The sequence below is a fragment of the Brevibacillus sp. IT-7CA2 genome, from assembly GCF_949767855.1.
Lineage (GTDB): Bacteria > Bacillota > Bacilli > Brevibacillales > Brevibacillaceae > Brevibacillus.
In genome coordinates this window covers 54,902-112,572 of sequence record NZ_CATKQT010000011.1, presented here as the reverse complement: position 1 = coordinate 112,572, position 57,671 = coordinate 54,902, and the positions used below count along the sequence as shown (strand labels likewise).

Annotated in this window: 35 protein-coding genes, 2 tRNA genes and 1 pseudogene (2 of these 38 running past the window's edge); 31 read left to right on the top strand and 7 right to left on the bottom strand. The window is 46.9% G+C overall.

The features are described from left to right. The 10 genes and pseudogenes from ACM6JA_RS06985 to ACM6JA_RS06940 all read left to right on the top strand — a co-directional run. On the top strand, positions 1-488 hold the 3' portion of the coding sequence (locus tag ACM6JA_RS06985) for a DinB family protein (RefSeq protein WP_414851734.1). It extends 43 nt beyond the left edge of the window; the window shows 488 of its 531 coding nt (coding positions 44-531); its start codon lies beyond the left edge, outside the window; the stop codon is at positions 486-488. A gap of 190 nt (positions 489-678) precedes the next feature. Further along, positions 679-1,389: a cytochrome c biogenesis CcdA family protein gene (locus ACM6JA_RS06980; RefSeq protein WP_007727213.1), complete on the top strand. Its 711-nt coding sequence runs from the start codon at positions 679-681 to the stop codon at positions 1,387-1,389. A gap of 23 nt (positions 1,390-1,412) precedes the next feature. Further along, positions 1,413-1,946, top strand: coding sequence for a TlpA family protein disulfide reductase (locus ACM6JA_RS06975; RefSeq protein ID WP_414851733.1), 534 nt, complete (start codon positions 1,413-1,415; stop codon positions 1,944-1,946). Positions 1,947-2,118: 172 nt separating this feature from the next. Next, positions 2,119-2,316: a hypothetical protein gene (locus ACM6JA_RS06970; protein ID WP_414851732.1), complete on the top strand. Its 198-nt coding sequence runs from the start codon at positions 2,119-2,121 to the stop codon at positions 2,314-2,316. Positions 2,317-2,611: 295 nt separating this feature from the next. Next, a pseudogene (locus tag ACM6JA_RS06965) lies at positions 2,612-3,770 on the top strand (serine hydrolase domain-containing protein). Between the two features lie 164 nt (positions 3,771-3,934). Next, positions 3,935-4,105, top strand: a complete 171-nt coding sequence (locus ACM6JA_RS06960; RefSeq protein ID WP_414851731.1) for a YycC family protein — start codon at positions 3,935-3,937, stop codon at positions 4,103-4,105. Positions 4,106-4,132: 27 nt separating this feature from the next. Beyond that, positions 4,133-4,699: a thioredoxin family protein gene (locus ACM6JA_RS06955; RefSeq protein WP_414851730.1), complete on the top strand. Its 567-nt coding sequence runs from the start codon at positions 4,133-4,135 to the stop codon at positions 4,697-4,699. Between the two features lie 66 nt (positions 4,700-4,765). Then, complete coding sequence (locus ACM6JA_RS06950; RefSeq protein ID WP_414851729.1) at positions 4,766-5,083, top strand: hypothetical protein; 318 nt, start codon at positions 4,766-4,768, stop codon at positions 5,081-5,083. Between the two features lie 92 nt (positions 5,084-5,175). Next, positions 5,176-5,260 (top strand) — tRNA-Tyr (locus tag ACM6JA_RS06945). A gap of 45 nt (positions 5,261-5,305) precedes the next feature. Continuing rightward, a tRNA-Leu gene (locus ACM6JA_RS06940) sits at positions 5,306-5,387 on the top strand. Positions 5,388-5,555: 168 nt separating this feature from the next. Here the strand turns inward: ACM6JA_RS06940 and edeQ are convergent. Further along, entirely contained in the window at positions 5,556-5,993 is a 438-nt protein-coding gene (edeQ, locus tag ACM6JA_RS06935) for an edeine self-resistance N-acetyltransferase EdeQ (protein ID WP_007727230.1), read from the bottom strand. A 290-nt stretch (positions 5,994-6,283) separates the two neighbouring features. On the opposite strand from edeQ, the gene edeP reads away from it, so the two are divergent. The 18 genes from edeP to ACM6JA_RS06845 all read left to right on the top strand — a co-directional run bounded on the left by edeP (position 6,284) and on the right by ACM6JA_RS06845 (position 52,223). Beyond that, positions 6,284-10,789, top strand: coding sequence for an edeine non-ribosomal peptide synthetase EdeP (gene edeP, locus ACM6JA_RS06930; RefSeq protein ID WP_414851728.1), 4,506 nt, complete (start codon positions 6,284-6,286; stop codon positions 10,787-10,789). Between the two features lie 78 nt (positions 10,790-10,867). Beyond that, on the top strand, positions 10,868-12,115 hold the full coding sequence (locus ACM6JA_RS06925) for a lysine 2,3-aminomutase (RefSeq protein WP_414851727.1): 1,248 nt from the start codon (positions 10,868-10,870) through the stop codon (positions 12,113-12,115). 23 nt (positions 12,116-12,138) lie between these two features. Next, entirely contained in the window at positions 12,139-18,654 is a 6,516-nt protein-coding gene (edeN, locus tag ACM6JA_RS06920) for an edeine non-ribosomal peptide synthetase EdeN (RefSeq protein WP_414851726.1), read from the top strand. 15 nt (positions 18,655-18,669) lie between these two features. Beyond that, entirely contained in the window at positions 18,670-19,833 is a 1,164-nt protein-coding gene (locus tag ACM6JA_RS06915; RefSeq protein ID WP_414851724.1) for a pyridoxal phosphate-dependent aminotransferase, read from the top strand. A 15-nt stretch (positions 19,834-19,848) separates the two neighbouring features. Then, positions 19,849-23,139 (top strand): edeine non-ribosomal peptide synthetase EdeL, encoded by a 3,291-nt coding sequence (gene edeL, locus ACM6JA_RS06910; RefSeq protein WP_414851723.1) that lies wholly within the window; start codon positions 19,849-19,851, stop codon positions 23,137-23,139. A gap of 33 nt (positions 23,140-23,172) precedes the next feature. Next, positions 23,173-27,156 carry an edeine non-ribosomal peptide synthetase EdeK gene (edeK, locus tag ACM6JA_RS06905; RefSeq protein WP_414851722.1) on the top strand — a complete coding sequence of 1,328 codons (3,984 nt, stop codon included), beginning with the start codon at positions 23,173-23,175 and terminating at the stop codon, positions 27,154-27,156. Positions 27,157-27,186: 30 nt separating this feature from the next. Continuing rightward, entirely contained in the window at positions 27,187-29,877 is a 2,691-nt protein-coding gene (gene edeJ / locus ACM6JA_RS06900) for an edeine non-ribosomal peptide synthetase EdeJ (RefSeq protein ID WP_414851721.1), read from the top strand. A gap of 1 nt (position 29,878) precedes the next feature. Then, a complete protein-coding gene (gene edeI, locus ACM6JA_RS06895; protein ID WP_414851720.1) occupies positions 29,879-38,533 on the top strand; it encodes an edeine biosynthesis hybrid PKS-NRPS EdeI in 8,655 nt (2,884 codons plus the stop codon). A gap of 16 nt (positions 38,534-38,549) precedes the next feature. Beyond that, complete coding sequence (gene fabD, locus ACM6JA_RS06890; RefSeq protein ID WP_414851719.1) at positions 38,550-39,818, top strand: ACP S-malonyltransferase; 1,269 nt, start codon at positions 38,550-38,552, stop codon at positions 39,816-39,818. A gap of 41 nt (positions 39,819-39,859) precedes the next feature. Beyond that, entirely contained in the window at positions 39,860-43,234 is a 3,375-nt protein-coding gene (edeG, locus tag ACM6JA_RS06885) for an edeine polyketide synthase EdeG (protein ID WP_414851718.1), read from the top strand. A gap of 43 nt (positions 43,235-43,277) precedes the next feature. Further along, positions 43,278-44,321 carry a BtrH N-terminal domain-containing protein gene (locus tag ACM6JA_RS06880; RefSeq protein ID WP_414851717.1) on the top strand — a complete coding sequence of 348 codons (1,044 nt, stop codon included), beginning with the start codon at positions 43,278-43,280 and terminating at the stop codon, positions 44,319-44,321. Between the two features lie 25 nt (positions 44,322-44,346). Beyond that, positions 44,347-44,583 carry a phosphopantetheine-binding protein gene (locus tag ACM6JA_RS06875; RefSeq protein ID WP_414851716.1) on the top strand — a complete coding sequence of 79 codons (237 nt, stop codon included), beginning with the start codon at positions 44,347-44,349 and terminating at the stop codon, positions 44,581-44,583. 66 nt (positions 44,584-44,649) lie between these two features. Next, the gene (gene sbnA / locus ACM6JA_RS06870) at positions 44,650-45,618 is read left to right on the top strand and encodes a 2,3-diaminopropionate biosynthesis protein SbnA (RefSeq protein WP_414851715.1); all 969 of its coding nucleotides are present in this window, start codon (positions 44,650-44,652) and stop codon (positions 45,616-45,618) included. A 46-nt stretch (positions 45,619-45,664) separates the two neighbouring features. Beyond that, positions 45,665-46,633, top strand: a complete 969-nt coding sequence (sbnB, locus tag ACM6JA_RS06865) for a 2,3-diaminopropionate biosynthesis protein SbnB (RefSeq protein ID WP_414851714.1) — start codon at positions 45,665-45,667, stop codon at positions 46,631-46,633. Positions 46,634-46,657: 24 nt separating this feature from the next. Beyond that, on the top strand, positions 46,658-47,419 hold the full coding sequence (locus ACM6JA_RS06860) for a ParB N-terminal domain-containing protein (RefSeq protein WP_414852225.1): 762 nt from the start codon (positions 46,658-46,660) through the stop codon (positions 47,417-47,419). 154 nt (positions 47,420-47,573) lie between these two features. Next, the gene (gene edeA, locus ACM6JA_RS06855; RefSeq protein ID WP_414851713.1) at positions 47,574-50,633 is read left to right on the top strand and encodes a cyclic peptide edeine export ABC transporter EdeA; all 3,060 of its coding nucleotides are present in this window, start codon (positions 47,574-47,576) and stop codon (positions 50,631-50,633) included. Positions 50,634-50,762: 129 nt separating this feature from the next. Next, positions 50,763-51,050, top strand: a complete 288-nt coding sequence (locus ACM6JA_RS06850) for a hypothetical protein (RefSeq protein ID WP_414851712.1) — start codon at positions 50,763-50,765, stop codon at positions 51,048-51,050. Between the two features lie 255 nt (positions 51,051-51,305). Then, positions 51,306-52,223, top strand: coding sequence for an aldo/keto reductase (locus ACM6JA_RS06845; protein ID WP_414851711.1), 918 nt, complete (start codon positions 51,306-51,308; stop codon positions 52,221-52,223). 10 nt (positions 52,224-52,233) lie between these two features. Here ACM6JA_RS06845 and ACM6JA_RS06840 read toward each other — a convergent pair whose 3' ends face one another. The 5 genes from ACM6JA_RS06840 to ACM6JA_RS06820 all read right to left on the bottom strand — a co-directional run bounded on the left by ACM6JA_RS06840 (position 52,234) and on the right by ACM6JA_RS06820 (position 55,526). Further along, entirely contained in the window at positions 52,234-52,875 is a 642-nt protein-coding gene (locus ACM6JA_RS06840; RefSeq protein WP_414852224.1) for a DUF3885 domain-containing protein, read from the bottom strand. 86 nt (positions 52,876-52,961) lie between these two features. After that, a complete protein-coding gene (locus ACM6JA_RS06835; RefSeq protein WP_007727272.1) occupies positions 52,962-53,354 on the bottom strand; it encodes a YkvA family protein in 393 nt (130 codons plus the stop codon). 63 nt (positions 53,355-53,417) lie between these two features. Further along, positions 53,418-53,843 (bottom strand): GNAT family N-acetyltransferase, encoded by a 426-nt coding sequence (locus ACM6JA_RS06830; RefSeq protein ID WP_414851710.1) that lies wholly within the window; start codon positions 53,841-53,843, stop codon positions 53,418-53,420. 102 nt (positions 53,844-53,945) lie between these two features. Further along, positions 53,946-54,929, bottom strand: coding sequence for a zinc-dependent alcohol dehydrogenase family protein (locus ACM6JA_RS06825; protein WP_414851709.1), 984 nt, complete (start codon positions 54,927-54,929; stop codon positions 53,946-53,948). A gap of 387 nt (positions 54,930-55,316) precedes the next feature. Further along, on the bottom strand, positions 55,317-55,526 hold the full coding sequence (locus tag ACM6JA_RS06820) for a CDGSH iron-sulfur domain-containing protein (RefSeq protein WP_414851708.1): 210 nt from the start codon (positions 55,524-55,526) through the stop codon (positions 55,317-55,319). 190 nt (positions 55,527-55,716) lie between these two features. Here ACM6JA_RS06820 and ACM6JA_RS06815 point away from each other — a divergent pair, with 190 nt between their 5' ends. After that, a complete protein-coding gene (locus tag ACM6JA_RS06815) occupies positions 55,717-55,887 on the top strand; it encodes a tryptophan RNA-binding attenuator protein inhibitory protein (protein ID WP_039961263.1) in 171 nt (56 codons plus the stop codon). Positions 55,888-55,977: 90 nt separating this feature from the next. Here ACM6JA_RS06815 and ACM6JA_RS06810 read toward each other — a convergent pair whose 3' ends face one another. Beyond that, complete coding sequence (locus ACM6JA_RS06810; RefSeq protein ID WP_414851707.1) at positions 55,978-56,352, bottom strand: DoxX family protein; 375 nt, start codon at positions 56,350-56,352, stop codon at positions 55,978-55,980. Positions 56,353-56,524: 172 nt separating this feature from the next. Between ACM6JA_RS06810 and ACM6JA_RS06805 the strand changes: the two genes are divergently transcribed. Then, complete coding sequence (locus ACM6JA_RS06805; protein ID WP_414851706.1) at positions 56,525-57,211, top strand: response regulator transcription factor; 687 nt, start codon at positions 56,525-56,527, stop codon at positions 57,209-57,211. Beyond that, positions 57,204-57,671: the start of a sensor histidine kinase gene (locus ACM6JA_RS06800; protein ID WP_414851705.1), read on the top strand. 534 nt of this gene lie beyond the right edge of the window; the window shows 468 of its 1,002 coding nt (coding positions 1-468); its start codon is at positions 57,204-57,206; its stop codon lies off the right edge, out of view. Before ACM6JA_RS06805 ends, ACM6JA_RS06800 begins: the two co-directional genes overlap by 8 nt.

Sequence of the window (57,671 nt, the reverse complement as noted above, 5' to 3'; positions counted from 1 at the left end):
TTGAAGCCTATATCAAAATCGCACCTGAAGGTGATCTGAATTTGCTGCTTTGCGCTCAGGAGGAAGAAATACTTGCATGCTTTCGATCCTTCGGTGAGGAACAGAGCATGTTCCGCTATCAGAAAGATAAATGGAGTGTAAAGGAAGTTCTTGGCCATATTATGGATACAGAGCGAATCATGAGCTATCGCTTGCTGTGTGCGTCCCGTGGAGACAAGACACCCTTGCCTAGGCATCAGGACATTTACGTCAGTCTTACGAATTTTAACCGCCGACCGCTTGCCGATCTAATCGAGGAGTATCGGACTGTGCGCGCTTCTACTCGAGCACTGGTAAAAGGGCTTACGGAAGAAGAGTTGAGTCGTTCGGGCGTGATTATTCAGGACAAGACAACGGCAGCTGCAATCATCTATTTTATCCTTGGGCATGCTGCTCATCATCTACATGTCTTCCGAGAAAGGTACATGTCACATTTGTCACAAATCTGATCTATTTTCTAGAGTGGATCAGATTTATCCATCCAATTGTTACGTTTTGTGCCGAGTTTTAAGACATAATGAATATTATGTAAAGTAAATTGTCACGGATTTAAGACAAAGTGTCATTGCTACTTTTGAAGGGGGAAAAGATTCGATACAATGAGAAGATAGTGGATAAAATACCCACCGGAGGTTACATATGACTGGCGATATTACTGTGTTTTTGGCTTTTGCAGCAGGTTTCCTTTCGTTTATTTCCCCTTGCTGCCTGCCGCTTTATCCGTCCTTTTTGTCTTACATAACTGGGGTTACGGTAGATGAAGTGAAGAAAGGGAGGGCGGTTTTTCGCAAGCAAGCCTTCTTGCATACCTTTTTCTTCATTGTCGGGTTTTCGATCATTTTCGTTGCGCTTGGGCTGTCTACATCCTGGATCGGAAGCTTGTTCACCGACCAACAGGACTTAATTCGTCAACTAGGCGGTATTTTGCTTGCTGTCATTGGTTTGGTTATGCTTGGTGTGTTTAAAATGGACTGGATGATGCGCTCTTTTAAAATCGATTTAAAATCGAGGCCATTGGGGTATACTGGGTCCATACTGGTGGGAATGACGTATGCAGCTGGATGGACACCTTGTGTGGGACCGATACTTTCTGGCATTATCGTCATGGGCGTTTCCAATCCTTCAAGCGCTTTGGCTTACACATTGGCGTATACACTCGGTTTCGCCATTCCATTTTTTGTCATGACGTTCTTCATCAGTAAGGTGAACGCGATTGTGAAGTATTCCGACCTGTTTATGAAAATCGGAGGAGCTATTATGATTTTGTTTGGTATTCTTCTGTATACAGATAAACTGACGGATATTACACGCGTGCTCATTCAAATGTACGGAGGCTTTACGGGATTCTAACTCAGTAGGGCAGAGGTGACAAAATGAAAAAGCTGTTGCTCGCGGTTCTCGTATTATTGGGGGTCGGACTTGCTGTTTGGGAAAAACCTCAAGAAACGGCCGCAATCGTAGCAGAAGTTCAAAAACCGGAAGTTGGCTTTGCGGCTCCTCATTTTACACTGACAGGATTGGATCAGCAGACGTACAAGGTAGAAGGAAAAAGGACGAAACCATTAGTCTTGAACTTTTGGGCTTCCTGGTGTGGACCATGCAAGCTGGAGGCGCCTGATTTACAAAAAGTCTATGAAAAATACGGCGGACAGGTTGATCTGTATGGCGTGAACGTCACGAGTAATGACAGTCCAGAAGCAGCCATGGCCTTTGTCACCAATTACAAGTTGACATTTCCGATACCGATGGACGTAGCTGGAACCGTGTCAAACCGTTACAAGGTGATGGCGTTCCCAACTACTTACTTGATTGACGCAGATGGGACCGTACGAAAGAAGATAATCGGCATGGTTGATGCCCCTACACTGGAGCTGGAACTGCGCCAGTTGTTAAGTCCAAAGCCATAGGGAAGACTCATAAGTCGCTTGGAGAGAATTCTCCGGCGGCTTTTTCTATTTGTTGACACGTATGACAAGGCCCATTTTGCAGGTGACTATCTTGATTTTGTATGCTTGCCTAAAGAGCGGGGGTGTTCTCCTTCATAGACTGGAGTGATCCAGGGCAAAGGGAGGAAAACGGATGGCCAAGGGCAAAAAGATAAAAAAGAAGAATACGCGACAGCACCCGAATCAAGTACAGCTGAAAATCGTAGCGTCCCATACATGTCAAGTATGCAAGCAGCAATGTGCACGAGGGTTGGCATATCTGGAACAGATGTCCCAGCCCGGCGCGATCGGCTTTGGTGTACCTTGCATTCTCACTAAGCAAAAGCCATAGTTCGTCCTTTTCCATGTGCGGAATATTGTGTTCACGAGAGATAGAGTCCCATCACGTGGGGTGAGAAGGGGATAAACAGCCTGCCTCCATTTTGGAGCTGCCTACGGGTGGCTCTTTTTTCATTTTTCATGAGGAGTTAGGGGTGGATAAATGTGACAAAAGTGGTTCGGTAGAGCTAACATGTCACAAAGTACATGATGACAATGTGTAACTGGTGGAGGTGACAGCCGTGTTGTTAGTATGGAGCAGCAAGGCAAACAACCACATTCTATAGTGTCGAGAGGAGCTAATTTCCATGAACACACGTAATCAAATCGCATTCGCAAGTTTGGCTCTTTTACTAACTGGCGCTTCCCTGTTTAACAACATGCCCGCCTCCATCGTAAAAGCAGAATCCGCTCAAAATGTTTCAAGTACGTTGGTAAAAAAAGGCCAACGAGATCAGGCTCTCAAGCAAGCAATGGAGGAGTCCTTGAAATTTGGATTTCCGGGCATACTCACTGTAGCTTCTGAAAACGGGAAGAGTCGGGCTTATGTCGTTGGGGTGGCTGATAAAGTCACCAAGAAACAAATGGAAGCAGATTATCGCTTCCGTATTGGCAGCGTGACGAAGACGTTCACAGCGGCGACTGTCCTTCATATAGTCGGAGAGGGCCGACTTAATCTCGATGACTCTATCGAAAAATGGCTTCCTGGTGTCATTCAAGGTAACGGATATGATGGGAAGCAGATTACGATTCGGCAGATTTTGAACCATACAAGTGGTCTTACTGATTACTTAAAGTCTCCAGACTTTGATTTTAGTGAAACCAAAAAATCGCATACGCCTGAAGAACTTGTGAAGATTGGGCTTTCTCTGCCCCCAGAATTCGAGCCGGGAAAAAGATGGTCTTATTCAAATACGGGATACGTGATACTGGGGATGCTTATTGAAAGGGTAACTGGCAACAGCTATGAGGAAGAGATCGAAAAGCGGATTATCGAACCACTCAAATTTCCTACCTGGTAATTCAAGAGTGATCCCAGGGATAAACCACGCCCGGGGGTATGGCCAACAAAACGAAGCAGGTGAGCTGAAAGACGTCACTTATTATAATCCAAGCATAGCTAGCTCAGCAGGAGATATGATTTCGACTGCTGACGACTTGAACAAGTTCTTCTCAGCTTTGCTAGGTGGTAAATTACTAAAGGAAGAGCAGTTCAAACAAATGCTTACCTCAGTCCCTACGGGAACGAAAGAAATGCCCAACGGATACGGTCTTGGGATCTATCAAACAAAGCTAAAGAATGGAGTTTCGGTCTGGGGACACTCAGGAAGAATTCCAGGATTCTCCACTATTGCTGGAGGGACACTTGGGGGTAAGCATACGTTGGCTGCCAATATCAACTATATGGGTGAAACAGACGTTTTGGGTAGTTTTAATAACATTTTGCAAGCGGAATTTGGCGAATAGGCAAGCTATTTCATCTGCTGCCGAGCAAGCTAATGTCATTTTTATCAATGATGTTAGCTTGCTTTTTAAAGGCCCCCAGTGCCAGGCTTGTATGCTGGCAGGTTTAACGGCTGTGTATTATACTGAAAGGACTGATGAAAGCAAGGGAAAGGAGCAAAAGTGACATGCGTCCATTACAAATATCACCAGAGACGGCAGTCAAGCTGGCGGAAGCGCTTCAGGTACCCTTGGAGCGTCTGATGCACATGCCGCAGCATATCTTGTTGCAAAAAATGATGGAGCTGGCTAATCAAGAAAAGGAAGCAAACGAAGCAGCGAATAACAACCAAGAATAGGCGAGTGATACAAAAGGAGGAGAAAAGATGGGGGCAAACGTAGCACATAAATTCCGTACGGGGCTCAAGCCACAAGCGTTTGTGGAAAGCATGACCAAAAATCAGGATACATACCAAAACTGGTCGGATGCATTTTCATGGGAGGATGAAAAAGACCGTGCGTTTTTTGCCTCTCTCCAGCATCGTGATGACCTCAGATGCTTGATTTTGGCTGCGGAATGGTGTGGCGACGTCGTTCGCAACTTGCCAGTCGTATTGCATGCCTTGAAAGAAACAGACATGCCAGTGGAAATCATGGTGATGGAAGAACACCTCGATCTCATGGATGAGTTTCTCACGATGGGCGGTCGGGCGATCCCTGTTGTTATTTTCGCGGACACGGGTGGACATGTTCTGGCAAAATGGGGACCACGACCGAAGCATGTCCAAGCTGTCATGACGGCCTTCAAACAACAAAACCCGGACCGAAACGCACCAGATTATGAAGACAAGATCAAAGTGGCACGTACCGAAATGCTCGAGCAGTATGGAGAAGGCACTGGCTACCAGCAAGTGATTGTCAAAGAACTGAGAGAGCTGCTTTCCTCGATCTAATCTATCACATCAATAACAGGGCGGAGTCACGGCTCCGTCCATTTTCATGCAGAAGGGCTGAATAACATGTATTACTATGGGAATGAAACCATTATGTCCTTGGAGCAGGTGCTTCGGTTAAAAGCTTCGGAAGTTCGAATTCTGGAGTGGGTACGTACCTACGAGTTTTTAGAAAATAGTTATGGGATAGATGAATCCGTTCCCTACTTCTTGGAGATAAAATGCGAAGAAGAGCAGGTGAAGATTCGTAAAAACCGCATACTAGACTTCCCGGAATACTCCTGTGAGGGAGAAGCAACATTTCAAGAAGTGGACGAAGCACTGCGCGTCTTTCACGAGTGGGCACAGGAAATTTTGGAGAAAAAAGAGAGTCAATCCAAATAAATATATTGACGTCAAACAAAGTTCATGGTAGATTAATAAATGTCGCTTCTGGTTGAAGAGAGTAGACACAGAAGATAGACAGCACATATTGTGGGGAGATAGTGAAGTGGCTAAACACGGCAGACTGTAAATCTGCTCCCTCCGGGTTCGGCGGTTCGAATCCGTCTCTCCCCACCATTGATTTTCTATCGATGATGTGCTATTTTATTCATAGCTTCACATGCCGGTGTGGCGGAATGGCAGACGCGCGCGACTCAAAATCGTGAGGGAAACCGTGGGGGTTCAAGTCCCTTCACCGGCACCATATATCTAAAACGAATGCACACTAACCATGATGTTTACAGACACATGGAGGGTGTGTTTTTTAATTTACGGAAAAACAAAAAACAATTCAAACAGCGGCGATTCTAAGACTTGATTTTCAGGTCTTAGGTCGCCGCTGTTTCATTTTTGGGGAGCGAAAATAGCTAGCTTAAAAGTTCAATTCTGCAATAGTCTCGCCAAACAGGACCATGCCATTTTTTTGAAATCCGAGTGAAGCGTAAAGGTTTTCGGCAGCGACATTGGCTGGGGCATAACCAATGACAATTTTTTGACAATCGTCTTTTGCCTTCAGTATATCAATGACTTGCGAAATCGCAGCACGTCCGTAGCCTTGCCGTTGATACTTAGCATCAATTAAGAGTCTGTAAATCCAGTAGTTGCTATCGTCGGGGTCAAGTCCATACATGACAAAGCCAACCATCGTGTCATCATGGTAGATGGCCAGAGGGACAAATGTAGTTTGGAACTTTGCTTCAGCGATGGAGTAAAGGTTCGGGGCAACAAACTCACTCTGTTCGGGAGTAGGTTCCAGTTCAATACACTCTTCCCAGTTTTCCAGGGTTACTTCACGAAGTGTCACAGACATCTAATCACATTCATCCTTCCAAGGGTTTGTTTTTACCAGTATATTACATTTTATCCTACGTGAAAAGACAGCCAAAATCAACAGTGTGCACAAAATTTTTTCCATTCTATGAAGCGCTAAAGGAGATGGAATTCACCTAATTTTCAGAAATAACATTTTATGGAAAATTCATTTGACACTTTAGAAGAGTCATCGATATAGTTGGAATGGAAGTATTTGTAATCAATTAGATTTTTTGCCATACCTGAATTGTGATTACATCTGCACAATTCCGAAAGGGGGGAAATGCATTGCATCAGGATAAGAAGCAATGGAAGGACGGATATCCTTTAAGTCATCCACAAAAGCGTATCTGGTATACGGAAAAATTACATCCACAGCTTCCTGTCCATACGTTAGGGGGGATGGTGCGGGTTCAAGGAAAAGTGAAACTGGATGTACTGGAAGCGGCCATTCACCTGTTCATTCAAAAGAACGATGCTTTGCGACTCAACTATCAGGAAGAAGAGACAGTCCTTCAGTTTGTTGGAGAGTACGAACCGCAGCCATTGCAGGTGTTTGATTTCAGACGTGAACCGAATGCCCCTGATCGGTGCAGACAATTCCTGCAGGCTTTGTTTGCAAAGCCGTTTTCGATCGGACGGGAGCCTCTGTTCTACTTTTGTCTGATTCAACTGAGTGACGAAGAAGCGGGGTATTTTGTAAAGTTTCACCATTTGATTGCTGATGGTTGGTCCATCTCAATCATGACAGAACAAATTGCTCACTTTTATGACACGTTGTTGGCAGGCGGTACCGTTCATGTAGGAGATGAACACGCTTATCAAGCTTTTGTCGACAGGGAGCATGCCTATTCTCAGTCTGAGAGATTTGAAAAGGACAAGCGATACTGGCGGAACAAGTTTCAGAGCTTGCCCGTGATCACGACCTTACAAAAGGCAACAGATACTACCGAAGGCAAGCGCAAAGTCTATGCATTCAACCGTGAAGATTCGACAAGAATACGCGAGTTTGCAAACCAGATGAAATGCTCGCTAAATTCCATGTTTGTGGCTCTCGTCAGTCTTTACCTTCAGCGTTGTACGAGGCAAGAAGAAATCGTGATCGGTACACCGCTGTTAAACCGTTCAGGAAAAGTGGAGCGCAAAATATTCGGGATGTTCACAAGCACCATGCCATTTCGTTTGGCAGTTCCGATGGAAATGGATGCTTTCGATTATGTCAAATATGTCAACAGGGAACTTACTTCCTGTTTTTTTCATCAGAAATATCCCTACGATTTGTTGGCTCAAGAGTTGGAATTGAAGAAACATGGCTATGACAGCCTGTTTCAGATTTGTGTAAATTATTACAGCACGCAGCTGCCCTTCACCCTTGGCGGGCACTCCGTGACGAATGAGGAGTTTTACAACGGTCACCAGTTGTATTCGCTCCAAGTAATTATCAGGGAATGGGCTACAGATGAACAATTGACGCTGGAATTGGATTATAAGATCGCCGAGTACACGGAAAATGATGTTGATCGAATAGTGGATCATCTCGTAAGGCTGCTCAATCAGATGATCTCGAATCCAGAAGTCCCGCTGTCCAATCTGAACTTCCTTGCCGACGAAGAGTTGGCACTACAACTCAAAACGTGGAACGATACAGCTGCTTCCTATCCCAGCGAGAAAACGGTTGTCCAGTTGTTTGAAGAGCAAGTAAAACGCTCGCCACAGGGAGTTGCATTGGAGTCAGAGGGGCGCATGCTGACATTTCAGGAAGTGCAGGATCAAGTGAATCGACTCGCTCAGTCGTTGCGAAAGCGAGGAGTTGGCCCTGGTGTAATTGTTGCGCTGCTGGCAGATCACTCGCCAGAGATGATCATAGGGCTGTTGGCCGTGCTAAAAGCAGGCGGGGCTTACCTACCGATTGACCCTCAACTCCCTTCTCAGCGCATCGAATACCTGCTGTCTGATTCTGGAGCGGACCTGTTGCTTCGTTACACTTCCCGAACAGAGATTATTTCGTGGTCCAAAGAAATCCTGGAGCTTGCTGATTCGTCGCTGTATGTAAATGATGGGGCAAGCCTGGAATCGGTTAATCAGCCAGAGGATTTGGCCTATGTCATTTATACATCAGGCTCTACCGGAAATCCGAAAGGGGTCATGGTTACTCATCGAGGATTAGTCAACTATATTTCGTGGGCGAAAGACCGATATCTCTCCGGTCCTGAAGAAGCGTTTGCTTTTTATTCCTCACTGGCATTTGATTTAACGGTTACGTCCATTTTTTGCCCGTTGGTAAAGGGAAATCGGATGGTTATTTATCCGCACACCGATTCAGAGTTTGTGTTATCGCGCATCTTTAGCGATGGACGCTCCCATGTTGTAAAGCTGACACCTGCCCATCTGTTTTTGCTGCAAGAAATCGCTCTGCCTTCTACTACTGTAAAGAGAGTGATAGTGGGCGGCGAGGACTTGAAGGTGAGTCTGGCTGAGGCAATTCATGCGAAATGGAACGGACAAATCGAAATTCTCAATGAGTATGGCCCTACCGAGACAGTAGTCGGTTGCATGATTTATCAATTCGATCCAGAGACCGATGTTGAGGGTTCTGTGCCGATTGGACAACCGATCAGTAACGTGCAGCTCTACATTTTGGATTCATATGGGAAACCAATCCCGATCGGATCGACAGGAGAGTTATTCATCTCGGGAGATAGTGTGGCACGAGGGTATCTTAACCGCGAGGAATTGACTCAAGAGCGTTTCCTACCCGATCCGTTTCAGCCAGGTAAAGTGATGTACAAGACAGGCGATCTGGTTCGCTATCGGTCAAATGGAGTCATGGAGTATCTGGGGCGGGCTGACTATCAGGTGAAAATTCATGGTTACCGCATTGAATTGGGGGAAATTGAACAGCAGCTACTGGGTCATTCTTCTGTGCGTGAGGCAGTGGTGATCGATCGAATGGATACGTGGGGGCGTAAGTATCTTTGTGCTTATCTGATCACGGAAACATCTTTCCGGGAAAAAGAGCTCCGTGAAGAACTGGCAAGTCGATTGCCCGCATACATGATCCCTTCGCAAATCGTGCAGCTTGAACAATTTCCGCTGACCCCAAATGGCAAGGTAGATCGAAAACAGCTTCCCGAACCTGTCATTGAGCGAAAAGGTGCGGAGGATGATACCAGTACTCGTGACGAGTTTGACAAGCTATTGGTTGAAGTGTATGAGGACGTGCTTGGTCGTTCACCATTTGGTCTACATGACCCGTTTTCCCAACTAGGGGGGGATTCGATCAAGGCGATTCAGGTTTCCTATCGATTGCATCAGCGTGGAATCAAGATTCCGGTAAGAGACATCTTGATTTATGACACGATTGCAGAACTAAAAACGAGAAGTGACTGGAGCTGGGGAGTGGAACAGATCTCACAAGAGCCGTGTACTGGCGAGTTGCCGTCATCTCCCATCGTTTCTTGGTTTCTGTCACAACAGTTCCACAATGCTGATCATTGGAACCAGTCGTTGCTCCTTGAAAGCAAAGAAAAAGTAACGCTGGAGGAGTTTGAAGCGAGTCTGTCTGCACTGGTTAACCATCACGATTGTCTGCGACTCAATTACTCTGCAAAAGACGGGAAGCTCTTTTACAATGAGCGCCACCTTACCAGCCGAGTGTCAGTGTCTTACGTTGACCTTTCTTCCTTACCGCAAGAAGAACAGGAGTTTAGAATGCTTGAGGCGATGAGAGCGTGCGCTGTTAGCTTCAAGCTGGAAGAATCATTGCTGTTTACCGGTTGTCTCTTTGAATTAGGTCCCGATCGACCTCAGCGATTGTTTCTGACGGCCCATCATCTTCTTGTGGACGGTGTCTCCTGGAGGATTCTCCTGGAAGATTTGATGAGCGCCTTGGCCAGTCTGAAACGGAATGAGCCGATTGTCTTGCCGGATAAAACACATTCGATGCAAGCGTGGATAAAGGAAGTATCCGCCTTTTACCAGTCGGATCAGGCAATCAAAGAAAAAGCATATTGGGACATGTTTTCCATCCCGGAAGAGAAACTTCCAACAGATTACGATTTTGGCGAAGACTTGGTAGAATACAGCGCTACATCTACACGCACACTTTCAGCCGAGATAACGTCGCGACTGTTGACAACGGCCAACCGAATGTTCAACACAGGTCCCCAAGACCTATTGGTTGCAGCACTTACCCGGACATTGTGTGATGTGTTCGAGAGGGAGCGTCTCTTGCTGGTAATGGAGTCTCATGGGCGTGAGTCTGCTATTCATACGATGAACGTAACCAGAACAGTAGGATGGTTTACCAGCATGTATCCTGTTCTGTTTGAAACGAATCCATCCAATCGGACTGATCACCTAAAAGCAGTAAAGGAGAAATTGCGTCAGATTCCGATGGGGGGGCTTGGGTTTGGCTGGTTTAAGCCTCATCTGCTCGCGGCAGAGGAAAAGTCCCATGTTCGATTCAATTATCTGGGAACCGTTGATAATCAACTGAGTGATGATCTGGTTCTAATGGGAGGAAACTTGGCGGTTGATTCTGGAGTGGGAAATCATTTGACAGCACTGCTTGACGTGGCTGCTCTCATTCGTCAAGGAGAACTTCAGGTCTCTGTTACGTACAGCTTGCGCAAGTATCGCGAGGAGACCATCGAGAAGTTGCTTGCATTGTTTTTCCATGAATTGGAGCAGCTCATTGATCATTGCTGCCGCCAGGAGGTCCCTGAATTTACTCCATCAGATTTTGAAGATGTGGAGTTGACACAAAAAGAACTGGATTTGCTGTTTGGTTAACAAGCGAATCACATGCTTGACCGAGTGTTCTGAGAAAGCAAATATGACGAGTGTTTATGAATGACGGGAGGGATTACATTGAGTGTTAAGGTGTTAATGGGGAAAAAAGGATTTGAGGAGTTCGCCACAATTGTCGGCTTTACAGAAGCAGAGAAGGAAGTACGCAGTTCGTTACTGGAGCAGTCTTATATGCCATTTAAGGTGACTCGCTATTATGCGGAGTTGATTGCGAGTCAATCAGAGCCTTATCGTACCCAGATGATCAATATCGTGCTTCCGCCACCGGGAGAGAAACCTTATAAAGGCCGCTTTGATCCGTATGGTAACAAGTCGTATCGTCAGGATGAAACAGCTTTCCTGCAACACAAGTACAAAAAGACATTGTTGCTTCACATCGACGACTTTTGTATTGCTAACTGCCAGTTCTGCTATAAAGTGAACGAAATCCGCCACGAGGATATTGGGTACACCAATATTATGGAAAAAGCAGAAAGGGCAGTACAGTATTTGGAAGCTCATCCGTACATCGATAATGTTCTCTTTACTGGCGGAGATCCGGCTTCCTTCCGTAAAAGCTCTGACTTAATCAAGCTGATTAGCGCTCTATTGAGTGTGAAGAGTATTCGACTCGTTCGCTTTGCCACCAAGGCACTGGCCTATGATCCCGCTCGTTTTCTCGACGGAGAGCTGCTAGCGTTCTTTGACCAAGTAAGACAGACGCCCGGCAAGCAGGTAAGTGTGATTTCTCAGTTCAACCATCCCGGGGAAATAAGCGACGTTTCGATCCAAGCAACGCAAGCGCTGCTATCCGTCGGTGTACAGATTCGCGGACAGCCTGCGATCATTCGCGGAGTGAACGATTCTGTCGAGACCTTGATCGACTTGCAGCGCAAGTTTCTCGATAACCGAATCATTTCATATTATTTGACAGTGTTTATGCCAGTCAGAGGAGTCGAGCAGTATGCCATTCCACTGGACGAGGCGTTCCGGAATGTGGCCGAGTCCAAACGCAATCTGGGTGGCCTAGAGAAAAAAGGGGTACTCCTTACTTCACACGATTTTGGAAAATTAGAGATTTGTGGTTTTTATCCGACAGCTGAGCGCCCTGAAAAAATTGTTTTGAAATGGCATCAAGCGGTTGGACCAGACTATCTTCCAGAGCGGTTGAAGGAATTAATCCCAACCCGTTCAGAAGACCTGATGATTTTGGACTACAAGCAGGGAGAGATGTATTGTCTCGACCATGTGTTCAAACACAATGGATTGCCGTACGTGGATGCAGATGGGGAGATCGTGGAAAACCTGCCGAGTGAAGCTGTTCGGTAAGGGAGTCAGGAGAGAAAATTGTGATGAACAAGATCGACAAAAACAATATAGCTGACATTTTGCCGTTAAGTCCAACGCAGGAGGGCATGCTGTTTTACTACCGACTCCAAAAGGATTCCAATTTGTATTTCGAACAGCATCGGCTAACCCTTCGTGGCAAGTTTCAGCTGGAGTTGTTTACGCAGGCAGTTACGATGGCGTTTGAGGCCAATGAAATGCTTCGTACGGTTTTTCGCTGGGAGGGGCTTCAAGCCCCTGTCCAGCTGATTCTCAAGCAAAAGACATTGAAGATTCCTTATTTCGATTGGACCGAGTTACCATCTGCAGCGCGGGAAAGAAAACTGTCTGTCTTGTTGTCACAGGACAAGCAAACACCCTTCACGCTTGAGTTGGGCAATACCATTCGCATTCAAGTAGTACGGATGGAGTTGTATCGTTATGAAGTCATATGGTCATTTCATCACATTCTCATGGACGGATGGAGTTCCGGCATTCTCCTAAGAGAGATATTTACAGCATATGGACAATTGTGCTCGGGGATCTCCCCTGCGATCAAACAGAAAGCGAAATACAAGGAGTATCTGCGTTTTCTAAAAGAAGCATCGAAAGAACAATCGTTATCGTATTGGAAAGATTCCTTACAAGGAATTAGCTCGCCTACACCTCTTCCCTATATGCGGGATCGTAACGAAGAGCGGCGGTATTCTTCTTATCATCTTCGACTCAGTCAATCGCTTACGGAGATATTGGAGGAAACATCCAAGCGTTACCGCGTGACAATCAGTACACTGCTGCAAGCCGCATGGGGTATTTTGCTGCAAAAATACAGCGATACGCGGGATGCTCTTTTTGAAGTGGCGTACGCCGGACGTCCTGCCCATCTCACCGGAGTAGAGGAAATCGTCGGCCTCTTCATCAAAACGTACCCGCTCCGAGTCAAACGGACAGAAACGACTACAGTCAAAGAGCTGCTGGGTGTCATGATGGAAGAACAGCACCAGATGGCCCCGCATTTGTACGTGCCAGCAGTTGAGTTGAAAAACTGCTCAGAGATGGACGTACAAACCCCTTTGGCGCACAGTTTGTTCGTTTTCCAAAACTATCCCATCGACAAGACGTTGGCCGGATTGGAACTTGACTTCGAGCTGGAGAATATCACTTCGCATGAAACAACCGATTATCCAATGGTGCTGGAAGTAACACCAGGTGATGAATGGACAGTCCATGTCAACTACCAGGCATGGAAGTTTCAAGCGAAGGAAATTGAACGCCTGGCTCTTTACTATCAGAGCCTTCTCGAGCAGATTGCGGCTGATCCGGATCAAGAGATTCGTGACCTTACCCTACTCAGTGATCGTGAGCGGCACGAGATGATCGAGGAACAGATGAAAGTCGTGCCAGTGCCAAGTAACTACTGCGTGCACGAGTTGATTGATCAAGCGGCAGAAAAAACACCGGATGCAGTTGCGCTTGTTCAAGGAAAGCAGACTGTGACCTACAAGGAGTTACAAGAGCAAGCGAATCGCCTGTCTTGGGCTCTGCAAAAGGAGGTGACAGATGCAGGCCGACCGATAGTTATCATGTGTGATCGTTCCCCTGAGATGATTGCAGCACTGCTGGCTATCCTCAAAACTGGGTGTTACTATGTCCCGCTTGATCCAGACTTGCCGAAAGCGCGAATCGAACAGATCGTAAGCCAGATTCAGCCTATTCTGATTGTGACAGAGGGCAGCTATCTGGAACTCGTCGCTGACTTGCAAACAAGGGTGTTTCGTCTGGATGAACCAGCATGTTGGGCACAGGAGTTAACTCAAACACCACAGCGAAAAGCGGCACCTTCGAGTACTGCGTATGCCATCTTTACTTCTGGTTCGACAGGTACTCCAAAAGGTGTGCGTGTAAAGCATGATCAATTAATCAACGCTCTTTGGTGGCACATTGAATTTGTCGGGTTCGGAGAGCAGACGAGAACGTTGCAGATCGCCACATTGACTTTTGACGCATCGGTTGTCGAGATTTTCTGCACACTAATCAGCGGCGGTACCCTTTGCTTGTTGCAGCGACATGAAAACAAGTCCCCGCAAAAGCTCGCGGCTGCCATCGAGGGCCAACAAGCAAACGTGATACTCGTCGTCCCTACGATGTATCACGCTTTGCTTGACCACGTGGCTGATGGCTCGATGGATTCGATACAAAAAGTATTGTGTACAGGAGAGATGCTGTCTTCTTCCTTAGTGGAACGACATGCAGCCTTGCTGCCTCAAGCGCAGATGTACAACTTGTATGGCCCAACGGAAAATAGTATCTCGGCATCCGGGTATTGTGTACCGAGACAAGGGCCTTTTGAAAACCCGCTCCCGATTGGACATCCAAGTTACAACGTTCGTGTCTTTCTTATGGACCAAGATTTTCATCTATTGCCCAAAGGGGTAATAGGGGAAATGTACGTAGGCGGGATGGGGGTAACGGAAGGATACATCGCTGACGAGGAAAAAACCAGAGCGTCCTATATACTGACCCCGTATGGCAGGCTTTATCGTACAGGAGACTTGGCATGCTGGACGGATGAAGGACATCTGCAATATTTTGGCCGCAAGGATTTCCAGATCAAGATTCGCGGCAACCGCGTTGAATTGGAGGAAATTGAAGCTGTCCTGCGCCGTCAGCCTGGTGTCAGGGAAGCAGCGGTAGTGGCCATTCAGGAGTCAAAACGCGATCCTTATCTGGTTGCATGCTTGGCTGCGACGCATCCGATTGAGGAACATGTTCTGCGCGAAGCAGTGCTGACTTATTTGCCTGACTACATGCTACCTGCCATTTTCGTCCATTTAGATGCCTTGCCTCGGACGCAGAGTGGAAAAGTAGACAAGACTGCCTTGCAACGTCTGGATTACACGCAATATCGCACGGGAAAGGAAGAGGCCCCGGCAGATGAACTTGAGCAGCAATTGGCACAAATATGGCGAGAACTTTTGGCAGTCGAAAAACTAAGCGTGCACGATCATTTTTTCTCGCTAGGAGGCCACTCGCTGAAGGCCGCTCAACTCGTGACCAGATTGCAAAAAGAGAGAAAAACAGACATCACGATCAAGGATGTATTCCAGAAGCCGACCATTCGACAATTAGCTGACCGCATCAGGGGTAGACAGCCGATATCCTACGCGCCGATTGATCGGGTAAGTAAAGCCGAGAGATACAGGGCTTCTTCTTCACAGAAACGAATTTTCGTGATGCATGGAATAGAAGGAGATAGCACCAGCTACAACATGTCGGGTGTAATCGCGGTAAACGGTCATCTGGATGTAAGTCGAGTGAAAAGTGTATTTAAGGAAATCATCCAAAGGCATGAAGCATTCCGTACTTCGTTTGCGGTACAGGATGGAGAAGTGTATCAGTACATTAGCGACCATGTGCCATTTGAGATCAAAACCATTCATAGCGACGGCAGGACATTGGACGAACTGATGGAAGACTTCCGGCTATCTTTTGATTTGACGAAAGCACCTCTCCTTCAGGTTTGCCTAGTCGAGGTCACAGCTACTCAGCATTATCTGATGTTCAACTCTCATCATATTATTTTGGATGGCATTTCACTGAATGTGTTAATGGAAGACTTCGCTAGATTGTATATGGGTGAAGAGCTGCCTGCACTGCCTATTCAATACAAGGACTACGCCGAATGGCAGTGGAAGAAGCGGGGGAGCGAACAGTGGCATCAGCAGGAAAAATACTGGGTGGATACTTTCAGCGATCGAGTCCCGCTCATGTCTTTTCCGCTGGATTACCCGCGTCCTTCTGTTAAGACTTTCCAGGGGGATCACCATACGTTCTTCCTTGCTGATTCTACGTACGGTGATTTGCATGCATTTGCCAAGCAAAACGAAGTGACTGTCCATGCTGTTTTGATGTCGGCTTATTACGTGTTGTTGATGAAATACACGTCTCTGGAAGATTTCGTTGTCGGTTCACTGGTGGCTGGACGAAACCATCCCGATTTGGAGCGAATCGTCGGCGTCTTTATCAACTTCCTTCCGATACGCAATCGTCCTCGTGCCGATCTTGTGTATGCCGATTTTGTACAAGAGGTTCAGCGCAGTCTGCTACTGGCCTACGAACATCAGGAGTATCCGTTTGAAGAGATTGTTGCTCGTAGCGCCGCAGGCATCCAGCAAATGCAAAATCCATTGTTTGATACGATGCTAATCTTCCATAACCAGCGGGAGCAAGAAGTGCAATTTACAGTGGACGACGTGCAATTTGAAGAGGTTCCGCATGAATCGAAGACATCGAAACTTGACTTTAAGCTGGATATTACTCCACTCGCTGATCAATTCAGGTGCGTGCTTGAATACGATACCCAGTTGTTTAAAGCGGAGACAATGGAAGGCTTCGCTGACAACTATATGCGTGTTCTCGCAGCACTTCTGAAGCATCCGAAACAGCTATTGGATGATGTTGACATCGTACATCACCAAACAGAAAAAGAGGGCGTGATGAACCGCCTTCATCATGTCGGAGTTGCAGTTCCAGAACTGGGTCCGGCTCAAATCATGTATGGCACACTCGGATTTGATGCAAGCGATTCCCTACATGATCCAGAACAAAATGTGTATCTCTCCATGTGCATGAAACCGGGATGTGTGCCAATCGAGCTAATCGCTCCTGTCGATGAAACGTCACCTTGCGTTCGTTTGTTGGAAGAAAAGGGGACGGGTCCGTACCATCTATGCTTTTCAATTTCCAATATTGATCAATTTTTGAAAAGGTTAGTTGATTCTGGATTCAAATACGATTTGGTCAGCGCTCCAAAGCCAGCGGTACTTTTCAATCATAGACTCGTTGCCTTTCTCTTTCTGGAAACGGTTGGCCTGATTGAACTTGTAGAGAACGAGAACATGACGCATGACGAATGGCAAAGCAGCGATCAGCGATCTGCTGTCCGGTTGCTTACACCAGATGCTGAAAAGGCACTGTCGTTCTTTACGTTCCTGGGCTATCGGGTTCACGAGAAATATCTGGATCGGCAATCTCAAGCCAGTATTATCACACTGGGCAAAGCGAGAGAAAGCAGCATCCAGTTAGTTGAGCCTCGAATGGAGCACTCACAAGAACAACGAGAGCTCATGAAAAGTGGTTCTGGCGTTTACCAAATCGAGGATCGGGTAGCGAATCTGACCGAACGGATCGACACCCTGATAGCGTGTGGCATACCCGTTTCTTTTGCAGACCGGACAGGACGTGATCTGCAACTGACAGATGCTCCGTACCTACTTTTGACTGACGGGAAATCAGCCGCAGAAAGACCTAAGCCGATTCTAGGCGAGTTTCATTCCGAAACAACGCCCATCTATTCCTTCGTTCAGGAACGTTTGCTGAAGCAGGAACAAGAAGATGGGATTGTGGCTGTCAGATGTTTTGACATCGAGATTCGGAGCAGAATCGAACGGTCGTATATGCAGCAAGCATGGCAAGCTCTCGTGCGACGATTTCCTCTGCTGTCGCCCCAAGGCTATTCCGAACCGATTCCGCTTGCGCTTTGTGATTTACAGGAGAAAAGCGAGGCAGAGGCAACGGTATGGTTGCGAGAACGATTGATTGCCGAGCAGAAGAGGCCGTTTGAAGACAAAGCAGGAAGTTTGGTTCGATTTGAATTGATAAAGCTGGCTGCTGATCGCTATCGGTTGATTGGAAGTCTTCACAGCTCCTTTAGTGATTGGCGAGGTCTCGGACTTCTCCTGGAAGAATGGGAGGCTCTGTATCAAACGATTGCAGAGGGGCATGAACCAGCTGTGGATGAACAGCCTCGCTACGAAGCATTCGCCGTTTGGCAGAAAAAAATGCTTTATTACGGACATCTCGAGGCCCAGCGTCACGAGTGGTTGACAGCAGCAAATCTAGATTTTGCTCAACCATTTGGTACGGGAGGGGTAGCGAAGCGACAAGTCGAGCAGTATATCGACCCGACAGGTCACGCCGATTTGCTGCATGTAGCTGCTCATTCCAATCAGGAGTTGGGAGACATCTTGCTTGCCTCCTACCTGTTGTTGCTTCGACAGGTCACCCAATTGCCTAGTTTGACGCTTGGAGTAGTGACGACGAATCGGACGCAAGGTGTGCTAGAACAAACGCTAGGCAACTTTGACAATATCGTACCGCTCACCATCGATATGCAGACGATCAGCTCGTTTTCACAATTATTGGATCAAACGAAGCAAGTACGTGACCGCATGCAAATGCTCGCGTTGTATCCTTCAGAGCACTGGCAAGCGACGACACACATGGAATGGCCGACACTTTTTGTCAACCAGACGATCCCGTTCAAAGCTCAGTCAGCTGTTTGGAATCGTGAAGTCAAGCGGTCAGTTGAGCCAGAAATGGCAGGAAGTCCGTTAGTTCTTCAGGTAGCTGAAACATCGGAAGGTATCCATGTCGTTTTTACCTATGATCCATCTATGCTTCAGACGGCATATGTTGAATCGCTTTCGGATCGCTATGTGAAAATCCTAAAAATGTTAGCAGAAAAATCCAAAATAAAGTAAAAGGGGTAGGAAAATATGGAAATCAGATCCTCAATTAATTTTCACGACGAACGCTTTTTGATGTTTGTACTGGACCAGATGGCAAATGAGCTTGAGAGAAACGGTGGAGAAGCGATCCGCATGACTCTTGGGAAGTCAGAAATGCCGCTGCATCCCGAAATTATCAATTCCATGCAACAGGCATTGAACAGCTTTGAAAAATATTCGCTCGTATATCCAGGTGGGCTGCCTGAGCTGAAAGATAAGCTCGCGACCCACTATCAAACAAAATACGATGTGTCAATCAAACCGGAGAATTTCGTGATCAGTGTCGGTACCAGCACACTCTTCCGTAACCTGTTCTACCTCCTGCTTAAAGAGGGCGATGAAGTGTTGTTGCCACTTCCGTACTACTCGCTTTACCATTTCTGCGCGTTGCTAGTCGGTGCGAAAGTTCGTTACTACAAAATTGATATGGATACATTGAGACTTGATGTGGAGTCGTTTAAAGAGAATTTTACAGACAAGACGAAAGTGGTCGTGATCAACACGCCAGGCAACCCATTAGGAAATATTTTGACAAAAGAGGAATTGTATACGATCGACAGCATCGTAGACGGTCGTGCGGCTATTATCAATGACGAAATTTATGCGAATACCTACTTCGATGACGAGTGCGAATCCGTGATGCAGCTGAAAAATACCAAGTCTACGTTCATCACAACGGATGCATTTTCCAAAGCGTATCGGATGTATAGCAGACGTGTCGGATATGCGATCGTACCGGATGAGCTGGTGCAGCCACTGACGGTCATTCAGCACCATACACTGCTCACAGCTGACCCGGTTGTACAGTTCGGAGCAATGGCTGCGCTTGATTACCAGCATGAGGTTGATCATTTGGTCCAACTGTACAAAGGTCGTCGGGACTACACGATCGATGCTTTCCAAAATGTAGAGGATGTCCGTGCTCTGCCAGCGAGAGGCAGCTTCTACTTCACGCTTGATTGCGAAGCATTTATGAAGAGAAAAGGCATCAGCACCTCGCTTGAGTTGGCTACGCAAATTTTCGAGGCTACACATGTGGCGACCGTACCGGGTTCTGACTTTGGCATCCCGAATACACTGCGCCTCTCATACTCTGCCGCCAAGTATAACGAGGGAATTAACCGTTTGCGGGAATTTTTCACCACCACCTAAAAGGAGAAAGTCGCAATGAATGGACGTATGGAACTCGATCTGGATCTGAACGAGTTTAACCTGCTCACTGATGATGAAGCGAACTTGTTAACCCGAGTCAATCAGACAGACAAACCGTATCGCAACAAAGTAACAATCGCTGAACTGTTCGTCGAGCAAGCGGAAAAAACGCCTGATAGAGTCGCTGTGGTAGAGGCGGATCGAGAAAGAACATACGCAGAACTACACGCGGAAGCAAACCAGCTAGCCCGCATCCTGAAAGATGCGGGTGTAGTTCCTTCGCAACTCGTAGGAATTCTCGCAGACAGGAGCTCCCGTATGGTAGCGGCAGTTCTTGCAATCCTCCAAGCGGGTGGGGGATACGTCCCGGTTGATCCGCATTATCCCCGAGCTAGAATTCGGTATCTTTTGCAGGATAGTCGCTGCAAGGTGCTTGTAACAGAATCCATTTATCTGGATGAGATCATACCGGATCTACCTGACAGCATCGAAACGATCATTTGTTTGGACGAGACTTCCTTCCATCACGAAGGCTACAAGGTCTATACAGCGTCCGACATTCGCCGACAAAAGGATGAGGCGATAGCTCCGGCAGGTTCAGAGGATGATGTTGCTTATGTCATCTACACTTCTGGTTCGACCGGTGCGCCAAAGGGCGTCATGATTACGCACAAACAGGTATTGAATACGTTGTTTTGGCTAGAGGAGACTTTTCCGCTAAGCGAGACAGACGTTGTTGCCCAAAAAACCTCGATTTCTTTTACGGACTCGGTGTGGGAATTGTTTTGGCCGCTGATGGTTGGATCAAAGCTGTCTATTTTGAAAGAGGAAGACGGGAAAGATCCGGGAGCGTTGTATGACTGGCTGCGGGAGCAACGCATTACAGTCACCCAGTTCGTTCCAGCGATGATGAATGTGTTTCTAGCTCATGTGCATTCTCGAAATGAACAAGATCCGTTGCCCCATTTGAAGTGGGTATTTAATGGTGGAGAAGCACTGACGGCTAATCTGGTTCGCGAATGGAATCGACTGTTCCGTATTGCGCGAATCGCCAATATTTACGGGATGACAGAATCAGCGATATACGCTTCCGTCTATCTTTGCACAGAACAGCCAGCTGAAGAATCACTCAGAATCCCTGTTGGTGTTCCCATTGCCAATACTCATATGTTCATCCTTGGACAGACGGGGGAAATTTGTCCCCCAGATATCAAGGGCGAGATTTGTATCGGAGGAATTGGCATCACCGACGGATATTTGGGCAAGCCTGAGTTGACCGAGAGAGCTTTTACGTATCATCCGTTTACTGGCGAGCGCCTTTACCGCACTGGAGATGTCGGATTGCTCAGCGAAACGGGAGTATTTGAATATCTAGGGAGGATGGACGATCAGGTTCAAGTGCGCGGCTATCGTGTGGAACTGAAAGAAGTTGAACGCGCCGTCCTTTCGCATCCTGCTGTGAATCAGGTAGCTGTATTGGCTATGGCTGATCAAATGGGTATGACCGAACTGGCTTGCTACTATGTCGTGCAAAAGGACGGCGTTCAGCCAGATGGGCTTCGCGCGCACCTGCTGGAGTGGCTCCCCGGTTATATGATCCCGAGTTACTTTATGGAACTGTCGGAGATGCCTCTTACCCCGCATGGAAAGATCGATCGCAAAGCTTTGCCTGCTGTAAAGCCTGGCGTCAGTAGTGATTATGTGCCTCCAGCAAATCCGATCGAACAAAAGCTGGCTGAGTTGTGGGCGGATGTCTTGCAGATTCCATCGCCGGGTGTGCTTGATCACTTTGTTGGACAGGGAGGGCATTCACTGAAGGCCATTCAACTTTTATCCAGAATGGAAAGTGACTTTCAAGTGAAGCTTTCTATGCGCGACCTGTTTGATGCCCCGACGATTCGTGGTTTGGCGAATCGGATCACAGGCAGCCTCCAAGAGATGGAGAAAAAACCGATCGCCTTGCTCTCTGATCAGGAATATTACCCTGTCACGGGCGCACAAGAGCGACTTTACCTGTTGTGGCAGTTGGAAGAAGATGCTATCAGCTATCATACACCGGGAGTTATGCGGATTACTGGTTCCCTTGATTCAGGGCGTCTTCAAGACGTTGCAGATCTACTCGTCGCACGACATGAGGCGCTGCGCACCTCGTTTCATCTGATTGAAGGTCAGGTGAAGCAAAAAGTACACAGTGACCTGACTGTACAGATCGAGACATGGAAAGCAGACGAGGAAACTGTGGAAAAGGAAATCGAACGCTTTTTCCGGCCATTCGATTTAAAGCAAGCTCCTTTGCTTCGTATCGGCCTAATTGAGCTCTCATCAGAGGAGCATCTGTTGATTTTCGATATGCACCATATCATTTCAGATGGCATATCCAAGTCCATCTTGCTTGAGGAGTTTTGTAACCTTTACCAAGGACAGGTGTTGCCGGAATTGTCGGTACAGGCCAAGGAATTCGCTTGGTGGCAAGCAGAACAAGCTGCCGAGATCGGTTGGGCCGAGCATGAAGCTTACTGGTTGGATGCATTTTCTGAACAGCCGCAACCGTTGGCAATCCCGACCGATTATCCTCGCCCACAAACCATGACATTTGATGGAGACGAGTTGCAGACTGTGCTGTCTAGAGAATGGCTGGAAAAACTCGACTCGTTTACCCGTCAGAGTTCTACGACGTTGTACATGCTTCTGTTGGCCGTCTATTCTGTTTTGTTATCCAAATACAGCAATCTGGAAGACGTCGTCATCGGCTGCGACATGGATGGTAGACACCGTGCGGAGTTTGCTCCTGTTGTGGGAATGTTTGTTAACACCTTGGCCCTGCGAAACTGGCCGAAGAAAGAATTGACCGTCCAAGAGTATATCGGGCAGGTACGTCAAAACGTGCTAAGCGGTTTTGAGCATGGAGACTATCCATTCGATCAACTCGTAAGCCAAATTCAATTCCCTCGTGATCCAGCAAGGAACCCGTTGTTTGACGCCATGCTGACCCTGCATTATGCAGCGGAGCAGCAAAATGTCCATCTCGATCAAATCGAGTTTGCTCCGTACGAGTTCAGACGCAAGGCTGCCATGCTCGATCTGGCTTTGGAAGTGGTTAAGGCTGAGGATCACATATGCATGCACTGGCAATATAACACGAACCTGTATCACAGAAGAACAATCGAGAAGATGGCTCAAGACTTTGTCATTCTTCTGGAGCAAATGGTAGCCCACCCGAACCGAACCATCGGACAACTCCAGATCGGTCATGGAGTAGTACAGGTAGCACAGGGACAAGTGGACGACGATGACTTTGCTTTTTAAGAAATACATGACGGACAGAAAAGAGGGATTGGCTTGACAACGATAACTGCACAAAACATCTTGCTGGCCAGTGGGCAGTTTGATCGCGAAAAAGACTATTGGATGGAGAACCTCTCTCGAGAGTTTCATTCACTCGACCTTCCAACAGACTCTCGGGCCTCGTTTCAGCGTCAGTCTGATCTTCGTGAGCTGACCATCGTGTTTCCGGACGAACTGAGCAAGGCGCTGATTCATTTGAGCAATGGCTCGGATCAACGTTTGTTCATGGCTTTGCTGAGTGGATTTGGCATCTTGTTGTCCAAATACACGGGACATCAGGACATATGCGTTGGAACGGCTATCTTTCGTCAAACTGAACCGGGTGAGTTTTTGAACAAGTTACTGCCCTTGCGTCATCAGGTACTCCCGGAATGGACCATCAAGGAGCTGCTGCAAGAAGTTCGGCAGACCTTAAAGGCCGCTGTGGAACATCAGAACTACCCAATCTTGCGGTTGATCGAGGAACTGCAGGTACCGCAGCAGGGGAACAGCACACCGTTTTTTGAGGCGACTTGCTTGTTGGACGTCCTTCATGATCAGGACAGCCTGGAACGGGTTTCGAGCGAGTTGCAGCTCCTCTTTTCTAAAAAGGAAAACTCGCTCGAATTACTCGTGCGTTACGTGGGGCAAAGATACCAACGCCCCATGATGGAACGGATGATGGAGCATTTGGTCCGTATCTATCAGGTTATCGTAACGCAACCGAATCAGAAGATCGCGGAGATAGCGTGCTTATCTGAGGAAGAGGTTCGGGAGTTAGTTCTTTCATTCAACGACAACCGGGTTGATTTTCCGCGCGATCAGAGCTTTGATCGCCTCTTTGAGGAGCAGGTAAAAAAGACTCCTCATCGCAAAGCGGTGACAGACGGAAAAACAACCTTAACCTATCAGGAATTAAACGAGCGATCCAATCGACTCGCGCGCCATTTTATCCAGCAAGGATTACGACCTGGCACAAAAATTGGTATTTATATGAAGCGTAACGTGGATACGCTTGTTGCGATTCTTGCAGTGTTCAAGGCGGGGGGAGCCTACGTACCGATTGATCCAGACTATCCGCAGCATCGGATCTTGTACATCGTGCAGAAGAGCGAGATTGCAGGGTTAATAACTCAGCCTGACTTGCTAGATGGATTGGAGTCGATTCAAGCATCCTCACCTGAGCTGAAGTATCTCTATGTCTTTGGTCAAACCGATCAATCAGTAGAGTCACTATCGGGAGAGGACATCGATCGGGAGAGTGCGGGAACAGACTTGGCTTACATCATCTTCACATCGGGCACGACTGGACAACCAAAAGGCGTAATGGTGCACCATCGTGGAATGATTAACCACATTTTCGCTAAAATCAACGACCTATCCCTCTGCAAGGATGATCTTGTCGCACAAACGGCTTCACTTTGCTTTGATATATCTGTTTGGCAATATCTGGCTGTTTTGCTGGTGGGTGGCTCTGTGCAAGTGGTCGATACAGAGACGGTAATGGATACGCAGGCCCTTCATAACGTGCTGCGTTCCAACCGCGTCACCGTAGCGGAAGTGGTGCCATCTCTGCTCTCCGTGCTGCTTGATCTCGTTCAAGAATGGCACGACTCCGAACGCAGCTTTCCTGATCTGCGGTGGATGGCAGTGACAGGAGAGGAGTTGCCTGCCCCTCTGGTACGGCGTTGGTTTGCCTGCTATTCGGAAATTCCATTGGTGAATATGTACGGGCCAACGGAAGCATCCGATGATATTACCCACCACATTATTCGGGAAATGCCTAGCGATCAGCAGATTGTGGTTCCCATCGGCATACCGATCCAGAACACTCATATTTACATACTTGATCAAAATCAGTGTATCTGCCCGCGAGGCGTAAAAGGAGAAATAGGTGTGGCCGGTCCGGGGGTTGGATACGGCTACTACAAAGATGAGGAACGGACGCAAAAAGTCTTTGTAGCAAATCCGTATGCCAGCTGGGTAGAAGACCCTGACTACCAAGTCCTTTACCGAACGGGTGATGTAGGCCGGATCACGGAGGACGGATATATTGAGTACTTCGGGAGAATGGACAATCAAGTCAAGATTCGGGGATACCGAATCGAATTGAGTGAGATTGAACAGGTTATGCGCAGACATCCTGCGGTCAAGGATGCAGTGGTCTTGGCGCTTTCAGAGGAAACCGGTGCAAAGTACTTATGTGCCTATGTTGTTCCCCTGGAGGAGTTTTCCGCCCGAGATGTGCGTGATTATCTGTTTACTGTGCTTCCGGAATACATGGTGCCGATGCACTATGTAAAACAAAATGTATTGCCACTTACCCCTAACGGAAAAGTGGACAGAGGGGCTTTACCGAAGCCTGGCATACAGGATCGGGTCGACACATCTATTTTTGTGTCAGCGACAACCGAGACGGAAAAAGCTCTCACCCACATCTGGGCGCATGTGTTGCAGCTCGATTCAAACACAATCAGCGCTCGGGACAATTTCTTCGCTCTAGGGGGACACTCGTTAAAAATCAACGCGGTAGCTACCCAAGTTGCACAGCAGTTTGGCGTACAGCTTCCACTGCGAACCATGTTTAATCACCCAACTATTCAGGAACTCGGCAAGGTGATTGATGGAGCAGACAAGACGATTATGAAAAGACGTTTCCCAGTCGAAGCCAGATCGTACTATCCTGTTACGCCAGCCCAGCGCAAGTTCTTTATTCTTCAACAGTTGAATCCGGCTGACACAAGTCTTCATATTACGGCTGCCCGTTTCATCGAGGGTGATTTGAGCCGTGAGAAGGTAGAACATGCTTTTCAAGCATTGATTGACCGCCATGAATCTCTTCGTACCTCGTTTGATTATATAGATGGTCAAGTGGTTCAAATTGTACATGATTCGCTAGTCTTCCGTTTGGAAGTGAGCGAATCAAGTGCAGAGCAGTTGGAGGCCAGCCTGGCAACGTTTGTACGGCCATTCGACTTGCGTCAAGCGCCCTTGCTGCGTGCAGGGCTAATCCGGATTGAACCGGAAAAGCATCTCTTGTTGTTCGACATGCACCATATCGTTTCAGACGGTGTATCCATGGATATTCTCGTAGAGGACTTTGTTCGTCTCTATGCAGGCGTGACACTTCCTGCATTGGAAGTTCAGCAAAAAGAGTTTGCTGTATGGCAGGAATCTGCACTTGAGTCAGGGGAGCTTCAAGCTGACTATTGGGCAGACTTGTTTACCAGCCCGGCTCCACTTCTATCGATTCCGACTGATTACGAAAGGCCAGAATCTCTTACGTTTCCTGGTGCGACGATTGAGTTCGAGATATCGGAAGAGGAGAGGCAGCGGTTACAGGAGCTGGCAGCGCAGGAACATGCGACACTTTACATGGTGCTGTTGTCGGTATACAACATGTTGCTTGCAAAATACAGCGGCCAAGAGGATGTTGTTGTCGGAACTCCAGTAGCTGGGCGTAAATTTGCAGAGTTTGATGAAGTAATTGGGATGTTTATCAACACCATTCCTCTACGCAATTATCCAAAAGGCGAGAAAGCCTATCGCGAGTTTCTTGCGGAGGTCCGTGAGCATACGCTAGCCTCTTTTGAACAAGCGGATTACCCGATTGATCTGTTTGTCCAGACTCTTGGTCTTGAGCCAAATACAGGTCGTCAGCCCCTTTTTGATACGATCTTCGTCCTGCAAAACATGGACAATCCGGAAGGGGAACTGGAGCTTGAAGACATGATTGTCAAAAACTATCCACTGCAAAACAACACGGCTAAACTTGACCTTCATCTGTCGGCTTATCCTGTTTTTGACAGACTTACATGTAAGCTGGATTACCGTAGTGACCTGTTCCGAAGAGAAACGATGGAGCAGTTTGTGAGTGACTTCAAAAGCTTGTTGCAGCAGGTGATGGAAGATCCCCAGCGCCTCCTGCAGGACTTTGAATTGACCCGTGAGGTAGCCCTTATTCAAGCACAGGGCGTCGATTGGGATTTTGAATTTTAGAGCAAGCGGTGAGTAAGAGGGGGAGGGCATATGGAGACTACTATTTCGCAAAACATTCTGCTAACCAGTCGGAAATTTAGCCGGGAGGAGCAGTACTGGCATGAGAAGTTACAGGGGGAGTGGACGCTCTCCCTCCTTCCAACCGAAGGGACGGAGAAGGAAGGCGATGGGGTGGAGGAGACAAAAGAAATATCTTTTGTCTTTCCAGATGATTTAAACGCTGCCGTTACGGCCCATTGCGATCATCATCCGATGAAGCTCTACCTGTTCCTTCTGTCGACGTTTCAAATCATGCTGAATCGGTATAAGCAGACAGACGACATGATCATTCTCACGCCCGTCTTTCAGAATCCGCTTCCCCCTAATGCTTGGAATCGGGTGCTGCCGCTGCGTGTACGGATGCATCAAGAAGCTACTTTTGCAGAAGTGGCGAAAGAGGGTAAGCAGCTGGTCAAAGAGGCAATTGAGCATCAGAACTATCCGTTTTCGCAAATGATGCAATGGCTTGATCTATCGGACACCGATCTGACGACACTGCTGGATACAGCTTTCGTTCTAGAAAACATGCAAGATATTGCTGCTTTAGAAGGCTTATCCCTGCAAGTAGTATTTGCATTCAAGCAAACAGAAGATGGAATTACCGGACGCGTACGGTATGCGGGCGAACAGTTCCAAGAATCTGTCATCGAGCGCATGATTAGCCATTATCAACAAATTCTTCGTGATGTGGTCGTTGATCCCAAAAAATTGGTAAACACAATCGATATGTTGACAGAGGCGGAGCGGACTGATCTGTTGTATACCCGCAATCAAACGGACGTTCCTCATTCTGCTCCAAAGCCGATCCACCAACTGATCGAGGAACAGGCAGCGAGTACTCCTCATCTAACAGCGGCTGTGTTTGGCAACAAAACCCTTACCTACGCTCAACTAAATGGCAAAGCCAATTACCTAGCGCGTATGTTGAAGGACAGCGGCATTGGAAGAGGAAGCTATGTTCCCGTCTTGATGAATCGTAGCTTGAATTTGGTCATTTCCCTGCTAGCTGTGATGAAAACAGGTGCGGCCTTTGTCCCACTAGACGTGCAAAGTCCGAACGAACGGAAAAAGCAGCTACTGGATGAATTGGATTGTCCGGTGACCCTGATCGGGCCAGAAATACGTCAGGAACCGTCATTTGTGCAATTGACACGTGCTGTAATCGTCGATGCGGATGATATCCAGGAGGAAGGGGACTTGAAGGTTCAGGTAGATGTGGACGATCCGATCTATGTGATCTATACATCTGGTTCTACTGGTAAACCAAAAGGAGCTGTCGTTCCTCATATCGGTATTTTCAATCGGTTTCGCTGGATGGATGAACATTACGGTTGTACGGAACAGGACGCTATTTTCCAGACGACTCCCCATCACTACGACAGTTCGGTCTGGCAACTTTTCTGGCCGCTCTTGCATGGTGGCCGTACGGTATTGCCGATTCCTGAATTTGAGATGACGCTCGATCAAGTGTTGCACGCCATTTCAACCTATCAGATTACGATTACGGACTTTGTGCCGTCGGTCTTCAACCTGCTGGTGGATCAAATGGAAACACGGATGGACATACACGATTCACTTTCTTCAATTCGCCACCTGATCTTGGGGGGAGAGGAAATTACGGCTCACACCGTGCATCTGTTTCTTCAGCGGTTTCCCCACGTTCGTATCACGAATCTGTACGGTCCAACGGAGACGTCTATTGGTGTCATCTACTTTGAGATCGACCATACCCACCAGGGACCGATACCGATCGGAAAGCCGATAGCCAATACGAAAATTTTGCTGCTGGATTCAAATCGCAAACTTGTTCCGGCTGGACAACAAGGGGAGATTTACATAACTGGCTTGTGCTTGGGACACGGTTACCTGCACGATCCTGAGAAAACAGCAGCCAGCTTTGTTGACAACCCATATCCGGAAATTGGTTATCAAAAGCTTTACCGGACAGGCGACCTTGGGCGTTATCTGCCGAATGGCAATATCAAGTTCTGTGGTCGCATCGATCATCAAGTAAAAGTACGCGGGCATCGAATTGAGCTGGGCGAGATTGATGAGGTTCTATTGTCCCACCCGCTAGTAAAAGAGTGTGCCGTGCTATTTCAAGAAGAGAAGGCTCGATTGTGCGCTTACTACGTATCGAATGCTCAGGAATTGACCGCAAGTGACTTGCGTGGTTATCTCAGCGAACGGCTTCCCGATCACATGATCCCTTCCTTTTTTGTCAGCATTGAAAAAATGCCTTTGACAGCAGGGGGCAAGATCAATCGTAAGCTACTGCCTGAAGTGGATGAGCAACAGGCGTCCGATACAGAATATGTAGCTCCACGAAACGAGAAGGAAGAACAGCTAGTTACCATCTGGAAAGAAATCTTGGGAATCGAAAAAGTGGGGGTACACGACAGCTTTTTCCAGCTGGGAGGGAATTCCCTGCTGTTGCTTAAAATGCATGCGCAAATTGTAAAACAAGTGGATAGCGAGATTAGCGTCGCGCATTTGTTTTCCTACTATACGATTGCCATGTTTGTAGATTTTCTCGAACAAAGAAAACAGGATCAGTTTGCATCTATGGAAGATCAAAGCGATGATGATGAATCCCTTCTGGAATTGCTGAGGGAGGTCAAGGAGGGAGTTCTCTCTGTAGACAAGGGTGCCGAACTGATCGACAAAAGGAAGGGGAATTAGGATGAGTTTGCTAAAAAAATACATCTTGGAGCAAGTGGCAGCTCATCGACTGCAAGAGAAGGAAGCACTTCCTTTGCTGAAGGAACTGTCCTCTGCCACCGTAAATACACGCCAAGATATCGCGATCATCGGTATGGCTTGTCGTTTTCCTGGAGCCAGCAGCCTCGAAGAATACTGGAACAATTTGCAACAGGGGCACGATTCAATCGGTGATATCCCTGCTGCAAGGCGTCCAGATGTCGAGCGGGTAGCGAGAGAATTTTTTAACGACACAGATTTCAAGTATGAGCGGATGGGTTATCTCGATCACGTGGATTTATTTGATCATGCGTTTTTCGAGATATCACCTGCAGAGGCTCGAACCATGGATCCTTATCAGCGGATGTTTCTCGAGTTGGCATGGGAAACATTTGAACATGCCGGGTATAGCGAGAAGATGATCAGCGGTTCTCCTACAGGCGTATTTCTGGGATATTGTGACAATGAATCACAATACCAGCGTGTGCTGAAAAACGTTGATTCGTCCTCGCTGGCTGGCAACGTTGCAGCAATTATCGCTTCACGAATTTCCTATTTGCTGAATCTGTCAGGTCCGAGCCAATTGATTAATACATCTTGCTCTTCCTCCTTGGTCGCTCTGCACCAAGCATGTCAGGCCATTGGAAATAACGATTGTCGAATGGCTCTCGTTGGTGGAGTTAACCTTTCCCTGTTTCCGATTCAACAAGATACTGACTTTGGCATCGTTTCTGTAGATCGCAAAACCAAAGCTTTTGATGACTTTGCTGACGGAACAGTATGGGGAGAAGGTCTTGGCGCTGTTCTTTTGAAGTCCTACGATCAAGCAGTCAAGGACAACGACTATATCCATGCCGTGATCAAAAGCACAGCTGTCAATTGTGATGGCCGTTCTACCAGTATTACAGCGCCCAATGCGATTTCCCAGTCTGCTTTGTTGCGAACAACATGGGAGCGGGCGCGAATCAATCCAGAGAGCATCTCCTATATTGAGGCACATGGAACAGGGACAAGACTAGGCGACCCTGTAGAGATTGAAGGGATCATGCATGCCTTTCAGAAAGTTTCAAAACGTAAGCAATTTTGCGCAATAGGCTCGGTCAAAAGCAATATCGGGCACACGATAGCCGCATCAGGTGTGGCTGGGATCATTAAGACGGCTCTGATGATGAAGCATCGCCAGATACCGCCTACGCTGCATGTGAAACGGCCGAATACCTTAATTCCTTTTATCGATTCGCCTGTTTATATAAATGATGTGCTAAAGGCTTGGGATGTAGAGGCGGACCAACCTGTGAGGAGAGCCGGGGTAAGTGCATTCGGCCTGAGTGGGACAAACGCCCACGTCATATTGGAAGAGCCTCCTAAGCGCGAGGCGACACCCGTTTCAGAATCTAGCGATTACCTCATTACGTTATCTGCCAAAACAAGTGAGTCACTATGGGATTTGCTCGAGAAATACCAAGCATTTTTATCAGCGCCTTCTGAGCATTCTCTTCTTGATATGTGCGCTACTGCCAATATTGGGCGTGGTCACTATCGGCATCGCCTTGCTTTCCTTATCAACAGCAAAGAGGACTTTTTGCAGAAGATCCATCGCTTGAGCGCGGGGGAACGGATGGAGGACGGTGCTCCGCTTGTTGATGGGAACCAGGTGTTCTACGGGGTACTGAATTCCCGTGGGGAAAGTTCATTGCCGATCAGCATGCAAATAGACAGCTCTAACCCAGTAGAAATGGCAAAACAGTACGTGCGAGGGGTGCCTATTAATTGGCTTGAATACTACCGTCCAGTCAAATGGAAAAAGGTACCCTTGCCAACTTATTCCTTTGCCAAAAACCGACACTGGGTGCAATCGGATCAACCCGCAAACGACACGGTTGAGCGGTCCGCAACTGTAGCATCTGATGCGGCACATGAGAACGAAACAGCTGATGTTCATGAAATTGCTTCCACCTTCTTTACGTTTGGGGAAACGTTGCTCAATCAGGTGAATGTCCAAAAGCAAACAGGTTTGGAAGAGGATGAGACTTTTTATTCCGGCTTGTCATCGCTTGCATGCTTCAATCAACTGGGCGTTTTCCACAAGCAGGTTCAAACGTATTCGTTGGAAGAATTGCGTGAAGCTGTAGGGCTTGATGAAAGAAATGAGCATCTTTTCCAACTCATGCTTGGACTCGTCGTTCAAGCGGCCCTTGTTGAACAAGTTGCAGGAACATATCGACTTGCTGCTCAAGCAGAGGGTCTTGATGCGGAAACGTTTTATCAGGATTGTCTGGATCGCTATCCGAATGAGCGAGATACGTTCACCCAATTAAAAGCGTGCTTTGCCCATTACTCAACTATCATGACAGGGCAGACCGTACTTGTGTCGAACGGTACCTCTGACTTTTTCAAGTCGTATGCGGATCGCCTTACTCTTGGAAACCCTTCTGGACTTATGGCAGTGGAAACAATTGCCCAATACATCCATTCGTTTGACCGTCCTGTTCGAATTCTGGAGCTCGGAGGCGGTTCAAGCAGTCTTACTCGCTTATTGCTGCCGAAAATTGAGAAACAAGATGTCACCTATCTGTTTACGGATTGTACGCAAATGTCTCTCGTAGAGGCAGAGAAAGAGTTCCAAGAAGTGTACCCGTTTGTGCAGTTCCGTCCGTTCAACATGGAGCAGGCCCCTGCCGAACAAGGCTTCGATTTACATGCGTACGATGTGATTATCGCCAATAACGCTATTCACAAGGCGAGGGATGTTCGGGCATCCTTATCGATTTTGCATCAGTTGCTTGCAGAGCAAGGCGTGCTGTTTGCGATCGAGCTCGTGAAAAATCGTTCAACGTCAAATGTGATCGGGGGACTTGCCGCAGACTGGTGGCAGCATGAAGACACCGATCTGCGACAGCAAGCCAGACTAATGGATGCCTCACGTTGGGAAAAGGCGCTTCGGGATACAAACTATCAATCGGTTGCCATTTATCCGTCGTCAACAGCGCTGCTTGATCTTTCTGATTCAGCCTTATTGATCGGGCGCTCAGCGTATACGCCACAAGAGTATCGAGAGTGGCTCTACCAGATCAAGTGGCAAACGAAAGAGCTGTCAACTAATCATCAGACCCAGCGTCCAGGGATCTGGTTGGTGTTTCAAGATGAAGGCGGTGTAGGAGAAACGCTTGCTGACGCGATGTCATCGGAAGGACATGAAGTGTTCAGACTTCGCAGTGGTGAGGCTTTTACCTCCGTCTCTTCCCACGAGTTTATCCTAGATTCCACCCAGCCGGCAGATCTGCGGCGTGTGTTCGAGAGACTCGGGGACAAAAAGGAAAAGCTGACGGGGATTATCCACTTATGGAGCTTGACCTCGGGCGCCCTAAAGCCAAGTGACCTCGGACAGCTAGAAGCTCTTGAGTCAGCACAACATCTGGGAGTGTACAGTCTGTTTCATTTGACACAAGCGTTACTTGAGCTGGATCTGAAGCAGGTGCTTGATTTACGCATCGTCTCGAACTACGCACAGGCAGTAGATGAGAACGGACCTGTTTATCCAGAAAAAGCTCCCTTGTTCGGTCTTGCCAAAGTTATCTCGCAGGAAAACCCAAAACTGCAGTGCTTTAGCCTGGATCTCGCAACAGAGGGGCTTTCAACATCGCAGTTGGCTGGTCAGCTTCTAGCGGAAATTCGCTGCAATCGGGATGACACTTTGGTTGCCTATAGAGGAAATCGCAGCGTACCAGAAATGAATCGCTGCGATATCGATAAAATTTCGAAGCGGCCCGTAGATATCCGCGAAAATGGCGTTTACTTGATCGCCGGAGGGACAGGGAAACTGGGACTGGCATTTAGTAAGCATCTGGCCGCTCAAAAAAATGTGACGCTCGTGCTGATTAATCGTTCTCCACTTCCACCAAACCACGAGTGGCAAGAGCGTTTACAGCATCCAGATTGCAGTGCTGCTGAGGCACGAAAGCTGAAAGCTCTGCTTGAGCTAGAGGAAATGGGAGCGCAGGTAGTCTGCTACGCAGCCGACGTGTCTGACCGTCAGCAGATGGAGGATATTTCCGAGCAAGTCCGTGCTCGTTACGGACCAATCAACGGCATTATCCAATCCGCGGCGCATATCACCTTCGAAACGATTCAAACGAAGAAGTTTTCCGATTTTCAAAATGGCTTGAAAGCGAAGATGGCGGGCACAGTCATACTCGATCAGATAGCTGAACCGGAGCATTTGGATTTCTTTGTGATCTTCTCATCGCTTGCTTCGATTTGGGGTGGAGCGACCGGAAGTGACTATGTCTCGTCCAACTGCTTCTTGGATACCTATAGTGCAGCTCGCAATCGAACGGGAAAACCAACGATAGCTTTGAACTGGTATGCGTTTGAAGGCATAACAGGTCCTGGTTTTATCGGATACATGCCGATGGATGGAGCAATTCAAGCCTTTGATGCATCGTTGTCTTGCCAAACTGAACACCTGATCATTGGACAATTTGATTTACAAGTGCTAAAAGAATGGGCACCGTCTCTGAAAGTAAAGCTCGGAGATACGATCTTTGCAAGCGTGAAAACTCACAAAGAACGCGAAGCACCATCCGCTGCGACCATGCAAAACCGTGTTGTTTTGTCTGGCAGGGAGGAAGGCGATCGCTACACTTTGTGGGAGCAAGCCTTAGGTCAGATTTGGTCCGATGTGCTGGGTTACACCGAATTGAGCATCGACGACGACTTTTTCAGGCTGGGTGGCGATTCTCTATTGGCAATCGGTATCGTTTCCCGGGTCTCCAAGCAGATGCAAAGAGAGATTACGATCACCGACTTATTTCAAACACCGACGATCCGTCAATTGGCTGTATTAATGGCTCCGAATGAAGAAACAGCTGTGTCAGCGATTCCTGTAGCAGAGCATCGGGAAGCTTACCCCGCCACCTCGTCTCAGCAGAGAATTTATGTGCTGGAACAAATGCAGGAAGGAGCAGTTGCCTACAACATCCCTACAATCATGATGCTTGAAGGAGAGCTGGACAGAGAGGCTTTCGAACGTGCATTTGTCTCGCTGGTGCAGCGTCATGAGTCGTTGCGCACCTCATTTTCCATCGTGGATGGAGTTTTGATGCAAACGATTCAGCCGAGCGTAGATTTTACGTTGGCGTATAGTGAAGTTGACGAGAACGAGGCCAAGAGAACGGTCGAACAATTTATTCAACCATTCGACTTGTCAAAAGCGCCGCTTGTACGCGGTATGCTCATTCGCATTGATGTCAACAAACACATGTTGCTGTTCGACATGCATCACATTATTTCCGATGGTGTGTCCATCAACATTTTGATCCGCGAGTTCTTCCAATTGTATCAAGGACTCGAGTTGCCCGAGCTGCGGATTCAATATAAAGACTACAGTGTGTGGCAATCAGAGCAGCTGGGTAATGGGGTATTGGTCGCTCAGGAGAAATTCTGGCTAAAAGAGCTGGATGGAGAACTTCCTGTGCTTAACCTGCCTACGGACCACCCTCGACCGTCCGTTCAGAGCTTCGAGGGAGATGTCTTGACCTTTGAGATACCTCAAGAGAGGACAGAGAAGATACAGGCACTGGCAAAAAACAATTGCTCAACCTTGTACATGACGCTACTGGGAGCGCTCACCATTATGCTGTCGAAATACGCTGGCGAAGAAGACATTATCATTGGATCGCCAGTGGCTGGTCGTCATCATGCAGACCTGGAAAACATCGTTGGTGTCTTTTTGAACACACTGGCGATGAGAAACTTCCCGCGAAGCGATCGAACCGTGGCGGATTTCCTTGAGGAAGTAAAAGAACGGGCACTGGCGGCGCTCTCTCATGCCGACTATCCGTTCGAAATGCTGGTGGATCGTCTGACGCTGCCAAAAGATACGGCGCGCAACCCACTGTTTGATGTGATGTTCATTTTGCAAAATACCGGCGACGCGAAGGGAAGCATGAGTGCAAATGGGCTGACGCTCTCTCCCTATCCATTTGAACAGCGCTCTGCCCAGTTTGATCTGACCTTTGACATCATTGAGCGAGAACAGCGCCTGATTGTCGATATCGAATACAGCAACAAGCTGTTCAGCAAAGAGACGATCGCGTCGATGTCTACACACTTCCAGAAGATTCTGGAGCAGATGGTGGAAGATCCTGAACAGTTGATCGGCAAGATGTCCATGCTGGCAGTAGAAGAACGCTTGCTGCTGATTGAGCAATGGAATGACACGAGTTTGGAATACTCTCGTGAAAAAACAGTCGTCCAGCTCTTTGAAGAAGTAGCGGCAAAACAGCCGAACGCGTTAGCTGTAACATGCGGAGATGAGAAAGTCACTTATGCGGAATTAAATAAGCGAGCAAACCAAGTAGCCCGTTTGATCAAGCAACATGACGTCACTGCTGATACTTGCGTGGGCCTTTTGACGAATCGCTCTGTGGAAATGATGGTCGGACTCTTGGCGATCTTGAAAGCAGGGGCTGCATTTGTTCCGATTGATCCGCACTATCCAGAAGAACGCATTTCCTATGTTTTGGAAAACAGCATGACTCGCCTCGTCTTAACCCACGATTCTCTGGCAGAAAAGCAGTGGGGAAGTGTTGTCCGAGTAGACGTAAACGATTCTCGGATGGTGATGGAAGACGACTCCAATCTTCCGCCACAGGCTACACCTGGCGATCTCGCCTATGTTATTTACACATCGGGTTCTACAGGCAAGCCTAAAGGCGTTATGGTTGAGCACGGCAATTTGATGAGCTTCTGCTCAGGGATCGGCGTACACATCGATTTTGCCAGCGCAGACAAAATGCTGGCTGTGACGACGATTTCGTTTGATATTTTTCTGCTTGAAACGATTGTACCGCTGGCGAAAGGGATGACTGTGGTCATTGCAACCGAACAGCAGCAAGCCGACCCGCAGGTGCTCAAGGAGTTGATTTTGCAGGAAGAAATCACTTTCCTTCAACTGACTCCATCCCGTTTACAGCTCATGCTGGAAGAGAAGAGCAACTTGCACGCACTTGACTGCCTGAAAGCGATCCTGATTGGAGGAGAAGCCCTTTCAGCGTCTTTGTTCCAACGGCTTCGCACACAGACCAAGGCGAGACTTTACAATCTGTACGGTCCAACTGAAACAACGATCTGGTCTACGGTGCAGGACTTGACTGAGGCAGAGGAAGTAACCATTGGCGCGCCATTGCCCAATACACAAGTCTACATCCTCGATGAGCATCTGCAAGTGCAGCCTATGAAGATCACTGGCGATCTTTACATTGCAGGGGATGGGGTAACGAGAGGCTACTTCGGTCAGCCAACACTGACGGATGAGCGCTATATCCCTAATCCGTTTAAACCTGGTCAACGTATGTACAAAACAGGTGATCTCGCGAGATGGATGCCGGACGGACGTGTTGAATATGTGGGACGATCCGACTTTCAGTGCAAAGTACGCGGTTATCGGATCGAATTGGGTGAGATTGAAAGTGCCCTTTGTCAGCATCCGGATATTACGGAAGCGGTGGTCAGTGTGCGAGATACTGCCAGCAATCCTTACCTGTCTGCGTACTATATGGCAGAGCGAACGTTGGACAGTGATGAATTGCGAGCCATGCTGAGCAAAAGTTTACCCGATTACATGATTCCACATTTCTATACGCATATGAGTATGTGGCCTCTAACACCAAACGGAAAACTGGATCGCAAATCATTGCCAGAGCCTGATTCACTCCAAGACAAGCACACCGAATATCAAGCCCCGGCTACCAGACTGGAAGAACAGGTGGCGGGCATCTGGCGGGAAGTGCTTAAACGTGAAACGGTCGGTATGCAGGATAACTTCTTCCAAATAGGCGGTACTTCGCTTTTGCTGGTGCAAGTTCATGCCAAGCTTGAACAACTTTATCCTGGACGGGTTCGAATTGCCGATTTGTTCGCTCATCCTACGCTGTTCAGTCTTACCAACTTTTTGAAGAATGCCGCTTTAGATATAGCAGATGAACAAGAGGAAACCGATACGACCACTTATTGGTTGAAGGAGCTGGATCGTGTCTCGCTTATAGAGTTGCCACCTCAGTATTGGACTAATGGAGAAGCGAATGCGGACACAAACTGGGTTCAATTCTCACTTACTGATGATCTGTTTGAAAATGTGCAGCAGGTAAGTCAAATGGAGGCTGTTGAGGTAAGAGACGTTTTGCTTTCGATGTATGTATACCTCATGGCGGAATTGACAGGACAGCAGGATCTTTATATGGAAGTGGCTGTCGCCAAGGAGCTGCAGATGAATGCTTATCCATTCCGGGTGAACATGTCAGAGGTCAACACCTTCTTCGATCTATTCAAGCAGGTGCAGCAGAAACGACAGTTCATCGAGAAAATGACGGGGGAAGCCTCGTTGTGGCTAAAAAAATTACGGACGGATCGCAACGATGGAACCATCATTCCATTCTTCGGCAGTGTCAATGAGTTTACAAATGCATCGTTCACACACCATGAACATGAGCTTACCTTCTGGATCAAGGAAGGAAAAGACGTGATTGATATCGTGTGTGCATTCGACCCTGATTGCCTCCGGGCAGAAAAAGTCACGGAGATGACTCAGGATTATCAGCAATTGCTCAGGATGCTAGTGAATGAATACATGACGTAGAGAAGGGTGATCAAAAATGGACAAAATCGCACTCTTATTCCCGGGACAAGGTTCGCAATATGTTGGAATGGGCCAAGCATTATGTGAGGCCCATCCCATTGCCGCTCGCACCTTTGAAGAAGCAAGTGATGCGCTTGGATTTAACCTGCAAACACTTTGTTTTGCAGGGGATGTACAAGAACTGACCAAAACAGAGCACGCACAGCCAGCAATCCTGACGGCAAGTGTCGCAGCCTTCCGCGTTTATTCACAGGAAATGAACATCGAACCGAAGTGGGTGGCTGGTCACAGTCTGGGCGAGTTTACGGCCCTGACTTGTGCCGGTGCTATCCAGTTTGCAGATGCCGTCCGCCTTGTCTATCGCCGAGGTCAGTTCATGCAGGCGGCTACGCCGCAGGGTGTCGGAGCCATGTCAGCAATCTTCGGGTTGAATGCTCAACTTGTCGAGGAGATTTGTCGGGAACATTCTCGTGACGATGCGATCGTCGTGGTCGCGAACCATAACTCCGCTGATCAGATCGTCATCTCCGGACATGCACATGCGGTGCGGCAAGTAGAAGAAGCGTGCAAGCAGCATGGTTCGACTTCCGTAGTCAGCCTCAAGGTGAGTGCGCCTTTCCATTCGCCACTCATGGTGCAAGCAGCTGAACAATTAAATGAAGAATTGAAGCGATACACGTATAGCGATCCCAAATGGCCTGTGATTTCCAATGTGACAGCACAACCCTATGTCCATGCTGATCAACTTGTCGATTTGCTCACAGCCCAGACAACCAGCCCTGTTCGCTGGCAATCCACGATGGATTACTTGGTAAAACAGGGAGCGAATACCGTAATTGAGCTCGGTCCAAAAAATGTACTGACAAATTTGGTCAAAGGATATCCCCTTCGTGCTTTTGCCTTTGACAAGCAGGGGGAGATCAATCGTTATCAGCAAGAGATTCAGGATGCTAAAACGCATAATCAAGCAGCAATTGCCCAACTGGTCGATTCTTGCATTGCGATTGCTGTTTGCACGAAAAACCGCGGTCTCGATGAAGAGGCGTACCAGCAAGGGGTGATCGCTCCTTATCAAGCTCTTCAACAACTGAGGCAACAGCTGGAACAAGGAGAAAAAGAGGGGGGCTATGGAGATGTAAGCGAAGCTTTTTCTCTGCTTCGTTTGATCTTGCAAACAAAAAAAGCTCCTGACGCGGAACAAGCCATGCGCTTTGAACAGCTGACCAGCAAACCGGACTTGCAACAGCGATTTCCTGAGATCGGCAACGAATGGCAAGCAAGCTAAGCCGAACCAGGTGAGCAGAGGACCCAAGGAGGAAGAATGCAGTGAGCAAGCCATTAGGACTTAACCGAGTCAAACTGAATAAACAGCAGACGGATGCTCATTCAACAGACAGCAAACCCAATCAACACGATATTGCGGTGATTGGTGCTGCTTGCCGATTCGGAAGCGCAGAAAACCCGGCAGACTTTTGGCGTCTGTTGCAAGCTGGTCAAGATTGTGTGCGAGAGCTTCCCAAAGAGCGCCAGAACGATTTGATTCCATTGTTACTCGCCAAAGGGTTGACGATGGAACAAATTCAATTTCGAGAAGCTGCCTACCTGAATGAAATTGATAAATTCGATCCGCAATTCTTCGGTCTTTCTCCTAAGGAAGCCAGCCAGATGGACCCAAACCAGCGCTTATTTCTTCTGACATGCTGGGAGGCGATTGAGGACGCTGGATATGGTGGAACGATGCTCGCGGGTAGCCGTACGGGTGTATATCTGGGATTTAGCAGTGATTTTGGTGAAGAGTATAGACGAATGATTCGAGAGCTGGAACCAGATGCGCTGTCCACCTCAATCATTGGCAATATGAAATCGGTGATCGCTTCTCGCGTATCCTATCTGTTGGATCTCAAAGGTCCGAGCATGCTTGTGGATACGTCCTGCTCCTCTTCGCTGATGGCTGTTCATCTAGCATGCCAAGCGATTCGTCGAGGAGAATGTGAAATGGCGCTGGCTGGCGGTGTCAAGCTCATCTTGCTGTCTTTACAAGATGGAAGCAATGATTTGGGAATTTTATCGCAATCTGGTCGTACTCGACCTTTTGACAATGATTCAGACGGTACAGGTGTCGGTGAAGGCGTTGGCGCCGTTTTGCTGAAACCGTTGACAAAGGCTCTTGCAGACGGGGATTCGATTTATGCCGTAATCAAGGGAAGCGCCGCCAATCAAGACGGCCATTCTTTCGGGCTTACGGCGCCAAATTCATTGGCACAAGCCGAAGTGATTCAGCAGGCATGGAAAGACGCGCAGATTGATCCCGAAACCCTTACCTATATCGAGGTGCACAGCATAGGTACCAAGCTGGGTGATCCTATGGAGATGGATGGGCTGGAGAGAGCGTTTCGCCCATACACAAACCGGCGCCAATTTTGCGGGATCGGCTCTGTAAAAACGAACATCGGTCACACCGACCACGTAGCGGGGATGGCTGGTCTTTTCAAGGTGATCCTGTCTCTTAAACAAAAGCAGATACCTCCGCATTTGCACTTTCAGCGCGCGAATCGGATGATTCCTTTTGAACAATCTCCCATTTACATCCACGACACATTGACAGAGTGGGAACCAGAGCAAAGCGTGCGACGGGCTGGAATCAGTTCGTTTGGGATGAGTGGAACCAATGTGCACCTCGTAGTAGAGGAAGCACCAGGATTCAAACAGCCCCCCAAGCAAGACGAAGGGACTCAGGCTATCGCTTTATCCGCTAAAAGCAAGGAGAGCTTGCTCAGTCTGTTACTCCGTTTTCAGAAGTGGAACAGCAAGCCCGTGGATGAACTGCCGACATTGGAAAGTCTCAGCTTTACGGCAAATACGGGCCGTAGTCACTACGGCTACCGCTTGCTGCTTATTTGCAGGGACATGGACGATTTTGCCGCAAAAATCTCCAAGTTGTGCGCGAGCGACTGGACATCACTTTCTGAACCAGATATTTTCTTTGGCTGGCACAAGGTTATCTCGCAGGAAAAAGCTGATAGAGAGCCTGGGATACTGACTGAGGCAGAACAGCAAGCGATGAATAAGGATGCCAATGCTCTTTTGCAAAAGCTTTTGTTGGCGCAAAGCAAAGAGTTATCTGATCTGAAAGCGCTCGGCGAATTGTATGTGAGTGGGGCAGATGTACGCTGGAGTGCCATGTATACGTTTAAAAAGCCGCGTCGCGTGCATCTCCCTGTTTATCCGTTTGAACGTAAGCGTTGTTGGTTGGATATCTCATCTCTTCATTCTCTTGCTCTTGGCAAAGATGCCGGGAGAGAAAAAGACAATGTTGCACCGCAAATATCTGGAGAAGCGAAGCTGCCAAAAGTGGTGGTACGTGGGAGAAAACATGATACCTACACCGTTTTAGAGCAAGAGCTGGCTCACATTTGGGGATACGTTCTGGGGCTTGAAGAAGTAGATGTCCATGACAATTTTTACGATCTGGGCGGGGACTCGATCATCGCGATTCGAATGATCAGCGAAATCTCCAAGCGGATGAACCGAGAAGTAGAAGTACAAGACCTGCTTACCCATTTGACGATTTCCGATTTTGCTGCCTATCTTGATGCGGTTGGGCATGAAGTTGAACAGGTTGCGAAAGCAGAGGCAGCTGCTACTGCAGTCCAAACTGTTCAACAACGAAACACAAATTCATTGCATGGTACGCAAATCAAACGCAGCTCGTATGCAGATGTCAGTCAACTATCTTGGCGTCAATGGAATTGTTATGATCGCGGTCTCGCTTTATTAATGGAGGAGCAGGATGCCCATCTGATTCCGTATTTTAAGCTTTTTCTCGGGTTGAAGCGCGGCTATCAGCTCGATGCTGAGGGGTACCCCTATTCGTATCGGGAGCATGCTGAGGTTATGGGATATTTGTCGGATGAGGAGATGCTTTACAAATTTGGCTATCGGGTCAAGCTCGTGCCGGTCGCTCGTCTGGATGAATTGCATGAGTCGATCATTCACCAATTGGATCAAGGAAAGCCCGTAATGGTTGCGTTTGACGAGTACTACACCTTTTATACGCCGCAATACCAAAAGGAACATACCGATCACCTCACCGTCATCACTGGCTATGACCATGACAAGCAGGTTTATACGATCATCAATCACAATCATTTGACTCGCGGGCAAGCTCAACGAATCCAGTACGATAAATTTTCCACAACGTACCAAACGCTTGAGGAGATTTATGCAAATATAGAGCCGCATTCCCGGCTAATCATGGTGCTCGATCGCGTTACAGATGACGAAGCAATCTTGCGTGCCAGCGCAGAACAGGAGTTGCTGCGTTTACTAAAAGCGGTCGAGAGTAAACAGCAAGTTGGCCGTGAGCTTACGCTGTTGCTGTTACTTACGGAGCAGCCAGACACCTATTTTCATGAGGCCAATTTAAACGAGCTCTACGTTCAATTAGGCGGGAAAGAACTGTGGGTGGAAACATTATTGGACTGTTACATTCCACAGGCGGATCAGTCTGTACGCGAACTGGCGGAGGAGATTTTGCAGACATCCAATAACGTGGTGAATCGCTATGCCCTTAGCTTATACAAAGAAAAAATGTTGAAGCGTTCCGATATGGAAGCTGCTGTCGATAAGTTGAGGTCTCTCACTAGTCAATTTCTGCAACAAGTATTTGCCTTGCGAGAACGTGATTCGGATATCCGATAGTCGCATGTGTTTACCAATACGATAGACAGGAAGGAGAGTGCTCATGTCACTCACCGAGATTCAACCGAGCAAGCATCCGAACCTGGATTGCATCGGCGCTTCTATCTACACGGTTCTGAAATACCTGAACTTTTCCGCCTTGGAAACAGCTTGGAAGCAGTGCGGTGCCATCTATCTGAAAACGCAGGATTCTCCTTATGGAGATGTAAACGGTCAATACATGAGAACAGTCGCAGAGCTTATGTGGATTCACAATATCTGCGTTGAAGGACGGGCTGAACCTGAAGACGACCTGTTTTTGGCAAATATTCAAGAACGTTTGGAACGGGAGATACCGACAATCGTCCTCTGCAATATGGCAGAACTCCCGTACAACCCTTATTATCAGGACCTGCCTGAAATGCATAGCATCATTGTCACAGGAAGAGAAGATAATCAGCTTCTGATTGTAGATGATTACTACCGCTACAAAGGTCTGTTGCCCATCGAGCAATTTTTACAGGCGAGTAACTCTTCCTATCGGGATGCAGGCACAGGTGAATGGTATCCACTCCACAATCGTTCATTTGAATTGGTCCTTTCAGATTCCCTGCATCCGACGCCCGATCATTTGCTGGAAGCGGTCAGGAGCAATCTTAGCGTACTAGAGGGTCGTTGCGACATAAGTCAAATCAAGCGGGAGTTGGATATACCCGATGAAGTCAACGTCGAGGTTGGGCTGAAATCCCTTGATCCTTTTCTCAAAGACGTAGAGGCTTTTCTCGCTAGCGGAGTGGAGATTACAGACGATCATCTCGATATCCTTAACCACAGCTTGATCAGCATGGCACAAACACGTGCGATGTATGCCAATGTCCTGCAGGCGATCAGTGAGAAGTACGAAAACTTTGCAGATCTTGCCGAGCAGTATCGCAGTATCGGACATCAATGGAAAATTACGACCAATATGATTCTTAAGGCGTTTGACAGTAATCGCAGTGACATGGTTCATCGCGTTCTGCAAAAAATCAGCAGCATAAAATCGCAGGAATTTGAGGCGGTCGTCAAAACAAGAGAAGTACTGGAACGGGTTGGCGTTGTTGTGTAAGCATCTACCACTTGGAGGGACTCCTATGGAAAGGGAAAACGAAGTATACGAGACGCTCCTCCGGTTGTTTTCTGAGTACGTGAACGAAAGCGGAGAACTTACGGAGTACATTGATTCATTGACCTTTATCAAGTCGGTCGTAAAGGTTGAAAAAGAGTTTGGCATTGAATTCGATGATGACATGCTCCATTTGGAAAGCTTTCAAGATATGAAAACGTTGGCAAGTTACATCCAGCAAAAAATGGATGCAAAATCTGCCTGATCGAAGGGCCAAGATGTATACGGTCGATTGGACGAAGACGGGAAAAATCGGGAGTGAGGGCTCAATATGCTAACGAAAATGATGGCCATAAGTCAGATGATTGGCAATACGCCTTTAAACAAACTTGAGCATGAGCACATCAATCTGTTTTGCAAGCTCGAATACAACAACCTCATGGGAAGTGTAAAAGTGAGGCCGGCCTTTTACATATTACAGGAGGCGATCAAAAGAGGAGAGATCACACAGGAAACTACTGTAATCGAGTCTTCTTCGGGAAACTTTGCTATTGCTTTGGCGACGTTATGCAAGCGACTCGGAATTAAATTTATTCCAGTCATCGATCCAAACATTAATCCCGTCTATGAGAACTTGCTCAGGGTAATTTCCCATGAGGTCGTAAAAGTAACGGACCGTGACGAGACAGGAGGATTTCTCTTAACGCGGATCCAAACGGTCAATCGCCTGCTGAATGAGACGAATAACTCGTTTTGGACCAATCAGTACGGAAATCCGGATAGCGCTCGAGCCCATTACTTCGGACTGGGAGCCGAGATCGCAGACAGCTTCGAGACATTGGACTATGCTTTTATCGGCGTTAGCTCTGGCGGCACGATTACGGGAATTTCGCAGCGATTGAAGGAACGTTTTCCTGACATAAAAATCATTGCTGTCGATACGGTAGGATCAGTGATTTTTGGACAAGAGCCACAAAAACGATACATCCCTGGAATTGGATCGAGCATGCGGCCAGACATACTCAAGGGCGCGATTATTGATGAGGTCGTTCATGTTTCGGAGGAGGACACAGTCGAGGCTTGCTATCAGCTGTACACTGAGCATGGCATTTTTGCTGGAGGATCTTCTGGGACTTCCTACTGGGCGATTAAAAACTATTTCAAAGATCAAAAACACGTAGTCAAGCCAAATGTTGTCTTTTTATGTCCAGATGGTGGTATGCCATATGTCAATACCGTATACAACCAGGAATGGGTTCAGTGGTTGCATCAGCAAAAGCATTCTTTCGTTGGCAATTAAGTAGTGTTCAATCAAATTTACTACGATAAGCAGGGTGGGATGTACGATGTTATATCTAAATACGAGTGATATTGAAAAGGTCGGCAAGAATTGGAAGGAAACCATTGATGTCATTGAACATGCTGTGCATTCCTTACAAAAGGAAGATTACGCACAGCCGATTAAACCATACTTGCGATATCATGACGTGTCAAACCGCATTATTGCCATGCCAGCATTTGTAGGCGGAGATACTTACATGGCGGGAATCAAATGGATTGCCAGTTTCCCGAAAAACCTCCAAGAGGGTATCCAACGCGCGCATTCGATTACCATCCTGAACGAAGCCAGAACAGGTAAGCCTGTGGCAACGATTAATACGGCCCTGGTCAGCGGCATTCGAACTGCTTCTGTTTCCGGTCTTCTCCTCAAGCATTACGAACAAGTGCGTCCCCTGCAAAATGTAACGGTCGGAATTATCGGATTTGGTCCGATTGGCAGACTTCATCTGCAAATGGTAACTGCCTTGTTAGGAGAGAAGATCGACAAGGTAGTTCTCTATGACATTGCGGGTATCCAGCAGGAGCATATTCCAGCTGAGATAAAAGAGAAAACGGTTATCGCGCAAACGTGGGAAGAAGCATACTGCGAGGCAGATGTGTTCATCACGTGTACGGTATCACCGCATGGTTTTATTGACAAGCAACCAAAACGTCATTCTTTGTTGTTAAATGTGTCGTTACGCGATTTTACACCAAAAATTCTCGACTATACCCGCTCCATTATCGTAGATGACTGGATCGAAGTTTGCCGTGAAAACACAGACATCGAGATCATGCATCTGGAGAGAGGCTTGCAAAAAGAAGATACCAAGTCCATCACAGATATCGTTTGCCTTGACCAGATGAAAGAGTTTCCACAAGATGAGCCCATCATGTTTAATCCGATGGGGATGGCGATTTTTGATATCGCCATTGCTGCCTACTATTACAAACAAGCACTCTCGCAGGGGATCGGAACTCACTTGCAAGACTAACTGGAGGTTACCATTTTGTACGATGTGCTGGCAAATCTAAAACTGGTAGAGTCATCTCGTATTTGTTTGCACGAGTCACATGAAAACAAGCGACTTCACAAGACCAGACAGATCATTGAGGAGGAAGGGATTTTGCGCCATCCTCCGCTGGCAATTCTCATGCAAAACGGCCAGTATTTGATCATTGATGGGGCACATCGGACCTTTGCTCTTCAAGAGCTTGGGTGCAAACATATCCCCGTACAGGTAGTGGAGCATGAGGATTTTCACTTGGATATGTGGGATCATATCGTGCCAGTCGCTGCATGGTTGCAATCAGTGGAGCAGGATTCTGTGTTTCGGTGGGAAACAGATCGCTTACGAGAAACGCCTGTGGCAGAAATGAAGATAGGGAACAAGGAACGCTTCTATCTGTATCCAAAGGAGAATCGGCAGGATGATGAGTGGCGAATGACGCTATGGCGTCAATTAGTGGACAGTTACAACTATAGCCACCCGGTGCATCGTCTGCCCACTGGGATGCTCGAATGGCCAGAAACAGGAGCCGCCTTGATACGGTTCCCGCCAATCAGTCTGGCGGAATTGGAGCGTATCGTATCGGAAGGTCATGTTTTGCCTGCGGGTGTTACCCGTTTTGAAATAGAGGGGCGTCTATTAAACTTGTGTATTCCGATTAGCCTATTGAAACAGGAGCAAATCGAGCTAGAACAGTGGGAGCGATTGGTTAAAAAATGGAGAGAAACCTTGCGCCTCTACTCGAAACCCGTGTATATGTGCGATGCGTAATAAGAAACCGTGGCGAGTTTGATTCGCCACGGTTTCTATCCAATCCCAATTACATCACGTACTGGTTGCGGTCTTTCCCACAGACGCAGTGCCTAAAAAGGAGTGGATCATTCTGCAAAAAATCATAGATAAGTCGATACGAAAACTAGCATTCTTGCTGATGTGTCTGGTTCTCGTACTTTCCGGAAGTATGCCCGTGTACGCCGAAACGAGCGTTCGACAGGATACGGAAATCGCAACAGCAATTGAACAGCTGGTCAATAAAACCATGGAGTCGGAAAAAATCCCGGGTGCAGCCGTTGTGGTCGTCAAAGAGGGGAAAACCATTTATAAGCAATCGTTTGGTTTCTCTGACACCCAGAAGCAAGAGCCGGTTACTGCTGACACATTGTTTGAAATCGGATCGAACTCCAAAGCGTTTACGGCGCTAGCCGTTCACCAGCTTGTCGAGCAAAAACGACTTTCGCTGGACGACCCGGTTCAGAACTATATCCCGTGGTTTCGTGTTACCTATCAAGGACAACAGGAAACGATTCTGATTAAGCATTTGCTGTATCATACTAGCGGGATTCCTTTTGAAAGCATTGGTTCCATCCCTATTTCCTCCAGTGAGAATGCGATCGAAGAAACTGTGCGAGCGATCAATCATTCTGAACTGGTTCGCAAGCCAGGGACCGAGTATGAATACGCCACCATTAACTACGATATCTTGGGCTATGTGGTCGAGAAAATCACCGGAGAGTCCTATGAGCAGTATGTGCAGCAACAAGTCATTGCCAAATTGGGGCTAACCGATACCTTTTTGAAGGCACAGGCACCCGTGGAGGAGATGGCAAGAGGGCACAAAATCGAGTTCTTTTCCCCACGTGTGTATGATGCACCGGAATATCGTGGAAATACGCCAGCGGGTTATGTCGTGTCCAATATAAATGATATGGAACGATGGTTGCAGATTCAGTTGGGGTTGGAGGCATCTGCGTTTCGTCCCGAACTGGTGCGTGCTTCCCATCTTCCTGATCGTTCGGTAGCTCCTGCTGCAGACGGTTTCTCGTATGCGTCAGGCTGGATGATATATCAGGATGGTGGAGGGCAAATTTCGCACGGCGGCAATAACCCTGCATTTTCTTCGTACATGGTATTTCGTCCAGAGGAAAAGCTAGGCGCCGTCGTTTTGACCAATATCGATTCGTTGAACGCATTTGTTATCGCAGAAGGGGCCGTCAATCTCGCACTAGGGAAAGAAGCTCCCGTAGTCGTGTCTGACACCAATCTTCAAGCGGATCGTATGGCAAGCATTTCTCTCGTGATCCTTGGTATCCTTTTGTTGTTACTTGGTGGGGGGATCGTGCAGATTTTCGTGCAAGTCTATCGAGGTGAACGAAAACTCTCCGCGAATGCGGGGCGAATCTGTTTTGCATCCTTTGTTGCATTTGTTGTCATGGGAGGTGTTTTGACAGCCGCCTTATACTATTTGCCGGATGTTTTTTTTATGGGCTTACCATGGGCGTTCATCGAGGTCTGGCTTCCGATCACCATTTTTTACGCCATGTACGCATTGGTGGCAGGACTCGCTCTGTTTAATGTCTACATCACACTCATCCGCTTGTTCCCGAAATCGCAAGAAACATCCATGACGTCTATTGTCATACAGGGACTTATTAGCGGATTTGGGAATGCGCTGATTATTTTTATGATCAATCTGGCGCTCACTTCTACGAACAAATTTCATGCAGCCATTTTCCTGTATTTTCTCCTGGGTATCTTGTTATATATCGTCGGGGAGAAAATGATGCGTAGCCGACTGATTGTGATCACAAATGAAATCGTATACGAAAAAAGAATGGAACTGATCCGCAAAATTTTTCGGACCCCTTATCAAAAGTACGAGACACTTGATAACGGTGAAATTTATGCGGGGTTAAATAACGATACGGAAACGATCAGTACATTCGCCAATAGTGTCGTTGTGGCATTGACGAGTGCGGTTACACTCGTGTTTTGCTTCATTTATCTGGGCTCGCTGGATCTATACGGATTTTTGTTTTGTCTGGCTGTCATTTTTTTGGCTGTAGGCTTGTATACGCTGGCAGGTCGCTTTGCAAACAAAGTATGGGAGGAAACCAGAGACATCCAAAATGTATTTTTCTCCTATATTACCGATATGATCGGAGGCTTCAAGGAGCTGTATCTGACGCAGGCACAACGAAAAGAATTCGAAGAAGACATGGAAAGAAGCTGCTCGGATTATCGACATAAGAAATCAGCTGGCCAATTTAAATTTGTGAACGTGTATTTGATTGGGGAATTGCTTTTCGTTGTGGTAATCGGCACGGTTGCCTTTTTATTCCCGGTTCTTTTCCCTTCGCTTCAAAAAGAGATGCTGATTAGTTATGTGTTTGTCTTTCTGTATATGACTGGGCCTGTTCACGGTATTTTGAATGCAGTACCGGAGCTGATTCGGATCAAGATCAGCTGGCAGCGACTGAATGCGTTGCTGGATTCGTTATCAGTGGAAACGAGAAGAGAAGAGGAAAGCTTGGTTGAGCGGAGCTCGCAAGACTTTGAGTCATTTTCAACTGAACAGGTGCGTTTCCGATACAAAAACAAGGAGGGCGAAGAGTTTTCCGTAGGGCCGCTGGACTTCTCCTGCCAAAAAGGGGAAATCGTCTTCATTGTTGGTGGTAACGGTAGCGGGAAGTCAACGTTTGCCAAGCTGATTACCGGATTGTATGAGCAGGATGAGGGCGAGTTTTTCATGAACGGCCAAAAAGTGAATGCTGATCAACGCTGCGAATTCTTCTCCGCGATCTTCAGTGATTTCTACCTGTTTGAGAAGATGTATGGAATCGATTACCAAGCGAAGCAAGAGGAAGTGAGCAAATATTTAGAGGTGCTTCGCATCGCTGACAAAGTAGAAGTGGATGAAACGGGAACGTTTAGCACGACAAAGCTGTCTACGGGTCAGCGTAAGCGTCTTGCCTTAATGCTCAGTCTGGTAAGAAACCGGCCTATTTTCCTCTTCGACGAGTGGGCAGCGGACCAAGATCCTGAGTATCGTCAATTCTTTTACGAATCCTTGCTGCCAGAAATGAAAAGACAGGGCAAATGTGTAATTGCGATCACACACGACGATCGCTACTTCCATCTTGCTGATCAGGTAGTGAAAATGGAGAGTGGGCGAATTATTTCGCAGCAAACGTTTGCGCATGCCTGATGGAAAAGCACGATTGGAATCGAAACTTTTGAGTGGTTCATGAGTATTTTCATGTAGGTAAACCCGAAGGAGGGTGTGCGATGAAGGAAATGAACTACGGTCATTAACTTCCCAAAAAGGAGGTTAGTGATGAGTAGAAGTTATAAGAAATTCCCGGTTGTAAAAGACAAGAGTGGGACAGCTAAAAAGTTCGCAAAACGGTTAGCAAGTAAGGCTGTAAGAAGATACAGCTCTGGCATTCATGCGGGACGTATGTATCGGAAAATTTTTTGCTCATGGGTGATTAATGATTACTGGTTTTACAAGTCATTTCGAGAGGCTATTCGAGCGTGGGAGACAAGCAATGTCCCTAAGGTGAAGGCGAAGACGAGAAAACAAATCATCAACGAATGGGCGAAATATTACTACCGAAAATAGAAGAATCACGGGTGTACAGGGAAGTTACACCAAACAAAGAGTCCTTCCATGGTAATTGGGGAAGGACTTTTTATTTGTACCATTCCCGCAGGATTCTCAGTCTTGTGAGTTGAATAAACCAATGAGCTCTCATGATAATCCGTTTTAACAAGCCCGGCTCTCTTAGCCTGTACATCCATTTCAACATGGATCGCCTTCCTTTTGAAACGATTGTTTCGAAATGACACAATGAAAAAATGGAATCGGAGGATTGACATGAGAACCATACCACTCGGCACGAGCAAGTTAGAAGTACCAGTCATCGCAATTGGGTGCATGAGGATTGGGTCACTAGACAAGCTGCAAGCGGAGCGATTCGTACAGACAGCGCTTGAAGAAGGGGCGAACTTCTTCGACCATGCAGATATTTATGGAAAAGGCAGATGTGAGGAAGTATTTGCAGAAGCGATTCAGATGAGCCCTAGCGTTCGCGAGCGTATCCTTTTGCAATCGAAATGTGGCATTCGTCCTGGCATGTTCGACTTTTCCAAAGAGCATATTTTGAATGCAGTGGATGGCATTCTAAAACGACTAAAAACTGAATATTTGGATGTATTGCTGCTGCATCGCCCAGACACGCTTGTCGAGCCGGAAGAAGTAGCGGAAGCGTTCGATCTTCTGGAAAGCACGGGTAAAGTGCGCCACTTTGGCGTCTCCAATCAAAATCCGATGCAGATCCAGCTCTTAAACAAATATTTGAAGCAACCAATCGTCGCTAACCAGTTGCAGCTCAGCATTATGAACGCGACGATGATTTCGCAAGGCTTCAACGTCAATATGGAGAACAATTCGGCTGTGAACCGCGATGGGAGTGTACTTGACTTTTGCAGGCTGCATGATATTACGATTCAGCCTTGGTCGCCGTTCCAATATGGATTTTTCGAAGGATCTTTCGTTGGGAACGAGAAATTTCCTGAGTTGAACAAAAAAATCGATGAAATGGCAGCTAAATATGAAGTGTCCAACACGACAATCGCCATCGCTTGGCTACTACGGCACCCGGCGAACATGCAACCAGTCATTGGCACGACGAATATCGACCGAATGAAAGAGTGCGTGAAAGCAGCTCATATTCGCTTGACGCGAGAAGAGTGGTATGACATCTATCGTTCTGCCGGAAATGTGTTGCCTTAACTGATTCCGTTTACGAAAATACCTGATCGATCTTGGCTCTGTCATAGTCTAATATCCAATGCGAATAGCTTTCATATATCCCTCTGATTGTTTCAGGAGAAGTGGCTACTAAATCACAGCCTCGATCGTCATAAATGTGAAAGATGGTATGTTTGCTGGTATTGATAAAATATACCCGATGAAAAATACGTGGCTTTAATCCCATATCCTGACGGCAGATTGCTTTTATCATTGGAACATATGCAAAGTCGGATGTCTTGCACTTCAAGAAGAACCGATGCGTTAGATAGGCTTCATTCTCATCGTCTTCTGGAAAAACATAAGGGATGGTGTGTTGTTGCAGCTTATACAAAAGTGATTTTTTCTTCACATACTTGGAAAAGACGTTCAATTTACGTTTGAAAGCTCCGCCGTCTCCAAAATCGTTAACATCCACTACGATATAGATGTCATCGTTAGGTGCATGTAAAGTCTTACATAAAGTAATCGCTCGCGTATAAACCCCTTGTAAATAGGGGCAATTTTCATAAACATGATGGTAATCGTAGTTCACACCTAGCTCAAAACGGATTCCAATATCCCAGCTATAAAACAAAGGTGGTCTAAGCATTAACGCTGGAAATGTATGATGTAAATACTTGTGTAACGCCATCAAAGCACCTCGCTCTACTAGAATCATTCGGAGAAAATAAATAGGAGAGAACAGAGACTCTCCTACCAGCCATTGAATGATTTTTCCTATTCCTGTAAAAAATCTTTTTGTTTCCATTCTTTGTATAGAGTAAGGTCGCTGCTCACTTGTCGAAACACCAATCCAATGATTGTCGCGTCATCTAGTAAACCAACAACAGGAATAAAATCTGTGATGGCGTCTACAGGTGAAACAAAGTACAAAATCCCGCCGATAATCATCAAGATGGATTTAACAGGGATTGTTCGGTATTTTCCACTCGTCCAATCACCGAAAATACTAAAAAGTAGCTGTAAATTCTCCCAAACATCTCCGATCGCTTTTTTATCTGCTTTTTTCATTGCTTTTTTTAGGAGATTAGATGCTTTTTCTTTATCGTTCAGATATTCAGAGGCTTTTGATTCGTAATTTTTAAGAAACCTCTTTTCATGTTTAGCCATAGGACCCCCTATGTTTCGTCGAAGCCAAAAAGGGCGAGAAAACGCTCATTTTTGGCTTCGGTGTTATTTAAACCACTTGTACATCCCTACAGAACGAGGAGCCGTATAGGCAAACCCGAACTGTTCGTATAGTTTATCCGCAGGAACATCAGCGATCAGGCTCACATAGGCGGTCTTGGGAGCGTTTTTATCTAAATAGTCCATGAGGTGCTGCATGATGACCTTTCCGAGTCCCTTTTTCTGGTGTTCCGGAACTACGGCAATGTCCACAATTTGATAAAAACAGCCACCGTCACCGATGATTCTTCCCATTCCAATCGCGGTTTCTTCATGAAAAAGGGTGACTGCAAACACTGTATTCTTCAATCCGATCTCTGCTGCTTCTCTAGCTTTTTCACTTAAACCAGCCTGTTTCCGCAATCTTACGTAATCTTCGACGCTAGGAGTATTTTCGTAAACCGTATAGTTCTCAAAAAGAGGGGTAGTCATGATTTACTCCTTTTACATCTAAATTTTCGCTACAGCGAGAGCTTATCATTTATTTTGCTCGTAGAAAAGTAGCGTTTAGGATGTAAGAGTGCTTCCAAGCAATTACACCAAGATGATTTTCCCCGTACGATGACAGCTCTCCGCAAATTGCACCGCCTCTATTACATCATGCAAAGCAAATTTCTCTCCAGGCTCTTCTAAAAGGAGCTTCCCATTCTGAACGAGCTCGATGACTTTCTCAAACGTTTCGTGCCAGGTAGACACGGATACGCGTTGATTCCAATGGCGCAATAAAAACAATTGAGGGAGAACGCCAAGCTCTTTCGAGATGATCGACCAATCCACTTGAACTCCAGATAAAAGGCCTAACGACAAGAAAATCCCGCCAGCACGTGTAGACTTCGCCAGTTCTAAACCATCTGAACCGCCAATGGAATCAATAGACGCATGAGCACCTTGTCCGTTCGTTACACTCATGATGGCATCATAAGTCGACACACATGAACTGTCGATGACCTGCCACGCCCCGAGTTGCATCAACTCCTCGGTATATCTTGCGTTTCGGACGATGGCGATCACCCTAAAATCGAAAAGAGCGGACAGCTGAATAAACAAGCGACCAATGGCTGAGTTGGCTGCATTGACTAGCAAAACCTGATGAGAAGACAGTTGTAGAGTCTCATTGCAGATGACCCACGCAGTGATGGGGTTGATGTACAACCGACTGGCGATATCATCTTGGATCGAATCGGGAACCGCAATGGCTAGCTCTGCTGTCGTTTTTACGTATTCTTGCCACGTACCCTCACCGCGCAAAGGCAGAACACGTTTACCGATAAGAGAGCGGGGAGCCAAAGGACCTGTATCAATAACGGTACCAACCCCCTCATAGCCAGGAATGGCGGGAAGGTTGATGCGATGCTTGTACGCACCACGAATCGGGATGACATCAGAAGGATTTATAGGACGTGCGCTCATTTTCACCAAAATTTCACCTTGCTTCAGAGGCTCAATCAACCGCTGTTCAATCTTCAATACTTCATGGGGTTCTCCAAATTGAGCGTATCGAACTGTTTGTGCATACATGGTTGTGCACTCCTAACTTTGTCAGCCATAACCGAATGAAAGATAGTTCTTCGTCATTGCGTATGGGATCGGAATGTCTTTATCTTAGGTATAAAAAATATACGCCGTCAATCAAAACGAGAACTATGGAAACAACAGTAAACCAGATGGGGGTATTTTTCATGAGATAGGGCTCACTTTCCCTTGCGGAATGTTAGCTATTCAGGACAATCAAGAAAAATAAGACCGCTCCTAAAAATCCCGTGATGGCTGCAGACATAAGATATTGATTCGGGTTATGGATGACTTGTCGCATCTTCAAAATTATACCAATATTTCAATGAAGAAACAATTTGACATAAAAAGCGATTGATAAATGAAAAAAGAGCGCATCTGCGCTCTTTCGAATCATGTTTCTGCTCGTGGTGCACTTTCAAAGCCTACTTTTTTATGCGTGCCATCACAGAACGGTTTCTTCTCGGATTGACCGCATCGACAGAGTGAAAAAGATGAACCGACTTCATACTTGTCACCTGCTCCATCCAGCAATTCAACTGCACCCGTAACACGAATTGATCCATTGTCGTTAATCTTGATGGTCACTTTTTCTTGATCCACATGTCATCCCTCCTTTTTTACTATCTTTACCTATTATGATTTCAAGCAGAAGGGTATGTAGTAAATAATTGCTGCACTAGATGGGAAGAGCCTGCCGTTGCGATAGTGAACTTGCTGGCAGAACATGACGAATTCGTGTTAAAATCAGGACAAGGTACGGTTATTTTTAGCAGGGAAAGGGTTTTGTCTCATGACGATTTCAATGGATGACTTAGAGCAATCCTGCTGGGAATGCAAAGGCAAGGGGATTCTTGTGAATGAAAACAAGCAAGAGGAATCATGCCCCAAATGCCAAGGTAAGGGAGCGATTCTTACCGCCCAAGGTCAGACCCTCCTACACTTTATAAAAAAGCACTTGTAAACGAACGAGCTTGAAGAAAAAGCGGGAGGCCGTCAGATCCTCACCTGGTTACGGGTGGGAACTGGCGGCCTTTTTAGCGAGCCATAGATATTAAATCGACGTAGCATGATTCGGCTGTTTTTTGCTACCACTCTGGCGACCGATAAGCAAGAAAACAAGGAGTAAGACAAACGGAATCACTACAGTAGTCGTGTCACCGTGTAAAAGAAGAGTGATTGTAGCACCAAGCATAATCACTGCGAGCGTATAAGCGGCGTAACGTGTATACTTTTTCATCAGTAAGCCCAATCCGCCGAGCACTTCGCCTAAACCGATTACAACTTGGAACCAATGGGGAAACCCGAATGCTTGGAAAGCGAGTGTTGTTTCTGGATGCCCAATCAGCTTATAAATACCAGATGAAAAAAACATCAAGCACAACCCTACGATCAATACCCATTTTGCGAAAATACGCAGACCTATCATACCGAAAGCCTCCAATCGTTTTGTTGATGGATTTTAGTATAAACGGTCTATTATGACATCTTTTGTCATATAGCAATGACTGAACGATCTGTAAAGGATGCAAGATATTGCAAAAGAAGAAGTAATTGATTATTTTAAACTAAAATTATGATGATAGTGGGGAGGATTAACCTTGAAGGTTTTAGTAGTTGAAGATGACAAGACCATTGCAGATGGTTTGCACTATTCGCTTTCCAGTGAGGGTTATGAAGTAGTTCTTTGTGAAGGGAAACAAACTGCAATTGAAACAATCAAGCAACAACGTTTTGATATTTATTTACTGGATCTAACTTTGCCAGATGGAAATGGCTATGAGATTTGCGAATATGTAAAAGAAAATCAGGATGCACCTGTCATCTTCTTGACGGCGTGTGATGATGAAATCAATGTGGTTCGGGGGTTAGATATGGGAGCGGACGACTATATCACAAAGCCGTTTCGTATCCGGGAGCTGATTAGCCGAATGAAGTCATCCCTTAGGCACTACCAAAAAGAACCCACCCCGACTGACAAAGTGAAGATTGGAAATGTTGTCGTAAATACAAAACTGGCTAAAGTGTACAAAGGAACCGAGGAAGTGATGCTGACTGCTTTAGAATACCGTTTGCTGTTGGCATTCATAAATAGTAGAGGGCAAGTTCTGTCCAGAAATCAGTTGTTAGAGGGCATTTGGGATCTAGATGGTAACTTTATCAATGACAATACCCTTTCTGTCTACATTAAGCGGCTTCGAGAAAAGTTGGAGGATGATAGCCAGAATCCCAAAGTGATAGAAACCGTACGCGGACTTGGCTATCGAATGAGTGAAAATCATGCTTAAAAACAAAGAAATACAGAAGTTATGTATGTATAGCGTGGTTATTTCCATCATTGGGATCACAATTCTTTGGATAATCGATTGGAAAGCGGGGATTGTGGCGATTGCCATGGTATTTCTGCTCCTTTCCTGTTTTTTCCTGTTTACCCGAAAACGTTATCAGGACATCAGTAAGCTCGCTTATTATTTGGCTTCTGTATATTCAGGCCAACCCACGATGGATATTAGGGATAACGTTGAGGGTGAATTGAGCATTCTGAAAAATGATATTTATAAAGTTACATTAACGTTGTCCGAGCAGTCTACTCTTCTGAAAAAGGACAAACAATACTTGGCAGATACTCTTTCGAACATCTCCCATCAACTAAAAACGCCACTTGCCTCCATGTTTGTCATGGCTGATTTGTTAAACAACCCTAGTCTGCCAAAAGACAAGAGGGATGAGTTCTTGGGCAAGATTATC

What these genes read in the sequence shown, in the direction of transcription:
- edeL (WP_414851723.1), top strand. Translation starts at nt 19,849, where the DNA reads ATGAATGGACGTATGGAACTCGATCTGGATCTGAACGAGTTTAACCTG.
- ACM6JA_RS06960 (WP_414851731.1), top strand. Translation starts at nt 3,935, where the DNA reads ATGCGTCCATTACAAATATCACCAGAGACGGCAGTCAAGCTGGCGGAA.
- ACM6JA_RS06975 (WP_414851733.1), top strand. Translation starts at nt 1,413, where the DNA reads ATGAAAAAGCTGTTGCTCGCGGTTCTCGTATTATTGGGGGTCGGACTT.
- ACM6JA_RS06955 (WP_414851730.1), top strand. Translation starts at nt 4,133, where the DNA reads ATGGGGGCAAACGTAGCACATAAATTCCGTACGGGGCTCAAGCCACAA.
- edeI (WP_414851720.1), top strand. Translation starts at nt 29,879, where the DNA reads ATGAGTTTGCTAAAAAAATACATCTTGGAGCAAGTGGCAGCTCATCGA.
- ACM6JA_RS06880 (WP_414851717.1), top strand. Translation starts at nt 43,278, where the DNA reads ATGTCACTCACCGAGATTCAACCGAGCAAGCATCCGAACCTGGATTGC.
- edeJ (WP_414851721.1), top strand. Translation starts at nt 27,187, where the DNA reads ATGGAGACTACTATTTCGCAAAACATTCTGCTAACCAGTCGGAAATTT.
- ACM6JA_RS06970 (WP_414851732.1), top strand. Translation starts at nt 2,119, where the DNA reads ATGGCCAAGGGCAAAAAGATAAAAAAGAAGAATACGCGACAGCACCCG.
- sbnA (WP_414851715.1), top strand. Translation starts at nt 44,650, where the DNA reads ATGCTAACGAAAATGATGGCCATAAGTCAGATGATTGGCAATACGCCT.
- sbnB (WP_414851714.1), top strand. Translation starts at nt 45,665, where the DNA reads ATGTTATATCTAAATACGAGTGATATTGAAAAGGTCGGCAAGAATTGG.
- ACM6JA_RS06840 (WP_414852224.1), bottom strand. Translation starts at nt 52,875, where the DNA reads ATGGCGTTACACAAGTATTTACATCATACATTTCCAGCGTTAATGCTT.
- ACM6JA_RS06810 (WP_414851707.1), bottom strand. Translation starts at nt 56,352, where the DNA reads ATGATAGGTCTGCGTATTTTCGCAAAATGGGTATTGATCGTAGGGTTG.
- ACM6JA_RS06835 (WP_007727272.1), bottom strand. Translation starts at nt 53,354, where the DNA reads ATGGCTAAACATGAAAAGAGGTTTCTTAAAAATTACGAATCAAAAGCC.
- ACM6JA_RS06830 (WP_414851710.1), bottom strand. Translation starts at nt 53,843, where the DNA reads ATGACTACCCCTCTTTTTGAGAACTATACGGTTTACGAAAATACTCCT.
- ACM6JA_RS06845 (WP_414851711.1), top strand. Translation starts at nt 51,306, where the DNA reads ATGAGAACCATACCACTCGGCACGAGCAAGTTAGAAGTACCAGTCATC.
- ACM6JA_RS06980 (WP_007727213.1), top strand. Translation starts at nt 679, where the DNA reads ATGACTGGCGATATTACTGTGTTTTTGGCTTTTGCAGCAGGTTTCCTT.
- edeN (WP_414851726.1), top strand. Translation starts at nt 12,139, where the DNA reads ATGAACAAGATCGACAAAAACAATATAGCTGACATTTTGCCGTTAAGT.
- ACM6JA_RS06875 (WP_414851716.1), top strand. Translation starts at nt 44,347, where the DNA reads ATGGAAAGGGAAAACGAAGTATACGAGACGCTCCTCCGGTTGTTTTCT.
- ACM6JA_RS06950 (WP_414851729.1), top strand. Translation starts at nt 4,766, where the DNA reads ATGTATTACTATGGGAATGAAACCATTATGTCCTTGGAGCAGGTGCTT.
- edeQ (WP_007727230.1), bottom strand. Translation starts at nt 5,993, where the DNA reads ATGTCTGTGACACTTCGTGAAGTAACCCTGGAAAACTGGGAAGAGTGT.
- ACM6JA_RS06825 (WP_414851709.1), bottom strand. Translation starts at nt 54,929, where the DNA reads ATGTATGCACAAACAGTTCGATACGCTCAATTTGGAGAACCCCATGAA.
- fabD (WP_414851719.1), top strand. Translation starts at nt 38,550, where the DNA reads ATGGACAAAATCGCACTCTTATTCCCGGGACAAGGTTCGCAATATGTT.
- ACM6JA_RS06850 (WP_414851712.1), top strand. Translation starts at nt 50,763, where the DNA reads ATGAGTAGAAGTTATAAGAAATTCCCGGTTGTAAAAGACAAGAGTGGG.
- ACM6JA_RS06815 (WP_039961263.1), top strand. Translation starts at nt 55,717, where the DNA reads ATGACGATTTCAATGGATGACTTAGAGCAATCCTGCTGGGAATGCAAA.
- ACM6JA_RS06915 (WP_414851724.1), top strand. Translation starts at nt 18,670, where the DNA reads ATGGAAATCAGATCCTCAATTAATTTTCACGACGAACGCTTTTTGATG.